The 56,505-nt window shown below is 61.0% G+C and carries 54 protein-coding genes and 1 tRNA gene (2 of these 55 cut by a window edge); 32 read left to right on the top strand and 23 right to left on the bottom strand.

The genetic code is table 11. The features are described 5' to 3' along the window. The 5 genes in view from ACR3XE_RS12685 to ACR3XE_RS12665 are tightly spaced (at most 33 nt apart) and all read right to left on the bottom strand, a layout consistent with a single transcriptional unit that may run on beyond the window. On the bottom strand, window positions 1-999 hold the 5' portion of the coding sequence (locus ACR3XE_RS12685) for a murein hydrolase activator EnvC family protein (RefSeq protein WP_486185784.1). Its footprint begins 216 nt before the window's first position; 999 of the gene's 1,215 nt are visible here — the first part of the coding sequence; its start codon is at window positions 997-999; its stop codon lies beyond the left edge, outside the window. Continuing rightward, window positions 996-1,424, bottom strand: coding sequence for a 23S rRNA (pseudouridine(1915)-N(3))-methyltransferase RlmH (locus tag ACR3XE_RS12680; protein WP_473699837.1), 429 nt, complete (start codon window positions 1,422-1,424; stop codon window positions 996-998). The genes ACR3XE_RS12685 and ACR3XE_RS12680 overlap by 4 nt, the downstream gene beginning before the upstream one ends. A gap of 33 nt (window positions 1,425-1,457) precedes the next feature. Further along, window positions 1,458-1,841: a ribosome silencing factor gene (gene rsfS, locus ACR3XE_RS12675; protein WP_473700290.1), complete on the bottom strand. Its 384-nt coding sequence runs from the start codon at window positions 1,839-1,841 to the stop codon at window positions 1,458-1,460. Window positions 1,842-1,852: 11 nt separating this feature from the next. Further along, window positions 1,853-2,563, bottom strand: coding sequence for a nicotinate-nucleotide adenylyltransferase (locus ACR3XE_RS12670; RefSeq protein WP_473699838.1), 711 nt, complete (start codon window positions 2,561-2,563; stop codon window positions 1,853-1,855). Further along, window positions 2,527-3,813 carry a glutamate-5-semialdehyde dehydrogenase gene (locus ACR3XE_RS12665; protein WP_486185783.1) on the bottom strand — a complete coding sequence of 429 codons (1,287 nt, stop codon included), beginning with the start codon at window positions 3,811-3,813 and terminating at the stop codon, window positions 2,527-2,529. Before ACR3XE_RS12665 ends, ACR3XE_RS12670 begins: the two co-directional genes overlap by 37 nt. Before the next feature lie 76 nt (window positions 3,814-3,889). Between ACR3XE_RS12665 and ACR3XE_RS12660 the strand changes: the two genes are divergently transcribed. The 3 genes from ACR3XE_RS12660 (at window position 3,890) to ACR3XE_RS12650 (ending at window position 7,259) form a co-directional block, all read left to right on the top strand. Continuing rightward, window positions 3,890-4,978, top strand: coding sequence for a DUF3667 domain-containing protein (locus tag ACR3XE_RS12660; protein ID WP_473699840.1), 1,089 nt, complete (start codon window positions 3,890-3,892; stop codon window positions 4,976-4,978). Window positions 4,979-5,009: 31 nt separating this feature from the next. Continuing rightward, entirely contained in the window at window positions 5,010-6,638 is a 1,629-nt protein-coding gene (locus tag ACR3XE_RS12655) for an alkaline phosphatase D family protein (protein WP_473699841.1), read from the top strand. A 213-nt stretch (window positions 6,639-6,851) separates the two neighbouring features. Further along, entirely contained in the window at window positions 6,852-7,259 is a 408-nt protein-coding gene (locus ACR3XE_RS12650; RefSeq protein ID WP_486185782.1) for a hypothetical protein, read from the top strand. 145 nt (window positions 7,260-7,404) lie between these two features. Here the strand turns inward: ACR3XE_RS12650 and ACR3XE_RS12645 are convergent, their stop codons facing one another. After that, window positions 7,405-8,331, bottom strand: coding sequence for a crotonase/enoyl-CoA hydratase family protein (locus tag ACR3XE_RS12645; protein WP_473699843.1), 927 nt, complete (start codon window positions 8,329-8,331; stop codon window positions 7,405-7,407). Between the two features lie 174 nt (window positions 8,332-8,505). On the opposite strand from ACR3XE_RS12645, the gene purC reads away from it, so the two are divergent. Then, on the top strand, window positions 8,506-9,285 hold the full coding sequence (gene purC / locus ACR3XE_RS12640; RefSeq protein WP_473699844.1) for a phosphoribosylaminoimidazolesuccinocarboxamide synthase: 780 nt from the start codon (window positions 8,506-8,508) through the stop codon (window positions 9,283-9,285). 159 nt (window positions 9,286-9,444) lie between these two features. Next, window positions 9,445-12,345, top strand: a complete 2,901-nt coding sequence (locus tag ACR3XE_RS12635) for a M16 family metallopeptidase (protein ID WP_486186027.1) — start codon at window positions 9,445-9,447, stop codon at window positions 12,343-12,345. Between the two features lie 31 nt (window positions 12,346-12,376). Here the strand turns inward: ACR3XE_RS12635 and ACR3XE_RS12630 are convergent, their stop codons facing one another. From ACR3XE_RS12630 to ACR3XE_RS12620, 3 genes are all read right to left on the bottom strand, one after another. Further along, a complete protein-coding gene (locus tag ACR3XE_RS12630) occupies window positions 12,377-12,796 on the bottom strand; it encodes an addiction module antidote protein (RefSeq protein ID WP_473699846.1) in 420 nt (139 codons plus the stop codon). Window positions 12,797-13,023: 227 nt separating this feature from the next. Then, window positions 13,024-13,506 (bottom strand): bacterioferritin, encoded by a 483-nt coding sequence (gene bfr / locus ACR3XE_RS12625; protein WP_473699847.1) that lies wholly within the window; start codon window positions 13,504-13,506, stop codon window positions 13,024-13,026. 98 nt (window positions 13,507-13,604) lie between these two features. After that, complete coding sequence (locus ACR3XE_RS12620) at window positions 13,605-13,778, bottom strand: (2Fe-2S)-binding protein (RefSeq protein ID WP_473699848.1); 174 nt, start codon at window positions 13,776-13,778, stop codon at window positions 13,605-13,607. Window positions 13,779-14,041: 263 nt separating this feature from the next. Here ACR3XE_RS12620 and ACR3XE_RS12615 point away from each other — a divergent pair, with 263 nt between their 5' ends. Next, complete coding sequence (locus ACR3XE_RS12615; protein WP_473699849.1) at window positions 14,042-14,725, top strand: winged helix-turn-helix domain-containing protein; 684 nt, start codon at window positions 14,042-14,044, stop codon at window positions 14,723-14,725. 4 nt (window positions 14,726-14,729) lie between these two features. Next, a complete protein-coding gene (locus ACR3XE_RS12610; protein WP_473699850.1) occupies window positions 14,730-16,097 on the top strand; it encodes a sensor histidine kinase in 1,368 nt (455 codons plus the stop codon). Between the two features lie 68 nt (window positions 16,098-16,165). Here the strand turns inward: ACR3XE_RS12610 and ACR3XE_RS12605 are convergent, their stop codons facing one another. Continuing rightward, complete coding sequence (locus tag ACR3XE_RS12605) at window positions 16,166-16,378, bottom strand: hypothetical protein (RefSeq protein ID WP_473699851.1); 213 nt, start codon at window positions 16,376-16,378, stop codon at window positions 16,166-16,168. 214 nt (window positions 16,379-16,592) lie between these two features. Between ACR3XE_RS12605 and purS the strand changes: the two genes are divergently transcribed. Together purS and purQ are read left to right on the top strand one after the other, a co-directional pair. Next, complete coding sequence (gene purS, locus ACR3XE_RS12600; RefSeq protein ID WP_473699852.1) at window positions 16,593-16,823, top strand: phosphoribosylformylglycinamidine synthase subunit PurS; 231 nt, start codon at window positions 16,593-16,595, stop codon at window positions 16,821-16,823. 19 nt (window positions 16,824-16,842) lie between these two features. Further along, window positions 16,843-17,508: a phosphoribosylformylglycinamidine synthase subunit PurQ gene (gene purQ / locus ACR3XE_RS12595; protein WP_473699853.1), complete on the top strand. Its 666-nt coding sequence runs from the start codon at window positions 16,843-16,845 to the stop codon at window positions 17,506-17,508. Here purQ and ACR3XE_RS12590 read toward each other — a convergent pair. Beyond that, a complete protein-coding gene (locus ACR3XE_RS12590) occupies window positions 17,470-17,868 on the bottom strand; it encodes a hypothetical protein (RefSeq protein ID WP_473699854.1) in 399 nt (132 codons plus the stop codon). The genes purQ and ACR3XE_RS12590 overlap by 39 nt on opposite strands. Window positions 17,869-17,876: 8 nt before the next feature. Beyond that, a complete protein-coding gene (locus ACR3XE_RS12585; RefSeq protein ID WP_473699855.1) occupies window positions 17,877-18,608 on the bottom strand; it encodes a queuosine precursor transporter in 732 nt (243 codons plus the stop codon). A 163-nt stretch (window positions 18,609-18,771) separates the two neighbouring features. Here ACR3XE_RS12585 and ACR3XE_RS12580 point away from each other — a divergent pair. The 13 genes from ACR3XE_RS12580 to ACR3XE_RS12520 all read left to right on the top strand — a co-directional run bounded on the left by ACR3XE_RS12580 (window position 18,772) and on the right by ACR3XE_RS12520 (window position 33,778). Next, a tRNA-Arg gene (locus ACR3XE_RS12580) sits at window positions 18,772-18,848 on the top strand. An 85-nt stretch (window positions 18,849-18,933) separates the two neighbouring features. Further along, window positions 18,934-20,397 (top strand): glucose-6-phosphate dehydrogenase, encoded by a 1,464-nt coding sequence (zwf, locus tag ACR3XE_RS12575; RefSeq protein ID WP_486185781.1) that lies wholly within the window; start codon window positions 18,934-18,936, stop codon window positions 20,395-20,397. Then, window positions 20,390-22,231, top strand: coding sequence for a phosphogluconate dehydratase (edd, locus tag ACR3XE_RS12570; protein ID WP_473699856.1), 1,842 nt, complete (start codon window positions 20,390-20,392; stop codon window positions 22,229-22,231). Before zwf ends, edd begins: the two co-directional genes overlap by 8 nt. 20 nt (window positions 22,232-22,251) lie before the next feature. After that, on the top strand, window positions 22,252-22,848 hold the full coding sequence (eda, locus tag ACR3XE_RS12565) for a bifunctional 4-hydroxy-2-oxoglutarate aldolase/2-dehydro-3-deoxy-phosphogluconate aldolase (protein ID WP_473700293.1): 597 nt from the start codon (window positions 22,252-22,254) through the stop codon (window positions 22,846-22,848). A gap of 69 nt (window positions 22,849-22,917) precedes the next feature. Then, complete coding sequence (locus ACR3XE_RS12560; protein ID WP_473699857.1) at window positions 22,918-24,501, top strand: HAD-IB family hydrolase; 1,584 nt, start codon at window positions 22,918-22,920, stop codon at window positions 24,499-24,501. A 3-nt stretch (window positions 24,502-24,504) separates the two neighbouring features. Next, the gene (locus tag ACR3XE_RS12555; protein WP_473699858.1) at window positions 24,505-26,868 is read left to right on the top strand and encodes a glycerol-3-phosphate 1-O-acyltransferase; all 2,364 of its coding nucleotides are present in this window, start codon (window positions 24,505-24,507) and stop codon (window positions 26,866-26,868) included. Further along, window positions 26,865-28,421, top strand: coding sequence for a wax ester/triacylglycerol synthase family O-acyltransferase (locus ACR3XE_RS12550; protein WP_473699859.1), 1,557 nt, complete (start codon window positions 26,865-26,867; stop codon window positions 28,419-28,421). The genes ACR3XE_RS12555 and ACR3XE_RS12550 overlap by 4 nt, the downstream gene beginning before the upstream one ends. Before the next feature lie 23 nt (window positions 28,422-28,444). Beyond that, window positions 28,445-29,887 (top strand): DUF3336 domain-containing protein, encoded by a 1,443-nt coding sequence (locus ACR3XE_RS12545; protein WP_473699860.1) that lies wholly within the window; start codon window positions 28,445-28,447, stop codon window positions 29,885-29,887. 2 nt (window positions 29,888-29,889) lie between these two features. After that, window positions 29,890-30,741 (top strand): alpha/beta hydrolase, encoded by an 852-nt coding sequence (locus ACR3XE_RS12540; RefSeq protein ID WP_473699861.1) that lies wholly within the window; start codon window positions 29,890-29,892, stop codon window positions 30,739-30,741. Between the two features lie 11 nt (window positions 30,742-30,752). Then, window positions 30,753-31,685, top strand: coding sequence for an alpha/beta fold hydrolase (locus tag ACR3XE_RS12535; protein WP_486185780.1), 933 nt, complete (start codon window positions 30,753-30,755; stop codon window positions 31,683-31,685). Window positions 31,686-31,724: 39 nt separating this feature from the next. Continuing rightward, window positions 31,725-32,726 (top strand): NAD(P)H-dependent glycerol-3-phosphate dehydrogenase, encoded by a 1,002-nt coding sequence (locus ACR3XE_RS12530; RefSeq protein ID WP_473699864.1) that lies wholly within the window; start codon window positions 31,725-31,727, stop codon window positions 32,724-32,726. Between the two features lie 137 nt (window positions 32,727-32,863). Then, a complete protein-coding gene (locus ACR3XE_RS12525; protein WP_486185779.1) occupies window positions 32,864-33,196 on the top strand; it encodes a hypothetical protein in 333 nt (110 codons plus the stop codon). A gap of 171 nt (window positions 33,197-33,367) precedes the next feature. Beyond that, on the top strand, window positions 33,368-33,778 hold the full coding sequence (locus ACR3XE_RS12520) for a hypothetical protein (RefSeq protein WP_473699866.1): 411 nt from the start codon (window positions 33,368-33,370) through the stop codon (window positions 33,776-33,778). Window positions 33,779-33,823: 45 nt separating this feature from the next. Here ACR3XE_RS12520 and ACR3XE_RS12515 read toward each other — a convergent pair whose 3' ends face one another. Together ACR3XE_RS12515 and ACR3XE_RS12510 are read right to left on the bottom strand one after the other, a co-directional pair. Beyond that, window positions 33,824-34,555, bottom strand: coding sequence for an anti-sigma factor family protein (locus ACR3XE_RS12515; protein WP_473699867.1), 732 nt, complete (start codon window positions 34,553-34,555; stop codon window positions 33,824-33,826). Next, window positions 34,552-35,040 carry an RNA polymerase sigma factor gene (locus tag ACR3XE_RS12510; protein WP_473699868.1) on the bottom strand — a complete coding sequence of 163 codons (489 nt, stop codon included), beginning with the start codon at window positions 35,038-35,040 and terminating at the stop codon, window positions 34,552-34,554. Before ACR3XE_RS12510 ends, ACR3XE_RS12515 begins: the two co-directional genes overlap by 4 nt. Before the next feature lie 134 nt (window positions 35,041-35,174). On the opposite strand from ACR3XE_RS12510, the gene ACR3XE_RS12505 reads away from it, so the two are divergent. Together ACR3XE_RS12505 and ACR3XE_RS12500 are read left to right on the top strand one after the other, a co-directional pair. Then, window positions 35,175-36,449 (top strand): S8 family serine peptidase, encoded by a 1,275-nt coding sequence (locus tag ACR3XE_RS12505; RefSeq protein WP_473699869.1) that lies wholly within the window; start codon window positions 35,175-35,177, stop codon window positions 36,447-36,449. A gap of 92 nt (window positions 36,450-36,541) precedes the next feature. Then, window positions 36,542-37,480 carry a hypothetical protein gene (locus tag ACR3XE_RS12500; RefSeq protein ID WP_473699870.1) on the top strand — a complete coding sequence of 313 codons (939 nt, stop codon included), beginning with the start codon at window positions 36,542-36,544 and terminating at the stop codon, window positions 37,478-37,480. A gap of 108 nt (window positions 37,481-37,588) precedes the next feature. Here the strand turns inward: ACR3XE_RS12500 and ACR3XE_RS12495 are convergent, their stop codons facing one another. The 4 genes from ACR3XE_RS12495 to ACR3XE_RS12480 are packed head-to-tail and all read right to left on the bottom strand — an operon-like array spanning window position 37,589 to window position 41,817. After that, window positions 37,589-38,737, bottom strand: a complete 1,149-nt coding sequence (locus ACR3XE_RS12495) for an acyl-CoA dehydrogenase family protein (RefSeq protein WP_473699871.1) — start codon at window positions 38,735-38,737, stop codon at window positions 37,589-37,591. Next, window positions 38,737-39,948, bottom strand: coding sequence for an acetyl-CoA C-acetyltransferase (locus ACR3XE_RS12490; RefSeq protein WP_473699872.1), 1,212 nt, complete (start codon window positions 39,946-39,948; stop codon window positions 38,737-38,739). Before ACR3XE_RS12490 ends, ACR3XE_RS12495 begins: the two co-directional genes overlap by 1 nt. Window positions 39,949-39,963: 15 nt before the next feature. After that, complete coding sequence (locus tag ACR3XE_RS12485; RefSeq protein ID WP_486185778.1) at window positions 39,964-41,160, bottom strand: CoA transferase; 1,197 nt, start codon at window positions 41,158-41,160, stop codon at window positions 39,964-39,966. Window positions 41,161-41,181: 21 nt separating this feature from the next. Beyond that, window positions 41,182-41,817 (bottom strand): TlpA family protein disulfide reductase, encoded by a 636-nt coding sequence (locus ACR3XE_RS12480; protein WP_473699873.1) that lies wholly within the window; start codon window positions 41,815-41,817, stop codon window positions 41,182-41,184. Here ACR3XE_RS12480 and argH point away from each other — a divergent pair. Genes argH through ACR3XE_RS12460 form a run of 4 tightly spaced genes read left to right on the top strand, consistent with a single transcriptional unit; the run spans window position 41,816 to window position 45,542 of the window. Next, on the top strand, window positions 41,816-43,186 hold the full coding sequence (gene argH / locus ACR3XE_RS12475) for an argininosuccinate lyase (RefSeq protein ID WP_473700294.1): 1,371 nt from the start codon (window positions 41,816-41,818) through the stop codon (window positions 43,184-43,186). The two genes, ACR3XE_RS12480 and argH, sit on opposite strands and share 2 nt — an antisense overlap. A 4-nt stretch (window positions 43,187-43,190) precedes the next feature. Beyond that, entirely contained in the window at window positions 43,191-43,451 is a 261-nt protein-coding gene (locus tag ACR3XE_RS12470) for a hypothetical protein (protein WP_473699874.1), read from the top strand. Between the two features lie 10 nt (window positions 43,452-43,461). After that, on the top strand, window positions 43,462-44,721 hold the full coding sequence (lysA, locus tag ACR3XE_RS12465) for a diaminopimelate decarboxylase (RefSeq protein ID WP_473699875.1): 1,260 nt from the start codon (window positions 43,462-43,464) through the stop codon (window positions 44,719-44,721). A 47-nt stretch (window positions 44,722-44,768) separates the two neighbouring features. After that, complete coding sequence (locus ACR3XE_RS12460; protein WP_473699876.1) at window positions 44,769-45,542, top strand: precorrin-2 dehydrogenase/sirohydrochlorin ferrochelatase family protein; 774 nt, start codon at window positions 44,769-44,771, stop codon at window positions 45,540-45,542. Here ACR3XE_RS12460 and ACR3XE_RS12455 read toward each other — a convergent pair. Then, window positions 45,539-48,907 (bottom strand): type ISP restriction/modification enzyme, encoded by a 3,369-nt coding sequence (locus tag ACR3XE_RS12455; RefSeq protein ID WP_486185777.1) that lies wholly within the window; start codon window positions 48,905-48,907, stop codon window positions 45,539-45,541. The two genes, ACR3XE_RS12460 and ACR3XE_RS12455, sit on opposite strands and share 4 nt — an antisense overlap. Window positions 48,908-48,997: 90 nt before the next feature. Then, complete coding sequence (locus ACR3XE_RS12450; RefSeq protein WP_473699879.1) at window positions 48,998-49,432, bottom strand: hypothetical protein; 435 nt, start codon at window positions 49,430-49,432, stop codon at window positions 48,998-49,000. Between the two features lie 439 nt (window positions 49,433-49,871). Here ACR3XE_RS12450 and lepA point away from each other — a divergent pair, with 439 nt between their 5' ends. The 3 genes from lepA (at window position 49,872) to kynU (ending at window position 53,826) form a co-directional block, all read left to right on the top strand. After that, a complete protein-coding gene (gene lepA / locus ACR3XE_RS12445) occupies window positions 49,872-51,692 on the top strand; it encodes a translation elongation factor 4 (RefSeq protein ID WP_486185776.1) in 1,821 nt (606 codons plus the stop codon). Between the two features lie 86 nt (window positions 51,693-51,778). Further along, complete coding sequence (locus ACR3XE_RS12440) at window positions 51,779-52,612, top strand: alpha/beta hydrolase (protein ID WP_473699880.1); 834 nt, start codon at window positions 51,779-51,781, stop codon at window positions 52,610-52,612. Continuing rightward, window positions 52,609-53,826 carry a kynureninase gene (gene kynU / locus ACR3XE_RS12435; RefSeq protein ID WP_473699881.1) on the top strand — a complete coding sequence of 406 codons (1,218 nt, stop codon included), beginning with the start codon at window positions 52,609-52,611 and terminating at the stop codon, window positions 53,824-53,826. Before ACR3XE_RS12440 ends, kynU begins: the two co-directional genes overlap by 4 nt. Window positions 53,827-54,040: 214 nt before the next feature. Here the strand turns inward: kynU and ACR3XE_RS12430 are convergent, their stop codons facing one another. The 3 genes from ACR3XE_RS12430 to ACR3XE_RS12420 form a co-directional block, all read right to left on the bottom strand. Further along, window positions 54,041-54,316 (bottom strand): hypothetical protein, encoded by a 276-nt coding sequence (locus tag ACR3XE_RS12430; RefSeq protein ID WP_473699882.1) that lies wholly within the window; start codon window positions 54,314-54,316, stop codon window positions 54,041-54,043. A gap of 284 nt (window positions 54,317-54,600) precedes the next feature. Further along, window positions 54,601-54,900, bottom strand: coding sequence for a CtrA inhibitor SciP (sciP, locus tag ACR3XE_RS12425; protein ID WP_473700295.1), 300 nt, complete (start codon window positions 54,898-54,900; stop codon window positions 54,601-54,603). A gap of 2 nt (window positions 54,901-54,902) precedes the next feature. Beyond that, window positions 54,903-55,283: a hypothetical protein gene (locus tag ACR3XE_RS12420; protein ID WP_473699883.1), complete on the bottom strand. Its 381-nt coding sequence runs from the start codon at window positions 55,281-55,283 to the stop codon at window positions 54,903-54,905. Window positions 55,284-55,441: 158 nt separating this feature from the next. On the opposite strand from ACR3XE_RS12420, the gene mnmA reads away from it, so the two are divergent. Beyond that, window positions 55,442-56,505, top strand: partial view of a tRNA 2-thiouridine(34) synthase MnmA gene (mnmA, locus tag ACR3XE_RS12415; RefSeq protein ID WP_486186026.1) — the 5' portion only. The gene runs 70 nt beyond the window's last position; the window shows 1,064 of its 1,134 coding nt (coding positions 1-1,064); the start codon lies at window positions 55,442-55,444; its stop codon lies beyond the right edge, outside the window.

Genomic DNA, 56,505 nt, shown 5'->3' with positions numbered 1-56,505 from the left:
AAACAGCACGCGACCTGCGGCAGGGGCGACAACCTGACCGCCGGGACGGGCGGCAATGGTCAGCCCGCGCGACCGCACACCGCTTTTGGTCACTTCGCCCAGACCAGTGATGATGCGACCCACTACGGGCAGGCGATAGGCACCGCGGCTCAGCTCTTCGGGCGGGGGCGGTGGGGCGGCGTCAGCAAAATTGGCATTGGTCGGGTCTCTGGGGCGCGGCAGCGGACCAGCAAGCAACGCCAGACGCGCACGGGTCACGCTGTCGTCCTCTAAATCGTCCATCAATTCGACAATATCGCGCGCCTTTTCGCCCAACCCCAGGGCGCGGTCCGATTCGAGCTGCGCGCTGCTCATCAGCGCCTGCGAGCGCAAGCGACCTACATTTTCCAGCCGCGTCAGTTCGTCGCGTCGCTGGGTCAATTGAGACCGGCTGCTACTCAACACCCGCAGCGCTACCGTCTGTTGCCCGCGCACTTCGCGCAATTGCGCCAGTTCGCGGCGCACGCCTGCGGTGCGGCGGTTGATTACCGGCATGGCGGCGTCAAGTATGGCACGGGCATGGATCATGTCGCGCAAGGAGCCAGGCTGCGCAAGCACGGTTAGCGGTGGCTGGCGGCTCAATTGCTGGAGTGATGCGGTGAGGGTGAGCAGCGGTTTTTGCTGCTCGGCAAGGCGTGCCTGCTGCTCTGCTAGCCTGCGACCGACTAGTTTGACCCGCGCTTCGCCGGCGCTGATGTCGGCCTCGGCGGATTGGATACGCGCGGCGAGGGCGGCGCTGCGTTTTTTCAACCGGTCGGCTTCACTGCGCGCGGCCTTGGCTTGCCCTTCCAGCTCGTTGCTGCGTTTCATCGCGGCGGCGGACTGATGTTTGGCGGCTATCAGCTGCGCGCGTTCTTTTTGGGCGATCTGTTCGGGGTCGAAAATGTCGCTCTGCGCGAGCGCCAACCCGCCGCCCAGCATGGCCGCTACAGCCCCCAATATGACCAGCGGGCGCCTCATTGCTGGCCCTCGCGGTGATAGGGATGTCCGGCGATAATGCTCACCGCGCGCCACAATTGTTCCGCCAGCATGGCGCGGGCCAGCAGGTGCGGCCATGTCGCGCGGCCAAAGGCGATGGTCTTGTCGGCACCTGACCGTTCATCGGAAGTGAAGCCTTCGGCGGCACCCAAAAGAAAACGCGCCTCGCGCACCCCGGTATCGCGCCAGCTTTCGAGCAGTTTGGCTAGGTCGAGCGATCCCATTTGCTCACCCGTTTCATCGAGCAATATGGTGCGGCTGTTGGACGGCGCGGCAGGAATTTTGCCGCCACTGTCGGGCAATTCGGTGATTTTATGGGGCCAGGACACGCGTTTCATATAGCGTTCGACCAAATCGCCCTCTGGCCCGCGCCCTATGCGCCCGCGGGCGATGATATGGAGCTTCATGCCCGCCACTGTATGGCTAGCGGGCGCGAGGCATTAGTTCGCCGCCGCTGCAGGCGGGGCGTCGCCGAACGACCACATGCGTTCCAGATTGTAAAAGCTGCGGACTTCGGGGCGGAACAGGTGGACGATCACATCGCCGGCATCGATCAACACCCAATCGGCATTGGGCAATCCCTCGACACGCACGCTGCGTCCGGCTTCCTTTTTGATCCGCTGCGCCAGCTTGTCGGCGATGGCGGAAACATGGCGCGTCGACCGGCCACTCGCGATCACCATATGATCGGCGATGCTGCTTTTTCCAGCGAGCGGAATGGAGATGGTCTCCTGAGCCTGATCTTCGTCCAGTTGGTGGAGGATCAGTGCGTGGAGTTTATCCACGCTGTCATTGGCGGGTGCGGCGCCAGGCGCGGCATCCATTTCGGCAGGGATCAAAGCGGTCCTTTCTTTGTGGGGCTACGCAGGCGCGAACGGGTCAGCGGATCGCGGGGCGCGCGACCAGAATATTGTTCGAACCAGCGGGGGTTGGCCTGCCGTATCGCAGTTGCGGATCGCACATCGGGCGAAAATCGCAGGAACACGAGGGCGGGCGGTCTCCAGTCTGTCCAATGCTTTTTCTGGTCTGCGGGGCGGACAAAGTGCCGCAGCCAACCCATGGCACGGGCTGCATGGGTCCGGCCATTATAGCTTGGACGCGCGACAACCGCAATCGGCATCAACCGTGCAATCCCCCGCCAGTCGCGCCAACGGGGCAGTTGAGCCAGATTATCGGCCCCCATGATCCAGATAAACTGTCGGTCGGGGTAGCGCCGCACCATTTTTTTGAGCGTATCGATGGTGTAGCGCGTGCCCAATTCGGCCTCGATTCCCGTGGCGCGAATGGGCGCACGCCGTGCCATGCGCTGCGCCGAAGCGATTCGCGCAGGCAGCGGCGCCATGCCCTTCGCGGGTTTGAGCGGGTTGCCCGGTGACACCAGCCACCACAGCTCGTCCAGCGCGAGCGCATCGATGCAGTTCAGGCTGATCGCGCGATGTCCGCCATGCGCGGGATTGAAACTGCCGCCAAGAAGACCGGTGGGGATTTTGCGCAAGTTCGCCCGCTTGGTCAGGGTCGCACCTGTCCGGTCCCGCGCACCTGCCATTTATAGGTCGTTAGCCCCTCAAGCGCCACAGGACCGCGCGCGTGCAACCGCCCCGTCGCAATCCCGATTTCCGCGCCCAGCCCGAACTCGCCGCCGTCGGCGAACTGGGTGGAGGCATTGTGCATCACGATCGCGCTGTCGGCCTCGGTCAGGAACCGCTCGGCGGCGGCACTGTCTTCGGTGACAATCGCGTCGGTGTGGTGGCTGGAATGGGCGTCGATATGGGCGAGCGCGCCCGACAAGCCGTCGACCTGACCCATGGTGACGATGGCGTCGAGATATTCGGCGTCCCAGTCGCTGGTATCGGCGGGTGTGACATGCGCATCGAGCGCGGCAATCGCGGCGTCGCCGCGCACTTCGCAGCCAGCGCCTAGCAGCGCGGTTACGATGGCGCCGGGATTGGCAAAGGCGCGGTCGATCAGGATGGTTTCGGTCGCACCGCAAATGCCGGTACGGCGCATCTTGGCATTGACCGCCAGCGCCACGGCTTTGTCATGATCGGCGGCACCGTCGATATAGAGGTGGCAGATGCCGTCGAGGTGGGCGAGCACGGGAACGCGCGCTTCGTTCTGTACGCGGGCGACCAGTCCCTTGCCTCCGCGCGGAATGATGATGTCGATCAGGCCCTGCGCGCGCAGCATGGCGCCAACGGCGGCGCGGTCCTGCGTCGGGACAAGCTGGACCGCCTCAGCCGGAAAGTCGGCGGCGACCAGCCCGTCGGCGATGGCGGCGTGGATGGCGCGATTCGAATGCACGGCTTCGCTGCCGCCGCGCAGGATGACGGCATTGCCCGACATCAGCCCCAGCGCCGCCGCATCGGCGGTGACATTGGGGCGGCTTTCGTAAATGATACCGAGCACGCCCAGCGGAACGCGCACGCGGCTGAGTTCCAGCCCGTTGGGGCGGGTGACGCTGTCGATTTGCTGTCCCACCGGATCGGGCAGTTTGGCAACCGCATCAATGGCATCGGCAATCGCGGCCAGCCGGTCGTCGTCGAGCCGCAACCGGTCGAGCATCGCCGAGGACAGACCACTGGCCTTGCCCGCGTCCATATCGGCGGCATTGGCGGTCAGGATGGTGTCACTTTGCGCGCGCAAATGGGACGCAGCAGATTGCAGTGCCTGTGCCTTTGCGGCGGTGGAACGGATGGCAAGTTGCTTGGCGGCGGCGCGGGCTTTTGTGCCCATTTTGGCGATCAAGCTGTCGGCATCACCGACATGCGGCGGGGGGGAGAGGGTTTCTACAGTCATACCCCACTCTACCACGCTTTGACACCGGCGCGAAAGTCCCGTTGCGCAGCCCGACCGCGATGCTAGGGTGCGCGGCATGAGCGGGGATATCGGCGATATTGGGGATGCGGTGACGGCGGGGCTGGTGGGCCATGCCGTTGAGCCGACCCATGGAGCGGGCAACCATGCGGCGATGCGCGCACGGTGCCTCAATTGCGGCACATCATTGGTCGGCAGCCATTGTCAGCATTGCGGACAACGCGCGGTCATCCACCGCAGTTTCGGGGCCATCGGCCATGATCTGGTCCATGCCGTTTTCCATTTCGAGGGCAAGTTGTGGAACACATTGCCGATGCTTGCCTGGCGGCCGGGCGATCTGACGCGGCGCTTTATCCATGGCGAGCGGGCGAGCTTTATTTCGCCCCTGTCGCTGTTCCTGTTCGCGGTATTCCTGACCTATGCGGTCCTCGCATTTGTCGGTAGCGGCGGCGGAGCCACGCCGAGTCTGCAAGCTGCGGCGGCCGATGTTTCTCAAACAGTGGCTGCGCGCGCCAAGATCCAGCAAGAGCTGGCAAAGATTGACGAGCAACTTGCTGCGGCTGATCTTTCGCCGGCCAACGCGGCGAACCTGACCGACCAGCGCGCAACCCTGGTCCGAACGGCTGACGTTTTGGGATTAGGCAAGGACAAGGCCGCTGATGAAGCAAAGGGTCAGCCGCAAGAAGAGAATCAGAACATCCTCAACCTTGAAACCGGCATCAATTTTGTCGATCATGGTTTGCAAAAGGCAAAGGATAACCCGGGGCTGATGCTCTACAAGCTTCAGGCCAATGCCTATAAATTTGCCTGGGCGCTGATCCCCTTGTCGCTGCCGTTTTTATGGCTGCTCTATCCTTTCAGTCGCCGGTTCCACACCTATGACCATTTCGTTTTCATCACCTATTCGATCAGCTTCATGCTGCTCTTGTTTGTGGCGGTGCGGCTGCTGGACCTGACAGTTTTTGGCGAGCTTATATCGTTCCTCGCCGCGCTTTATGTCCCCCTTCATATGTATCGCCAGTTGCGCGGTGCCTATCGCTCGTCGCGGCGCGCTGCGCTGTTTCGCACCCTGTTGCTGCTTGTCTTTTGCGTCATGGCGGTGCTGTTGTTCGGGCTGTTGCTGCTGACATTAGGGGCGATGGGATAGCCGGTAGGACCGGTAATTAGGAGAAGATGTAATGCACCCGCTTTGGGCTGAAATAAACCGTCGCCATCTCATCAAACTCGGCACTGTCGGGCTGGCGGCGTTGTCGCTTCCCGGTGCGGCGGCGGCGATGATGGCGCAGGGTTTCACCCACGGCGTCGCGAGTGGCGAGCCCGGCCCCAACTCGGTGCTGTTGTGGACGCGCTATGCGGCGGCGGGCGATACCAGTTTGACGGTCGAAATGTCGGACAGCGCCGATTTCACGCAGGTTCGCGGCGGGGGAACGGTGGCCGCGATGGCGGCGCATGACTTCACGGCCAAGATTGTCGTCAACAATTTGATGCCCGATCGCTGGTATTATTATCGCTTTGTCGCGCCCGATGGCTCGAAATCAGTGGTGGGCCGAACGCGCACTTTGCCGCAAGGTGCGACGAGCAACTTCACCTTGGCGCTCTTTTCCTGCGCGAACCTGCCCTTCGGCTGGTTCAACGCCTATGGCCATGCGGCGGCGCGGAACGACATCGATCTGGTGGTTCAGGTCGGCGACTATCTGTATGAATATAAGGTCGGCGAATATCCTTCGGCCCGCGAAGCGCTGCCCGGACGCGATATTCAGCCGACCAACGAACTGATCGCGCTCGCTGATTATCGTCTGCGCTATGCCTGTTACCGCAGCGACCCCGATCTGGCACGACTGCACCAGTTGTTCCCGATGGTGGCCCAATGGGACGACCATGAATTTGCCAATGACACATGGAAAGGCGGCGCAGAAAATCATAATGCGGGCGAGGGGGCTTGGTCGGCACGTATGGCAGCGGCGGAACAAGCCTATCGTGAATGGCTGCCGGTCAGCGACAGCCGCTGGCGCCACTATCAGATCGGCAATTTGGCGACGATCATCATGCCTGAAACCCGCGTCACCGCGCGCGATCAGCAATTCGACCTCGATGCCATCGCCGCGACCGGCAGCGATCCCGAGACGACGCTAAAGCGCTTCAGCGAGACCGCCTATATTGACCCCGCGCGCCAGTTGATGGGCTCCGAGCAGGAGCAATGGCTGGCCGCGACATTGAAATCATCGGTGACGTCGGGGACGCGCTGGCAGGTTTGCGCGCAACAGGTCGTCATGGGCAGCCTGTTCACTCCGCCAGCGGCCAAGGACTGGTTCGGTCCGACCTTGCCCGAACCGATTTTGCGCCGCGTCCAAACCGCACAAATGGCGGCCAAGGCGGGGCTTCCGCTCAATATGGACGGTTGGGACGGTTATCCCGCTGCGCGGCGACGCTTTTTGTCCGCCGCACAGGCCGCCGATGCCGAACTGGTTGTGCTGTCGGGTGACAGCCACAACGCCTGGGCGTTTGATCTGGAGCAGGATAAGCGACCGGCAGGCATCGAAATCGGCGGCCACAGCGTTACGTCTCCCGGCTTTGAAACCTATACACCGGGGGTGGCCGATCCGGCGCGGGTATCGGCCCTGCGCGCCTCATCGCCGCAACTGCAATGGGCGAACACCGAAAAACGCGGTTACGTGAGCGTCACCCTGTCGCCCGATAAAGTGACCGCCAACTGGCATATGATGGACAGCATCCGTGCCAAGACGCTGGGGGCAAAAACGCACAGCATGACGGTGCAGCGGGGGCGGCGGAAATATGATGTGGCGTAGCTTTGGGTGTTGGGGATTAAGAGGATAGCTAAGCTATGCAATTGGGAAGGTCCGCAATTAAGGTGGAACCCTGACAGGCAGCTATCGTCGTCGCTAGATGGAAAGCGGCCGTTAAGGGAAGCACATGTATCGTACAAGCCAAGGGTAAGAATGTCAGGGAGAACGATGATGCTATACGCTCGGCTCGCTACCACTATCGGATGCGCCCTCGCGTTGGCCAGCGTACCAGTTCAGGCTTGCCGCGTTCGCTTGTCTGCCGAAGAGAATTTGCACGGAGCTTACGAGAAAGGAATTTTCTCGTCGGTCGCTGTTGTTACTATTACCGAGGCGAAATACACGCAACAACCCATTTCGGACGCTCATCCGTGGTCGGCGACAGCAAGCGTTGACCTCCTACTACGTGGCTCGTTTGAGCCGAACACGGTGACATTCGAGCGAGGTTGGGGAAGTGCGGCATGCGATGATGGGCAGCCGCTTGCTAAAGCTGGCGAGAAATGGATCGTGTACTTCTGGAAGAACCCGGAGCGCGGCCAACTTGTGTGGGCGAGCTATCCTTTGGAGGTCGCGTCTGCCGCCGACCCGATGGTGGAACACTCCTTGAAACTCCATATGCGCAAGTAACTACGCTAACTTGGGTAGGGCTTCAATGTCCGTTTGTGTGTAGCGCTGCTTACGCATTGAGCGGCCGCAATTGGTCGCTAACGGTCATCTGTGATTTTTTGCTCACCCACATGCTGCTTTCCGCGCGAGCACAAGAGCCCCCCTCTCAACTATAAGGCGGACTATCCTCAAACTCCGCAAACCACGGGTAATCCTCGGCGACGCTGTCGGTGAAACTGGCGGGGCGTTTTTCGAGGAAGCTGGCGACGCCCTCGGCGGCGTCCGTACTGCGACCGCGGGCGAAGATGGCGCGGCTGTCCCAGCGGTGGGCGCTCATCGGATGCGGCGCGCCGAGCATCCGCCACAGCATATGCCGCGTCATCGCAACCGACACCGGCGCGCTGTCGGATGTCATCTGCCGCGCTTTGGCAATTGTTGCGTCGATTAACTCGCCGGGCGCGTGGACCGATTGAACCAGTCCCGCCGCATGGGCCTCCTCGGCGTCGATCAGCCGTCCCGAATAGCACCAGTCGGCGGCGGTCGCGATGCCGACAAGGCGCGGCAGGAACCAGCTTGATGCGGCTTCCGGAACAATCCCGCGCCGTGCAAAAACAAAGCCGTATCGCGCGTTATCGCTGGCCATGCGGGCATCCATCGACAGCGTCATGGTCGCGCCAATGCCCACCGCCGCGCCGTTGATCGCGCCCAGAACTGGTTTTTTGCAGTCGAAAATCCGCATCGACACCCGCCCGCCCGAATCGCGGATCAGGGGGTGTGACCAGTCGATACTGCCATCTTCGCCGACCGGGCTGGATGTGATGGCGGGATCGGCCAGTACCTGTTTGTCGGTGCGCTTGGCATAGTCAAAGGTCGCGGCGCCCGCGCTGAGGTCTGCCCCCGCGCAATAGGCGCGGTCGCCCGATCCGGTAAAAATCACCGCGCGCACCTTGTCGTCGGCATCACATTCGTCGAGCGCCGCGACGATTTCCTGCATCATCTGGGTCGTAAAGGCGTTCATCCGGTCGGGACGATGGAGCGTGAGGAGGGCAATGCCCTCGGTCACGTCGAGGCGAATCTGGTCATAGCTTGTCATGGGTTGCATAGTGCCAGTGATTACGCGGCGCGCAAGCCTGTCTGTACGGCGGTGACGCGGAGGATGACGCGCCGATGATGCCGCGCTATAGGGCGGCCATCGCCCCGGCGTAGCGCCTCGCTTGAGTCGCTCTCGCCGGGGCCTGTTATTTGATCTCGACAGAAAGTGAAGCCCATGGCCCGTCGTCGCCAGATTTACGAAGGCAAAGCCAAGATATTGTATGAAGGCCCCGAACCCGGGACGCTGATCCAATATTTCAAGGATGACGCGACCGCCTTTAACGCGCAGAAACGCGGCACGATCAACGGCAAGGGCGTGCTCAACAACCGGATTAGCGAGCATGTCTTCACGCTGCTCGGCAATATCGGAATCCCGCATCATTTCATCCGCCGCCTCAACATGCGCGAACAACTGATCCGGCAGGTCGAGATTGTCCCGATTGAAGTCATCGTGCGCAACACGGCGGCGGGAACGCTGTCGAAACGCCTCGGCATCGAAGAAGGCACCGCGCTGCCGCGCACGCTGATCGAATATTGCTACAAGGATGACGCGCTGGGCGATCCGCTGGTCGCCGAAGAGCATATCGCCTGTTTCAGCTGGTGCAGTCAGGAAGAATTGCACGATATTCAGGACATGGCGATCCGCATCAATGATTTCATGTGCGGCATGTTCGCCGCGGTCGGCATCCGCCTCGTCGATTTCAAGCTCGAGTTCGGCCGGCTCTATGACGGCGATTTCAGCCGCATCATCCTCGCCGACGAAATCAGCCCCGATGGCTGTCGCCTGTGGGACATGACGACCAACGAAAAACTCGACAAGGACCGCTTCCGCCGCGACCTTGGTGGAGAGGTTGAGGCTTATCAGGAAGTCGCCCGGCGTTTGGGGCTGCTGCCCGAAGGCGGCGATAACGCTGTTCTTGACCTCGACAGCCACCGCAAGAAAAAAGGCGGGTAGGGCGCAGGATTCACTATTTGACGTTATTTGACGTTTGATTTTTTGACGTCTGAATTTTTGCGCTGTTGGTCGATGCTCGGTCGTCGTTGGTCGAAAAGCAACTATTCTGTTGCTGGCCCGCGACTTGACCCCTTTATTGCCTTGGCCCACAGAGTGGCTATGAAATCCTCCATATTATGGCGCGCTGCGGCGGCCCTTTCGCCCCTGCTCCTCTTTTCTGCTGCCTTCGCAACGCCGCAAGCGGCTCCGCAAACAGCCAGCACAGCCCCGGTTGTTGACGCGAACATCAATCCGCAGACGGCTGCTGCGCGCGCGTGGAATTTTGCCGATAGCGACATTGCCGTCGACCCTAATGTCGTTTTTGGGGTGCTGCCCAATGGCATGAAATATGCGCTGCTCAAGAACAGCACACCAAAAGACAGCGTCGCGATGCGGATGCGGTTCGATGTCGGCAGTTTCGCCGAGTCAGAGGACCAGCGCGGCCTCGCGCATTTCCTCGAACATATGGCGTTCAACGGATCGACCCATGTTCCCGAAGGCGAAATGGTCAAGCTGCTCGAGCGCAAGGGGCTGGCCTTTGGCGCCGACACCAATGCGTCGACAGGGTTTGACCAGACAGTCTATCAGCTCGACCTGCCCAATGCTTCGGATGACCTTGTCGACACCGGGTTGATGCTGATGCGCGAAACCGCGAGCGAACTGACGCTCGATCCCGCAGCGATTGACCGCGAACGCGGCGTTATCCTCTCAGAACGGCGCGCGCGCGATACGTTTCAATTGCGCAGCCTTGTCGATCAACTCGCGTTCCAAATGCCAAAGATGCACGTCGCCGATCGCTTGCCGATCGGGACGCTCGACGTCATTCAAAATGCGCCTGCATCGCGCCTGCGCGATCTTTATGACCATTATTATCGGCCCGAGCGCGCGACGCTGGTTGTTGTCGGCGATTTCGATCCGGCGGTGATGGAGGCCAAGCTGAAGGCACGCTTTGCCGATTGGAAGGGGCGCGGCCCCGCCGGACCCGACCCCGACATCGGTCATATTGATTATGCGCGCGCCAGCGCCGCCGATGACTTCATTGACCCGGCGATCAACGACGGGGTCAGCATCGCCGCGTTTAAGCCGTGGGTCGAAGAACCGGACACCAAAGCAAAGCGTGCGCGCACACTTGCCGAAGAAATGGGCGAAGCGATCCTCAGCCGCCGCTTGGGCAAATTGGCGCTGGCCGAGGATTCTCCGATCCTTGCGGGCGCTTTTCAGGAATCCGAAGGCTGGAAAGTCTTTGACCAGGCGGGGGTTCGCGCCATCGCCAAGGAAGGCGCATGGAAACAGGCGCTCGACCTGATCGAACAGGAACAGCGCCGCGCGATCGAATTTGGTTTTACCCAGGCAGAGGTCGATGAACAGCTTGCCAACCGTCGCACCGGATTGCGTAATGCGGTCGCGGGGGTCGACACACGGCGCAGCGAAAAGCTGGCGGACATATTGGTGAGTGCAGCCAAGGGCGAATTTGTCTTCACCAGGCCCGAAACATCGCAAGCCTTGTTCACGGCGGTCGCGCCATCGCTCGACGCCGCAACGGTCAGCGCGGCCTTTCACAAACGCATGGCAGGGCTGAGCGCACCGCTGGTCCGCGTAACCGCCAAAAAACCCATCCCCGGCGGGACAGAGGCCGTCCTCGCTGCGCTTCAGACCTCCGAAAAGGTTGCGGTTGCCGCGCCAGCCGTCACTAAGGCGGCGGCCTTTGCCTATACCGACTTTGGAAAGCCGGGGAAGGTGGTCAGTGACGAACGCATCGCCGATCTGGGGATCCGTCGCGTCCGTTTTGCCAATAATGTCATGCTCAATATTAAACAGACCGATTTCAAGAAGGACAATGTCCTGCTGTCGGTGCGCGTTGATGGTGGTGACCTGCTGGAAACCCGCGACGATCCGACACGGGTGGCCCTCGCCGGTTCGCTTTATGTTGGCGGACTGGAGGCACACAGCCTTGACGATCTGCGCACCATTTTGGCGGGAACGACGGTCGATCCGGCCTTTGGTAGCGGATCCGACGCTTTCGGCGGTACGGCTCAAACATCGCCGGCGGATTTCCGGCTGCAGGCCGATCTGATGGCCGCCTTTGTGACCCATCCGGGCTATCGCGCCGACGGGCTGGCGCTCATTCGTCGCTATTTGCCACAGCAATATGCGTCCAATGATGCCACGCCCGCTGCGGTCATGGGCCGCGATGTGGACGGTATTCTCGCCAATGATGATCCGCGCGAACAGACGCCGCCGCTCGCGGCCATGATGAAGCTTGACTGGGACAATCTCAAGCCAGCCATCGCTGATAGTCTGCAACATGGAGCAATCGAAATCGGAGTGGTTGGTGATATCGACGAACAGGCGGCGATCAACGCGATTGCGGCGACCTTTGGCGCGCTTCCCGAACGGCGCGCTAGTTTTGATCCGCGCACCGACGCGCGGCAACGGACCTATGCCACCGACACCAGCCCCCGCACGCTGACCCACATGGGTCCGGCGAATCAGGCCGAACTGCGCGTCTATTGGCCCGCGCGCGATGACAGCAATTTGCGCGAAGCCATGCGGCTCAACCTGCTTGCCCGAGTCATGCAATTGAAACTTACAGATGAAGTGCGTGAGCGCTTGGGCGAAAGCTATAGCCCCGGTGCAGGCGCTGACCTGTCGGACGATTATCCGGGCTATGGTCATCTGGTTGCCGCCAGCAATGTCGATTACAAGGATCTGGCCGCGACCCAGGCGTCAATCTTTGACATCGCGAAATCACTGCGCGACGCCCCCGTCGACGCCGATTTGCTGAACCGTGCGCGCAAACCGCTCGTCGAAGCGATGGTCAAGGCGCGGCGCGAAAATAGTTATTGGCTACGCTATGTGGCGCAGGCGACCACCCACGCCGATCGGCTCGATCGCAGCCGGAAAGGTATTGCCGAAGTCGAAGCGGCAACGCCTGCCGAGCTTCAGGCGCTGGCCAAGCAATATCTTGTCGATAACAAGGCGCTGGTCATCAAAGCTGTCAGCGACAAAGTAGAGAAATGATACCGGTCGGCGACGAACGAAGAGCGGGCGGTTAGGTCGCACCCGACGCGCGCGCGTCGTCAAAGATTTCGAGCGTGCGATAGAGCAAGGCGCGCGCGTCGGCGCCCAACATCTCGCCGGTGATCCGGTCAAAGCGCGCCCTGTTCCCCCGGTTCACAGCCACAACCATATCGGCGAGCATCGCCTCGTCAAAACTCAGCTGCGGACAGCAGGGCGGGGCGACGGCAAAGGGTTCGGGCCAGCATTGCCCTATGGCCTCGACCACCAATTGATAGCGCTGCGCCGCCTGTGCATTGCCCCAGCGACGCTTTAGTTCGGGGAACGGATCGCGGTCGGCGCGGTGGCATAATATGCTGAAACGCAAAGCGAGCACGGCTTGCGCCGCCTCGACCGGTACCTGCCGCATTTTGGGTAACCGGGTCAGCCGGTCAATCAGGTCGCAGCTTGGCATGGTGCATCCTTGGTGGGGCGGTCCAGGCTATAAACAATCCCGATGCCGGGCCGGAGACGTGAGAAAAATGGCTGGCTGCCGATGCAAGCGACAGCCAGCCGGAGGAGGGGACTGAGGAGTTAATGCTATTGCGAATAATTCGCAATGACAAGCAAAAAAACACCCCGCCGCCCAAGTTGTTGGAAACAGGGGCTGCGGGGTGCGGCTATTCCGATATCTGTATCGGTTCAGCTTTCGCCGGCAGGCTTTGACTGCAGCTGGATGTAATTTTCGATTCCCATCCGTTCGATCAGGTCGAACTGTTTTTCCAGCTCGTCGACATGATCTTCTTCGCTTTCCAAAATGGAGGCGAATAGATCGCGGCTGACATAGTCGCGGACGCTTTCGCTATGCGCGATGGCATCACGGAGCAACGGGATCGCTTCTTCCTCAAGCGCGAGATCGGATTTCAATATTTCCTCGACCGTTTCCCCGACGCGCAGCCGCCCGAGCATCTGGAAATTGGGCAGCCCGCCCAGAAAGAGAATGCGGTCGGCGAGTTGATCGGCATGTTTCATCTCGTCGATCGATTCATGCCGCTCAAATTCGGCGAGCCGCGCTACGCCCCAATTGTCGAGCATCCGGTAATGCAGCCAATATTGATTAATCGCCGTCAGCTCATTCTTGAGCGCGTCGTTCAAAAATTCGATGACTTTTTCGTCGCCTTGCATGATGTGCCTGCCAATCTATGTGCGGGAGAATGTGGCCGACACTATAGACCTCCTCAGCGCTAGGCCCAAGGCAAAAAATCGCGGATTTTCAACAAAAATCAGGCGGTGGCGGCGTCGTCGCAAATGATATTGCGAGCGAAATTCAGGCATTGTCCGCACTTGGGTTTGCGACCCAATTGCGCATAGGCGGCCTTGGCGCACCGCAATTGGCCAGCCCGCGCCACTTCGCGCAGATCCTGTTCCTTTATTGCATTGCAGACGCAGACAACCATATGCGAATCCTTCTCAATAAGGTCTTTCTACCGATAATGCGACCGATTCGCAATGGGAAAGTTGCGAATGATTATCGAGAGGGAGCGCGGGGCTTTGAACAATGTTTCGAAGGCGGCCCCGCGATTCGGCGCACAGCCGCATTTGTTCGGCACCCATTCATCTGCGCGGAGACATCCAGCCACTGACGGTGGCGGTCGGCCTGCGGAATGTGCGCATTGGCGGCGTCACCGGCGTTGCATCTTGTCTGTGTGAAAGCGGATCAATGGGACATAAATTGCTGTTGGTTGAGGATGATGACGAGACCGCCCAATATCTGGTGCGCGGCTTTTCAGAGGCCGGGTTTACAATCGACCGGGTCAATAACGGACGCGACGGTTTGTTCGAGGCCAGCGACGGTGGCTTTGATGCCATCATCCTCGACCGCATGATTCCCGGTATGGATGGTCTGGCAGTGCTCCGCGCCTTGCGCGCCGCCCATGTCGATACGCCGGTGATTTTCTTGTCCGCGTTGGCATCTGCTGACGACAGGATCAGTGGCCTTCAGGCCGGATCGGATGATTATCTGGTCAAGCCCTTTGCCTTTGCCGAGCTGTTGGCGCGGGTCAATTTGCTGATCCGCAAACGAGGTGGCGTGAGTGCGCCCACGACGCTGGCCTGTGAAGATCTCAGCGTTGATCTCTTGTCACGACGGGTTAGCCGGGGTGCGCGCCGCATCGAGCTGCAGCCGCGCGAATATCGGCTCCTCGAATTTTTCCTGCGCCATGTCGACCAAGTGGTGACCCGCACCATGTTGCTAGAGGGTGTCTGGGACTATCATTTTGACCCCGGAACCAATGTCATCGACGTTCATATCAGCCGCCTGCGCCGCAAGATTGACGACACCGAACCGCGTCCCTTGCTCCACACTGTTCGCGGCGCGGGCTATCGACTGGGGCCGGTCAGCTAGCACGATGCGGAACTTTCCGGTTCTCGCGTGGCGGTCGACGACAATGCGCTTTCTTGCGCTGTTGTTCATCCTCCAGAGCCTCGCCGTTGCGGCAACGCTTTATTATGCCCGCACCGCCAGCGCCCGCATCCTTCAGGGTGAACAAATCGCTCTGGTCGATGAGCTGCGCGACGATTTGCTCGCCCATTATTATGACGGCGGCGAGGCCGCGCTGATCATCGGGATCAAGGACCGCTTGAGCCTGACCAACGGAACCAATGCCGCAATCCTGTTGCTGGCGCCCGATGGCAATCGCGTCGCGGGCAATCTGGATGACTGGCCCGTCGACATTTCGACCCGATCACGCTGGAAAGTCATGACCTTGTTCCGGACCGGACGCGAGCGCGCCGAAACGATCGGCTTTGTCGCGACACTGCTCCCCAACCATGCGCGCCTGCTCACCGGTCATGTGATCGAGGGCAATGCCAGTCTGTTGCGCGCCAACCGTCAGGCATTGCGGAGCGCATTGCTGCTGGCCTTGCCGCTGGCGCTGGTTATCGCGCTGGTTTTGGTACGGATCGTTAATCAAAAGGTGGCCGGAGTGGGGGCGACGGTCGAGGCGGTGCGGGCGGGTGACCTGACGGCCCGGATATCGCTGGATGGCAGCGACGACAGTTTCGACCGTCTTTCGCGCGGCATCAATGCAATGCTCGACCGGATTGAGGTGCTGATTGTCGAACTGCGAACGGTTACCGACGGGTTGGCGCACGACCTGCGTTCGCCGGTCACGCGCCTCAAATCGGTGATCGAGCAAGCCCAGTCCGGCAACAATGACGCCCGCACAGCTCTGTCGCTGGGCAAGGTCGCGGCAGAGGCTGATACGCTGCTCGCCATGTTGACGACCGCGCTTCAGATCAGTCGGGCTGAGGCCAGCATGACGCGAGAAAATTTCAGCGACGTCGACGTCAGTGCCTTGCTCGCCAATCTCGAGGAAATTTACGGGCCACTTGCCGAAGATCGCAATATTGACCTCGCCCGTGACGTGGATGCCGGTCTGACCGGCTTTCTTCACCGCGACTTGATCAATCAGGCGCTCGCCAATCTAATCGACAATGCCTTTCACTATGCCGACGGCGCGACCCGCATTTCACTGGGTGCGCGACGTAATAGCGATGGCTTGCAAATCTGGGTGGCGGACAACGGGCCGGGTATAGCGGTCGATCGCCGCGCCGATGCGGTGCGCCGCTTTGGCCGTCTCGACCCGGCACGCCATATCGCAGGGTCAGGTCTTGGACTTACGCTCGTCGAAGCCACAGCGCGCTTGCACGGAGGAACGATGGTCCTGAGTGACGAATTGCCGGGACTGCGCGTCGAATTGTGGCTGAATGCCTAGGCGGTTTCAATGAATCCGAGGCCCGGCTTGCGCGGGCCTCGGATCTGACAAATATGGGTGACGAAGCGTTAGCCTGCGGGAGTGGTCGCCGGCTTTGCCTTGCTTGCACGATGCATAGCTTTTGCCGGCTTGGCCTTCTTGTCACATTTGGAGACATGACCCTTGGCATCACGGCATTGGGCCGATTTGGCCGTGGTGGCCGCATTGGCGGGAAGGGCCGCCATCGCAACGGCCGACAAACCCATCAGCGACGCCACAGCGAGCGAACGAAATGCTTTCATAACCTATTCCTTTTGTCTGGCGGTCCAGGGGATGGCGGGCCGCTGAGTTGTGATTAGGCTGGGCCACCTCTCCTCTGCATGGCCAAATCATGACAAATTGGTAATGTTCGGGACGCGACTTGGCCGTTGCCCCGACCTGCCCCCTTGCCCGCCGTCCAATTCGCGGGCATAGGCGCGCCCATCCTTCCCGCCCGCTTCCGCAAAGGTTCGCCCCATGAAAGTTCAGGTCTATGTGACGCTCAAACCCGGGGTGCTCGACCCGCAGGGCAAGGCGATCCACCACGCGCTTGAAGGACTGGGATTTTCGGGTGTCGAGGATGTTCGCGCCGGACGCTTTATCGAGATGGAGGTTGCCGATAACGTCAGCGACGCCGATCTCGACGCGATGTGCGCCAAACTGCTCGCCAACACCGTCATTGAAAATTACCGTATAGAACGCGTCTGACGCAAGGGAAGAAAACCCCATGAAAACCGCGGTCATTACCTTTCCCGGCTCCAACTGTGATCGCGACATGGCGGTCGCGCTCGAACAGGTGACCGGTCACGCGCCGACGATGGTTTGGCACCGCGAGACGGATTTGCCCGACGGCACCGATTTCATCGCGCTTCCCGGCGGCTTTTCCTATGGCGACTATCTGCGCTCGGGTGCCATGGCGGCGCGGTCGCCGATCCTGCGCGCCGTTGTCGAGGCGGCGGCGCGCGGCGTTCCCGTGCTGGGCGTGTGCAACGGTTTTCAGGTGCTGACCGAGGCGCAGCTATTGCCTGGTGCGTTGATGCGGAACGCCGCGCTCCATTTTGTCTGCCGCACCGTTCCGCTGCGGGTCGAGAACAGCCAGTCGCTGTTTACGGCAAGTTATGCCGCCGATGAAGTGGTCAACATCCCCGTCGCGCACCATGACGGCAATTATTTCGCCGACGCTGCGACGCTCGACCGGATCGAGGGTGAGGGGCGCGTGGCGTTCCGCTATGTCGATCATGTCAACGGATCGGCGCGCGATATCGCAGGAGTGCTCAACGATGCGGGCAATGTGCTGGGCATGATGCCGCACCCCGAACGCGCCATCGACCCGGCGCACGGCGGCACCGACGGGCTACGCCTCTTTGAGGCCGCCCTCGGCGTTCTCGCCTGACGATTCAGGACTCCGCTCAGGACTCCGCGCTTTCGGATAAGGAAGCCAGCGGCTGACCAACAACAAAATCGTCGGCCAGAATGCTGTGTTCCAAATGTCGTGCCAATGGGCGGCGTCTGGTTGGATGATGCCACGTTTCCCTTCGGCCACAACATCCAGAAATTCGCCGCCGCACGCCATCGCCAACACCGCCAGCCACGCTAGCACCCAGCCCCCACGGCGGCGATACAACAGGCGGATCAACAGGAACAGCGTCATGCCAGCGTAAATATGCAGCGCGTCCTTGCCCAGCCCCGATGCGCTGACCAGCCATGATTTCTTCAATTCGAACAGGCCGGCAATCGCAGTTAAGTCCAACATGATCAGATTTATGCCTTAAACGGAGAGAAATCGGTGCCTTCATCGAACACGTCCAACCCCTCACGGCGTTTGAGCGTGCCCACAACGGCATAGGTGACGGGAGTCAGCAAAGCCTCCCACGCGGTCTTTATCAGCCATTGCGAAACCACAACCTGAACCAATTGTTCCGGCGGCCAACCCGCCAGCCCGTAAAAAGCGAGCGGATAGAAGATCAGGCTGTCGAGCCCTTGCCCGACCACCGTCGATCCGATGGTGCGCATCCATAATTTGCGTCCCTCGGTCCAGATTTTCATCCGCGCCAGAACATAGCTGTTGGCAAATTCACCGGCCCAAAAGGCGACCATCGACGCCAGCACGATCCGCCAGCTGTTACCGAATACAAATTCATAGGATGACTGCCCCGGCCAGCCCTTTGCGGGGGGCAGCGACACGACCACCCACGCCATGAAGGCCATGAAGATCAAGGCGGCAAAGCCCGTCCAGATTACCCGCCGCGCGCGGGCATAGCCATAAACCTCTGTCAGGACATCGCCGATAATATAGCTGATGGGAAAGAACAGCACCCCGGCTCCGAACGACCATTGCCCGCCGTCGGGCATGGGGATGTAGGACGGTTTCGACGCTCCGATGATGTTCGACAACAACAGGATGGCGACAAAAGCTGCCATCACAAGGTCGTAATAGCGGAAATGCTGGACTGCGGCGGCATTGGTGCGGGTGGGCGGGATCGACTCGATCATGATCGCTGCTTAGAACCGGACCCGCAGCGATGGAAGCGCCACAATGGATGGGTACGGAACGCCGGGTTTGATCGTGGTGCAGAGCCGACGAGCGGGGCAAGATGCAAACTGGCTTTGCGCCGCGCCCAAACCACGCTATCTGCCCGCGCGTGATCAGTTAAGGGCGCCCGTAGCTCAGCTGGATAGAGCACCCGCCTTCTAAGCGGGCGGTCGCAGGTTCGAATCCTGCCGGGCGCGCCATCTTCCCATCATCACAGTTACGTATGCGCGTTGCAATCGCACGCATCATGGGCCACCCCTTTGGTGATTGGCGAAAGGGACGTGTGTGGCCGGTAAAGTCGAAACATTGCTGTTATTTGGTGCGACGGGCGATCTGGCGCAGCGGATGCTGTTTCCGTCGCTGTTCAATCTGCATCTCGATGGGTTGTTGGCCGATGCGATGACGATCATCGGGTCGGGGCGCACAGCGATAGACCGCGCCGGTTTCCAGACGGTTGTGCGTCAGGCGCTGGTCGATCATCTGGCCGCCGACCGGATCGACGAAAGCGCAATTGCGGCGTTCCTCGACCGCATCGATTATTGCCCGGTTGATGTCGGGGCAGGGAAGGGTTTTGCCGAACTCGCGGCCTTACTGGGGCCGCGCCGCGAACGGGCGGTTGGCGTTTATCTGTCGACGCCGCCATCCTTGTTCGGGCCGATCGCCACCGGATTGGCCGAAGCGGGTATTGCTTGCGCCGATTGCCGGATCGCGATGGAAAAGCCTATCGGCCATGACCTTGCCTCGTCGCGTGCGGTCAATGCCGCAGTCGGCGATGCCTTTGCCGAAGACCGCGTGTTCCGCATCGACCATTATCTCGGCAAGGAAACGGTGCAAAACCTGCTCGCGCTGCGCTTTGCCAATATGTTGTTCGAGCCGTTGTGGAATGCCCAGGCAATCGACCATGTCCAGATCACAGTGGCCGAAACGGTCGGGCTGGAAGGGCGCGTTTCCTATTATGACGGGGTCGGCGCGCTGAAAGATATGGTCCAGAACCATATGCTGCAATTGCTAGCGATCATCGCGATGGAGCCGCCGTCGAGCGTATCCTCGACCGCTGTGCGCGACGAAAAGGTCAAATTGCTGCGCAGCTTGCGCCGCATGACCGCTGACGATGTGAAAGCGCACAGCGTCAAGGGCCAGTATAGCAGCGGTGCGGTCTGCGGGGAGGCGGTCACCGGCTATGCGGACGAGCTGGGGCAGCCGTCGAACACCGAAACTTTCGTCGCAATCAAAGCCTATATCGACAATTGGCGGTGGAAAGGTGTGCCCTTTTACCTGCGCACCGGCAAACGGATGCCCGAGCGTAAATCCGAAGTGCTGATCCAGTTCAAACCGGTGCCGCACAATATCTTCGCCCGCGTCGGCGCTCCCAATCTTGATGCCAATGTGATGATCATCAACCTGCAACCCGAAGAGAATATCCGGGTCAAAGTGATGGCCAAACAGCCCGGGCTCGACCGCGACGGTGTGAAGTTGAAAGAGGTCAACCTCGACGTGTCGCTATCGCACAGCTTCGCCGGCGAACGCCGCCGCATTGCCTATGAACGCTTGCTCCTCGACTTTATCGAGGGCGACCAGACGCTTTTTGTGCGCCGCGATGAGGTCGAGGCGCAATGGCAATGGATCGACGCGATCCGCGATGCGTGGGACGCGGTGGGGCTTGCCCCGCAAACCTACACGGCGGGCAGTTGGGGGCCGAGTGCGGCCATCGCGCTGATCGAACGCGACGGGGCAAGTTGGCATGACTGATCTTAACCCCGCCATCGCGCGCGTCACCGAGCGCATTATCGCCCGCAGCGCGCCGCGCCGCGCTGCCTATCTCGATCTGATGAAGCACCAGCGCGATGCCGGAACCAATCGCGGCATGTTGTCGTGCGGAAACCTCGCGCATGGCTTTGCCGCGTCGGGTGAGGACAAGCCCGCGATCCGCGCCGGTGGTGAAATGAATATCGGCATTGTCACCGCCTATAACGACATGCTGTCGGCGCATCAGCCCTATGGCCGCTATCCCGAACAGATAAAGCTGTTCGCGCGCGAAGTCGGGGCGACCGCACAGGTTGCGGGCGGCGTTCCGGCGATGTGCGACGGGGTGACACAGGGGCAGGCGGGGATGGACCTGTCGCTGTTCAGCCGTGACAATATCGCGCAAGCCACCACCATCGCGCTCAGCCATGCGATGTTCGAAGGCGTCGCCCTGCTCGGCATTTGCGACAAGATTGTCCCCGGCTTGCTCATCGGTGCGCTGCGTTTTGGTCATCTGCCGACGATATTGATCCCCGCCGGTCCGATGCCATCGGGGCTGGCGAACAAGGAAAAACAGCGCGTCCGCCAGCTTTATGCCGAGGGCAAGGCCAGCCGCGACGAATTGCTGGAGGCCGAGGCGGCGAGCTATCATGGCGCGGGCACCTGCACCTTTTACGGCACCGCGAACAGCAACCAGATGATGATGGAGCTGATGGGACTGCACATTCCGGGCAGCGCCTTCGTCAATCCGGGTACCAAGCTGCGGCAGGCGCTGACCCGCGCCGCGACCCATCGCGTTGCCGCGATGGGGTGGGGCGGTGATGACTATCGTCCGCTCGCGCAGTGCGTCGATGAAAAAGCGATCGTCAACGCCGTCATCGGTCTGCTCGCCACCGGGGGGTCGACCAACCATGCTATTCATATCCCCGCCATTGCGCGCGCGGCGGGCATCATCATCGACTGGCAGGATTTTGAGGAGCTAAGCCACGCCGTGCCCTTGCTGGCGCGGGTTTATCCCAACGGATCGGGCGATGTGAACCATTTTCAGGCGGCGGGTGGCATCGGCTTTGTCGTGCGCGAATTGCTGGGGGCCGGGCTGCTCCACGGCGATATCCTCACCGTCGGTGGTAGCATGGCCGACTATGGCCGCGAACCTGTTGCCGATGGCGACGGTGTGACGTGGCAGGACGCCCCCGTCGACAGCCGCGACGATGCAATATTGCGTCCCGTTGCCGCGCCCTTTTTCCCCGATGGCGGGATGCGGCTGCTCAAGGGCAATTTGGGCCGCGCGATCATCAAGACCAGCGCGGTGGCGGAGGATCGGTGGACGATCGAGGCCCCGTGCCGCATCTTCGCCGACCAGAATGATGTGCTCACCGCCTTCAAAGCGGGCGAACTCGACCAAGATACCGTCGTCGTTGTCCGCTTTCAGGGGCCGCGCGCCAACGGGATGCCCGAACTGCACAAACTCACCCCCGCGCTCGGCGTGCTGCAGGACAAGGGCTACCGCGTCGCGCTGCTCACCGACGGACGCATGTCGGGGGCCAGCGGCAAGGTGCCCGCGGTCATCCACCTCTCCCCCGAAGCCTTGCCCGGCATCGATGGCGTCAGCGGCCCGCTCGCACGGCTTTGCGATGGCGACATCGTGCGCGTCTGCGCCCGAACCGGCGACGTCACCGCGCTCGTCGATGCTGCCGAATGGGAGGCACGCACCCCCGCCACCGCCCCGCCACCTGCTTTGGGTGTCGGCCGCGAACTTTTTGCGCTGTTCCGTATTCACGCCGATGAGGCGGAGAAGGGCGGATCGGCGATACTAGCTGCTATGGAGACAATCAGTTGAGTCAATCCATCGACCAGATCATGGCGCTCGCGCCGGTCATCCCCGTCATTGTCATCGACCGCGTCGAGGATGCCGTACCCATGGCAGAGGCGCTGGTCGCGGGCGGCCTGCCGGTGCTCGAAGTCACGCTGCGCACCCCCGCCGCGCTCGACGCCATTGCGGCGATGAAGTCGGTCAAAGGCGCGGTTGTCGGGGCGGGAACCGTGCTCGACCCCGCCATGCTGCGTAGCGCGATCCACGCGGGCAGCGAGTTCATCGTCTCGCCCGGTCTTACCGACAATCTGGGGCAGGCGGCGGTGCAGTGCGGCATTCCCTTTCTGCCGGGCATCGCCAATGCCGGCGACATCATGCGCGGCATGGACATGGGCCTTTCGCGTTTCAAATTCTTTCCGGCGGTCACCAGCGGCGGCATCCCCGCGCTGAAGGCGCTTGCCGGACCCTTTGGTCAGTTGCGCTTTTGCCCAACCGGCGGGATCAGCGCCGCGACCGCGCCCGACTGGCTCGCGCTCGATGCTGTCCTGTGTGTCGGCGGCAGCTGGGTCGTGCCGTCGGGACCGCTGGATGCGGGCAAGATAGAGGCTTTGGCGCGCGAAGCCGCCGCACTCGGGCGCCATTGATATACGCGACATTAACTGCCACTGTGCTTTGCCAAAGCGGCGGGAAAGCCGCTGATAGGGAGGGCGCAAGTGCCACGGCCGCAACATCATCTAGAGGAAGTGCTCGCATCGGAACCCGGCGCGCATATTGCGGCGCTGTTCGATTTCGACGGCACGATCATCTCGGGCTATTCGGCGACCGCGATGTTGCGCGAAAAATTCCAGCGCCGCGAAATGTCGGTGGAGGAAATTGCCGAAACCGCACAGGTCATCGCGCAGCATAGCCTTGGCAATATCGGCTTTTCGGGGCTGATGTCGGCCGCCGCCAAATTTATGAAGGGCGTCGACGAGGCCAGCTTCAACCAGTTTGGCGAGGAACTTTACGCCAAACATATCGCCCGAAAAATCTATCCCGAAACCCGCGCGATAATCGAGGCGCATCAGGCCAAGGGCCACACCGTCGCGATTATTTCGTCGGCGACCATCTATCAAATTGAACCGACCGCCCGTGACCTTGGCATCTCGCACATCAAATGCAGCGCCTATGAGATCGAACACGGCGTTTTCACCGGAGAGATTATCCGCCCGCTTTGCTTTGGCGAAGGCAAGGTGCTCGCCGCCGAAGAGCTGGCCGACGAATTCGGCCTCGATCTGGACGACAGTTTTTTCTATTCGGATAGCGACGACGATATCGAGCTGCTCGAACGGGTCGGCAAACCGCGCCCGCTCAATCCCAATCTCAAGCTCAAGGGCATAGCCGATGATCGCGGCTGGCCGGTGCAGCGGTTTGAAAGTCGCGGCACGCCCGGCTGGACCGACTATGCGCGCACAATTTACGCCACCACCTCACTGGTCGGGGCTTTTGCCGCCGGTCTTCCGATTTGGGCGCTCACCAAATCAAGGCGCGAAGCGGCCAATTTTTCGACCGGTCTGTTCGGTGATTTCGCCACCGCGATTACCGGCGTCGATCTGGAGGTAGAGGGCGAGAAGAATTTGTGGGTCGCGCGTCCGTGCGTGTTCATTTTCAACCATCAAAGCAAGGCCGATGTGATGATCATGGCCAAGCTGATCCGCCGCGATATGGGCGGGGTGGCGAAGAAGGAAGTGAAGGACGTGCCGATCCTCGGCAAATTGATGGAATGGGCGGGAACTGTGTTCGTCGACCGCGCCGACGGCAAAAGCGCGATCAAGGCGATGGAGCCGCTGGTCGACGCGATAAAGGTCGATGGCAAGTCCATTTGCATCGCACCCGAAGGCACACGTTCGCTCACTGCCAAGCTCGAACCTTTCAAAAAGGGTGCCTTCCACCTTGCGATGCAGGCCGGCGTGCCGATTGTGCCGGTCGTCATCCACAATGCGACCGACGTCGCGCCCAAGAATGAATTTGTCATGCGCCCCGCAACGGTTCGGGTCACGGTGCTGCCGCCGATTGATGTCAGCGGCTGGAGCGCGCGAAAGCTCAACGCCCATGTTCGCGACGTGCGCAACATGTTTCTGCGCACATTGGGCCAGCCAGAGGAGACCGTGGCGCAATCGGTGGCACCGGCAACCGATCCAGCACCGCCCGAACAACCGCCCAAAAGCCCGCCCGCCCAAAAAGCCCCCGCCAAGAAAGCGGCAGCCAAGAAACCCCCCGGCAAAAAATCTGCGCCGCGCAAGGGAAAGGCTGCCTGATCGGTGGCAGAGGCAGCGACCAGCGCAGCGGTCGCAACCGCCGGTGCCGGGGCGGCCAACTGGCTTTACATTCTCGACATTCGCAATCGCGTTGAACGTCGCGTCCTGCTCGACTGGATCAATGCGCCATCGAGCCGGATGGACGATACGACTGCGCCCCTATCAGTCAGCCTACCAATTGCCGACAGCGACCATGACCTGCCGTTGGAAGCGCTGCAAACGCGGCTTGGCACGTCTTCGCAGATGGTCGTTCCCCTGCGTATAGCCTGGCGTATTCCGGGTTTTGAACGCAGTCGGACCTTGAAATTCCGACACCTGATTTTCGGTGATCCCCGTAACCCGGGATCACTACGCGCCCGTTTGATCCTGATGCGCGATCCGCGCCGTGCAGAGGTGTTGGTGGGCGAGGCGGCGACGCTTGAGCAATTGCAGGCGCGTTTCGCTGCTCAGACGGGGGGAGATGGACAGGGCTCCAATGATAAGGAGTTTGCGGGCTTTGTAGCGCGGCAGGCGGGGCTTGCGCTCGATGTCGCCGAACGCGGCATCCGTGGTAGCCGTTACAAAGTGCCGCGCTTCGTCGCTGACGGGCTGCGGACCAGCCCCAAGTTCCGCGCCGCGCTCGCTGATCTGGCGCGTGATGCTGGAAAGCCAGTTGGCGATCTGTTTCGCGAAGCGCGCCCTTATATGAAAGAGGTCATTGCCCGCCCGAGTGCGCTGTTCCTCGATCTGCGCTCGCGCTTTGACCGTTTCATGTTCGGGCAGGGTTATGACAGCGAAATGCAGATCGACAAGGTCGAGGTCGAACGGCTGCGCGCGACGCTGCGCCAGCACCCGACCTGCATCTTGTTTACGCACAAAACCTATATCGATGGCGCGACGCCCAGTCGGCTGCTTTATGAAAATGACATGCCGATGCTACACAGCTTTGGCGGGGCCAATCTGGATTTTGCGGTGGCCGGCACCTTTTTCCGCCGGTCGGGTATGATTTTTATCCGCCGGTCCTTTCAGGGCCTGGCCGTCTATAAAGCGGTTCTGCGACACTATATCGCCTGGCTGCTCGAAAAACGCTTTCCCTTGTCCTGGGCGTTTGAAGGGACGCGGTCGCGTCTCGGAAAATTGATGCCGCCGCGTTATGGCTTGATGAAATATGTCCTTGATGCCGCCCATGCGACGTCGACACGCGATGTTCATTTCGTACCCTTTGTGACCAGTTTCGACCTCATTCGCGATGTCGAGGAATATGCCGCCGAACAAACCGGGCGCACCAAAAAACCGGAATCTTTGGCATGGTTCCTCGGCTATTTGCGCAGTCTGAAAGAACCGTCGGGGCGCATCCGCATCGACATTGGCGAACCGGTGGTGATCGCGCAGGCGCCCGGTCCCGAGGATAAACATGCGCTGGAAAAAATTGCCTTCGCGGTCGCGGTCGAGGCCAATCGCGTTACCCCGCTCACCGTCACTTCGGTCATGTGCCTGATGCTGCTCGGCACCGCGCCGCGCGGCGCTACGGTGACCGAGTTGATCGCGACCATCACCCAGATTATCCGCTGGGCGCGCGAGCGCAATATTCGCCTCAGTCGTGAACTGGAAACCGGGGATAGCGACGAACTCAGCGCCACCGTCGATACGCTCGTCGCCAGCGGCCTGCTTACCCGTTACGATCATGGCAGCGAGCGGGTGTACAGCATCGACCCTGCCAAACATTTGATGGCCAGCTATTATCGTAACAGCATCGCGCATCATTTCCTTGATCGCGCGATGATCGAACTGGCGCTATTCCAGCTGCGTGACACCGACTGTGATGATTGCAGCACCGCCTTTTGGGCGCGCATCGACCGCTTGCGCGACCTGTTCAAATTCGAATTTTTCTATCCGCCGCGTGAGGCGCATCATACTGCGCTAGAGGCCGAACTGGCGCGCATCGATCCGCAATGGAAAAAGCGGCTGGGCGGCGGTGATCGCGGCGTTGGCCAGCTTCTCCGCCGTTGCCAGCCGCTCGTCGGTCACGCCATTCTGTTGCCCTTTGCCGAGGCCTATTCGGTGGTTGCCGATCTGCTTACGCGCCAGCCGCTGGGGCAAGAGGTGGACGAATCCGCGCTGCTCTCCGACGCGCTGACCGAGGGGAAGCAAGCCTTTCTTTTGCGCCGGATCAGCAGCGAGGCCGCCATCGGAAAGTTGCTGTTTTCCAACGGCTTTGCCTTCATGCGCCATAGCGGCCTGACCGGCGCAGCGACGCCAGAAATCCAAACCGCACGGCGGCATTTGCTGCACGAATTGCGCGGCCTGTCGCATCAGATGGAATCGATGCGCCTTGCTACGCTCGCGCTGGCCGACCGGCTGGCGGATGAACAGGAGAGACGGGTATGATCAAACAGTTGAGCGCACAGGATGCCCAATTCCTCTATCTACAGACCTCGAACAACCTCACCCATATCATGGGCGCCTATATCTATGATCCGTCCACCGCGCCGGGCGGCAAGGTGCGCTTCACCGATATCATCCGTCATGTCGAAAGCCGCGCCAGCACATCGCCGCTGTTCAAGCGCCGGCTCCACCGGCTGCCGCTCGACATGGACCATCCCTATTGGGTCGAGGACGAACATTTCGATATCGAGGCGCATATGAGCCATGCGCGGCTGCCCGAACCCGGCGACTGGCGGCAATTCTGCATCGCCACCGCGCGTCATTTTTCCAAACCGATGGATATGAACCGCCCCTTGTGGGACATTTATGTCATCGAGGGGCTTGATCGCATCCCCGGCATCGCACCGGGCAGCTTTGCCATGCTCCACCGCGTCCACCATGCCGCGGTCGATGGCGCGTCGGGTGCCCATGCCTTCATCGCGATGAGTGATATCGACGCCAAGGGCACGCCAGCGATAGCAGAACCCCCGCCAATCGAGGAACTGGGCGCGCCGCCGTCGAGTGTAGAGGCGCTGTCGCGGGCGTGGAGCTCATCGATGCAGTCGCCGGTCAAATTTGTGAATGCGCTGATGAAAATGTCGCCCGCCATTCTGTCGGCGGCGCGCAAGACGGTCAGCGAGGGCGGAACGACTGCCGGTGTGCCCGAAACGCGGTTCAACGCGCCGGTCGGGCCGCACAAGATGTTCGACGCCGCCATTTTTGCGCTCGCCGACTTTGCGGTCATCCGCAAGAAAGTGCCGGGGGCAACGGTCAATGATGTTGTGCTCACCACCTGCGGAGGGGCGCTACGCAAATATCTCGCCCATCATAAGGAACTGCCCAAGGAGAGCATTGTCGCGGTTGCGCCGATCAACCTACGCGGCAAAGGCGGAAAGGCCGATAAGCCTGGCAATCAGGTGTCGGCGATGAGCGTGCCCATTCGCAGCGATATTGCCGATCCGCTGAAACGGCTCGCGGCGGTGCGCGACTATACGATCGAGGCAAAGGAAGCCAAGGCGGGGATCAGCGCGCGGGTGATGACCGATCTGTCGCAACATATCCCCGGCGCGACGATGGCGGCGGTGGCGCGCATTTTGACCAACGAACGCTTTGCTGTGCGTCAGACCAACTTGTTCATCTCGAACGTCCCCGGCGCGCAGGTTCCGCTCTATATGGCGGGGGCTTTGCTTACCGATCAGTTCGGCATGGCACCGCTGGCCAATAATATGGGGCTGTTCATCGCGACGCCGAGCTATAATGGCAAAATCAGCTTTTCGGTCATATCGGACCGCGCGATCATGCCCGACATCGCCTTTTTTCGCGAGTGTATCGAGAAAAGCTTCGCCGAGCTGCTGGCGGCTGCCCCAACCGAGACACCCACAAAAGCCGCTACGGCAAGGCCGAAGGCGCGGAAAAAAGCTGTGCCCAAGGCAAAGGCCAAGCCCAAAACAAGAGCAAAAGCCAAGCCGAAACCGGTTGCCAAACCGAACCTAACCAGCAAAACCAAGAAAAAATAAACCATGTCTTGCAGGACGACCGCATGTTTTTCACTCCGACGCTCAGCGCCGACCGCGATCTTATGACCGCATCCGATTATACCAGTTGGTCCAAAGCCGCGCAGGACCATGACCGCAAATCGGGCGCGCAAAAGTGGCGCGACAGCGACGAAAGTCGACATTTTGACTATCGCATGATCCGGCAACGGCTCGAACGGTTGCAAGCGCTGTCCGCGAAGAATGACGCCAAGGGACTGCTTTTTGCACTGAACGAAGGCATCCACGGTAATATCGACGGCATGGGCCATGAACGGCTCTATGCCAAGGCGCAGTTTGGCACCAAAAAACTGATCGAGGCCTATGTGGCAGAGGTCGTTGCGGCGCTCCACACCGTCGCCGCTTCGCGCGCTATCCCGCGTGAGGAAAAGCGCGACTTTTTACGCCGCGCCCAGCATTGCTATGGTCGCTCGGCTCTGCTGCTCAGTGGTTCGGGGTCGTACATGTTTTTCCATGTGGGCGTGGTGAAGGCGCTGTGGTCGGAAAGCGTCTTGCCCTCCATCTTGTCCGGTTCGAGCGGTGGCGCGATTATTGCTGCGGTAGTGTGCACCCGAAAGGAAGGCAAAATCGGGGCCTATCTGGACAGCGCCGCGCTCGCCAACCCCAATGCCGACCCAAAAATTCGGCGGCTGGCATCCGACGAGGTCCGTGCGCGGCTGGCCGACATCATTCCCGACCTAACCTTTCAGGAGGCCTATGAGATCAGTGGGCGCCACCTCAATGTTTCAGTCGCCCCGGCTGAAAAATATCAGAATGGCCGCCTGCTGAACGCCATCACTTCGCCCAATGTGCTGATCAGGGAAGCGGTGCTGGCATCATGTGCGGTGCCCGGCGTCTTTCCGCCGGTGAAGCTCGCGGCGCGCGACGACAAGGGGCGGCGCGTTCCCTATCTGCCCAACCGGCGCTGGGTCGACGGCTCGGTGACGCATGATGTGCCGACCAAGCGGCTCGAACGCCTCTATGGGGTCAACCATCATATCGTCAGTCAGGCCAACCCGATCGCGCTGCCCTTTGCCACCGATACCCGCAAGCAAATGGCGCCAATCGAGGCGATCCAACATGCCTCGATGATGACGTTCAAGGCATGGCTCAATGCCAATATGATGATCTTTCAAAAGCCGCTGGAAATGGTGCCGCCGCTCAACAGCCTCGCCAATATGGCGCGCTCGGTGATCAATCAGGATTATACCGGCGACATCAACATCATCCGCCCGCCCAAATATTGGTCGCCGACCAAAATATTGAGTGATCTGGGGCAAGCGGATATAGACGAGTTGATCGACACGGGGCTGCGCACCGCTTGGCCCAAAGTGGAAATGGTGCGGACCCAGACGGCGATCAGCCGCGCGCTGGAGGCGATATTGTTCAAGATCGACAAATCGGGAGACGATGGTCCCGGCCACCGGGCGCTGAAAAGACCGGTGCGCTGACCTTGACCGATGCCACCCTCATCTTGCCGAAAGGATCAACTGGTGCGGGGGCGCGAATTCACACAACACGCTGGCTTCCGGCTGGCACGCCGCGCGCAATCGTCGTGCTGGCGCATGGTTATGCCGAACATGCGGGTCGCTATGAGTATGTCGCCGGACGTTTGACCGACGCGGGATATGCGGTTTATGCCATCGACCATATCGGCCACGGCCGGTCGGACGGACAGGGGGGATATGTCCCGCGTTTTTCGGCATTTCTTGACGGGATGGACGCGCTGATAACGCTGGTCTCGGTCAATCATGGCGATGCGCCACGTCTGCTCCTCGGCCATAGTATGGGCGGGTTGATTTCTACCTTGCTACTGATCAATCGCCAGCAGGATTTTGTCGCCGCAGCGCTGTCTGGCCCGGCGATTGTGCCGGGCGCGCCACCGTCGAAACTGACCATCTGGATCAGCCGTTTCCTGTCGCGCTTCTTTCCGAAAATGGGCGTGCTGGGGCTCGATTCCAACGGAGTCAGCCGCGACCCCGCAGTCGTTGCCGCCTATCTTGCCGATCCGTTGGTTTATACCGGCAAGCTCAGTGCCAGACTGGCATCGGAATTTTTTGACGCGATGGCGACGGCGCGCGATGGTGCGCCCAAGATCACGCTGCCCTTGCTGTTACAGCATGGCGAAAAAGACAGTCTCGCCGCGCCCGAAGGCTCCCAATATCTGTTTGACCATGTCGGATCGACCGACAAGCGGCTCATCATTTATCCCGACCTTTTTCACGAAATTTACAACGAACCGGAACGCGACGCTGTCTTGGACGATTTACTCGCATGGTTCGACGCACATGTTGCGCCAGAATAGGGGGCAAAGCCATGCAAGAACTGCTAATCATCATCGCCGCATTTTTGATCTTGCTGTTTCTTATCTATTGGCTTTTTCCGGACCAGATCGTTGCAATAGGGCGCCAATGGCTTCGTCGACGCGGCAAGTTGGTCGAAAAATATCTCACTATCGACGGGCGTGTCTGGCCCTATCTCGAAGGCGGTGATCCCGACGGGGTGCCGCTGGTGATGGTGCATGGATTTGCGGGCGACAAAGATAATTGGGCGATGATTGCACCCTATTTGACCGGCGAGTTTCGCTTGATCGCACCCGACCTCCCGGGTTTTGGTGAAAATGACCGCGACCCGAATTTGGCATGGGACATCAGCAGCCAGACTGCGCGGCTTAAGGATTTTCTGGACGCCATGGGGCTGGAAACGCCGCACCTTGGCGGTAACAGCATGGGTGGCTGGATCGCGCTGCGCTATGCCATCGAATATCCCGACCGCTTGCGTACACTAACCCTGCTCAACAACGCCGGGGTCATTGGTGAACATGAAAGCGATCTGCAGAAACAGGCGGCGAATGAGGATTATAACCCGCTCATCCTTACCGATCTCGACGATGCAGATCGATTGATGGCAATGGTCGTACACAAACCGCCATATTTGCCGTCACGTTTCAAACCGGCTTTTTTTGGCGACACGCTGCGCCACCGTGACTTGCTGGACAAGATTTTCTGGGTCATCGCCACCGAAGGCCGCGATGCGCCGCTCAACGCGCAACTGTCGGCGGTCAAAGTACCGACCCTCATCATCTGGGGCCGTCATGATCGGCTGATTGACGTCAGCTGCGTGGCCGAACTCAAGGCGGGGATCGTGGACAGCGAAGCGCATATCATGGAGCATGTCGGCCATGTCCCGATGGTCGAGGACCCAAAGACGACCGCCGCTATCCAGCGCGCCTTCCTTGCCAAGCACTGAAATTCTCGCCACTCTTCCCCAAAAGGCAAAGGGGACAGGATGCGATTGAATGTTGGACTGCTGGGCGGCGGGAGTTGGGGAACGACCGTTGCCTCCATCGTATCGCGCAATGCGCCGATCAAGATGTGGGCGCGCGACCCTGAAACGGTTGCGGGCATCAACACGGATCGCGAGAACCGCAAATATCTGCCAGACATAAAATTGCCCGCTTCGCTGCACGCAACCGACAGTCTGGCCGATGTGGTGGCGGGGGCCGATGTCCTAGTCATGGGGGTCCCTTCGCACAGTTTTCGCGCGGTGCTGGAGGAGGCGCGCGCGCATCTGCGTCCGTGGGTGCCGGTGATCAGCCTGACCAAGGGGCTTGAACTGTCATCGGGCAAGCGGATGACGCAGCTGATCGAGGAGATTCTTCCCGGCCATCCCGTCGGCGTCCTGACCGGACCCAATCTGGCGCGCGAGATTATGAGCGGACAGGCGGCGGCGAGCGTTTTGTCGATGGAGGATGAGATTGTCGTCCGCGCGCTCCAGCCGGTTTTCCATTCGGGCCTGTTCCGCGTCTATACCAACACAGACTTGCTGGGCTGCGAGCTGGGTGGGGTGCTCAAGAATATCATCGCCATCGCGGTCGGCATGGGCGACGGTCTGGGGGCAGGCGACAACACGCGGTCGGCGCTGATGACGCGCGGGCTGTCCGAAATCACCCGGCTGGGCGTTGCGATGGGCGGTCGCGCCGAAACCTTCGCCGGCCTCACCGGCATGGGCGACCTCATCGCCACCTGCACCAGCCCGCTCAGCCGCAATCGCCATGTCGGGGTCGAGCTGGGCAAGGGACGCGCAATCGACGCCATCATCGCCGACATGCATATGGTGGCAGAGGGCGTCAAAAGCGCGCCGACCGTAATCGCGTTGGCAGATCAATATGGCATTGAAATGCCAATCGCGCGCGACGTCTTTGACGTAACGCAAGGAAAACGCGGCGCCAGCGAAGTCTTCCGCGGCCTGCTCCGTTCGTCGGTCGGCGACGAGGCAGACGCCGGATAAGGTCGGGACTTCGGGCAGGACGGGTGACTTCGACGCCCAAATTTGGATAATGTGCGAAAATTCGGACGGCTCGGGATGAAAGCAGGTCGTTGCTTCGTTGTACTCATGGAACGCACATCAACCAAGGAGGACGTTCGATGAAGAAATTTGCAACATTCGCGCTGCTGTTGGCCGCGCCGGCTGCTGTCTTTGCCGGTGCCACGGGCTATTCGGCGCCGCCGGGATTTGAGCCCCCCCAAATTCGCCACAGCCCGATTGCCGGGATTCAGAATAAATATTGGTATAATTATCTCGCCGACGTGAACGAGGCCGATAAAGAGCTGAATAGCGATCTCGCCCGTGCCTCTGACCGCGAGGACACATGGGACGCCTGGGACGAATGGGCGAACGAACTGGTCGATGCCGACAAGGATTATGTGAAAAAGATGCGCAAAAAAGGCTATCGCGCAGGACGCGTAACTGTCGGCTAATAATAGAGAAAATCTTTTGAGCCGTAAATGAGGACGGGTGCTGAAATGCGCCCGCCCTTTTTTATTGTGATCCAGGGTGCCGCTGTTCTGATTTCCAGGCTTGATGATTGAATTGGCTAACAAGGATATTGAGTGCTAGCTTACCGCTTCTCAAGCGAAGGGGATATGGATATGAAAAATATCATACTGATCAGTGGCGTTGCTTTGCTAACGCTAACTGCCTGCTCTGGCGCTGAAAAGTCAAAGGCACCTGAGGCGGAAAATGCCGCGACTGTGGCACCTGTGACCGGGCCGAAAGCAACCGATGGCGGGCCGATCGCCGGAACCTTTGAAGTGACGTCCGCCGATGGGGTTGTTTTGACCCAAAAGACGGCAGAGGATGGCACGATAGCCACGACTGGCGCTGATGGTAAAACCGTCAAAGGGACATATACGGAGGATTCACCCAACCGCATTTGTATCACGAACGACGGTGAGACCGAGGCGACCTGCTTCATGCAAACGATTGATGCACAGGGCGTGTGGACTGTGGTGAATGAGGTGGATTCCAAGGATGTTTGGACCATAAAGCGTGTCGGCTAGCGGATTATAGCTGCCAAACTATAGCTTTCGTTTCGGCGAGCCTGTTTACTCCGGCATTGCGGCCTCAGGCCAACCCGATGCCATTGCTGCCGTTTCGTCGGCTGCATCCAATGGCGCTTCTGCCATCATCTCGGCGGCGGCGCTTGTTAGTGTGCCCGAACTTGCCTGACGATAATCGCTTTGGTGGGTCCCGCTTATTGTCTGTTCCAGTTGCCAAACCCCGTCCTTATGGCATCCGATGCCGGCAATGGCGGAACTGTCAAAGGTGCGGCAATAGCGTCCGTCCTTGGCCTTGAAACTGAGCCCGATCCGTACATCGGCATCGACGGCCTGGTTTGATGCAAGCTGCGTGTCGAGCGCTTTGGCAAGCGAACCCGACGCGATCAGCGCGCCCTTTTCGGTCGTCACCGGTCCGCTCGGTGACAGCGGACCAAGGCCAAGCGTCAGGCCGAGGGCGAGGCAGGCCGCCATCGCGCCCCTTTGCACAGCATTGAAACGCGGACGCGCTTTGGCGTTATCCTGTTTCTCCGCCAGTCTGTCGGGTAAACTTGTGTCGACCTTGGGGTCCCCCGCCAACAGGGCGGTCAGTCGGTCGGGCACGGATTCGCCCAGCACCGGATCATAATGGGCGCTCAAACGTGATCTCAGCGCACGATGCCGGTCGATCGCCTTGGCGAGGGTGCTGTCAGTCTCGGCCTCGCGCTCCAGCTTGCGGGCCGCCAGGTCGTCGAGTTCGCCATCGACATAGGCGGCGATGGTCGCTGCGTCATAGGTCATGCGGCTTCTCCCAACATGTGCATCAGGCTTTCGCGTCCGCGCGCCAGTCGCGATGTTACTGTGCCGATCGGCACTTCCAATATCTCGGCGACCTCGCGATAGGCATAGCCTTCGACAAGGACGAGCAGGACCACCTCGCGTTGTTCGTCGGGCAGGTTCGCCATGGCGGCGTCGACGTCGCTCAAGCCGACCGCCGATTCCATCTGTTGTTGTCCATCACCCGCAATCTGCACAATCTCATCGTCAATCACGGCATGTGGCCCCCGGCGCGCGGCGGCGCGACGGTCATCTATCCACAAATTGCGCGTGATACGATACATCCAGCTATCCAATCTTGTCCCGTCCTGCCACTGGTCGCGGGCGTTCAGCGCCTTTTCAATAGCGCCCTGACACAGGTCGTCTGCTTGCGCGGCGTCGCGCGTCAACCCGCGGGCAAAGCGCCGCAGTCTGGGCAGTAATTCCACCAGTTTCTGTTCAAATTGCACAGGCGTTAATTTCACCTCTGGGGAAGAAACGCCGCCACCCTATCGTTTCTTCCCCTACATGATAATTATTTCTGCGCCGGATCGATTTTAACTGGTTCATCCTGACCTCAGGCGGCGCTGCTAAAGGAGCAACCATGCGCCTCTTGTCAAAACTTGCGACCCTCGGCGGTCTAGTCCTTGCGATGGCGAGCCCCACCCTTGTTGCGGCACAGCTTGGCGGCTTGCCGCAAGTGCAAATCCCCGATGTCGCGCGGACACTTCCCGGCTTGCCCCCCGTTGATGCCAAACCACTCGTCTCCACCGTGCAAACGCTGGCCGACCTGCGCCTCGACCGGATCACCGACTTTGTCCGCACCAATCGCGAAACAGTCGAGCTGGACCGCGACGGACAGCCCGCAGTGCGCGGTATTGTTGCCGCATTTGGCGTCGATGATGCCATGATCGCGCGCGCGGCCGCTAAAGGCTTTGTCCTTATCGATCATGACAGGATCGACGGGCTGGATATGGTCATTGCACGATTTCGCATTCCCGATGGCCGTTCGCTCGCTCGCGCCCAGAAACAGCTCGCCAAATTGCTTCCTGATGCACAGGTGGATGCCGATAATCTCTATTTCACTAGCGGCCCCGGCGGCGTGCTTCCCGGTGCCATGCTCGCCACCTCTGCGGCGGCTGGCGGTGAGGCGCTGGGATTGATTGATGGCGGCGTCGCGGCGCATCCGTCGGTTGCCGGTCGCGTCGAGCAGCGCGGATTTGCGCGCGGTGCGCCCGTCGCCAGTCGCCATGGCACCGCCGTCGCTTCGCTGATTATCGGACGCGGGACGGTGCATGGCGCGGCACCGGGGGCATCGCTGCTCGCCGCCGATGTTTATGGCAAGGATCCGGCAGGCGGCAACGCCACAGCTATCGCGCGCGCGCTGGGCTGGCTTGCCGAGCGCCGCGTGCCGGTGGCAACAATCAGCCTCGTCGGCCCCGACAATAAATTGCTCAAAGCCGCGATTTCGCGCGCGCAGGGGCGCGGCATGTTGATCGTCGCGGCGGTCGGCAATGACGGCCCCGCTGCCCCGCCCTCGTTTCCGGCCTCCTATAAGGGCGTACTCGCGGTAACCGGCGTGGATGCAAAAGATCATGCTCTGCCAGAGGCCGGACGTACCACCCATGTCGATTTTGCGGCCCCCGGTGACGGCGTCCTGATGGCGACAGGCGCGACGTCGACCGACCGGCTGCGCGGGACGTCCTTCGCCGCCCCGCTCGTCGCCGGACGGCTCGCGCATTATTATCCGGCACCCTCAATCGACAATATCGAATCCGCTGTCCGCGCCTTGATCGCCGAGGCCCGCGATCTGGGCAAAAAAGGCCGCGATTCAGTCTATGGCTATGGCCTGATTTGCGGCAGTTGCGCCATTCGTTGAAATCCGGCCAAATTTTTTTGGAATAAAGTCACCCCCGCCATCGTTCTCCAGACAAGCCCACCCCTCCGGGCTTTCAGACATGGAGAATGATCATGACGAAATTTATATTGAGTTCGACCGCCATCGCGCTGGCCTCTGCCATGGCAATGGCGAGCCCCGCCTCGGCGCAGCTGCTTGGTGGCAGCGGCGGTCTGGGCGGCAGTCTCGGTGGCACGTTGGGCGGTACGCTTGGCGGCCCGATTGGTGCTCCTATTGGCAACCCGACCGATACCATCGGCAATACGACCGGCACCTTGGGCGGTACTGGTGACATCACCGGTTCGGGGCGTGGCAGCACGCATGTTGATTCACGCAAGGGCCGCGTTCAGGGTTCGGGCAGCGGCAACGCCAGCGGCACTGGCTCGCTCAATGGCGCTGGTGACATTGTCGGCAACACGCTCGGCGGATCGGCCAATGGGTCGGCGCAGGGGTCGGGCAATGCTTCGGCTGATGCCCAGCTGATCGGCACCGACGCCGTTGGACAGGCCGCCGGCAATGCCACAGGTCGCGTCCGCGATACCGCCGGTAATGCCATAGGCACGGCACGCGGCGTCGCCGGTTCGGCGCGTAATCAGGCAACCAGCCTTGCCGGAAGCGCAGCCGGAACAGCAACGGGTGCCGCTTCGGGCGCTTCGGGAATGGCCAATGGTGCAGGCTCGGCAGCGGGCGGTGCGACTGGCATTTTCCAGGGCAGCCTCGGCCAGCTTGCCGCGCAAGGTAGCGGTGCCGCCAGCGGTAACGGTATGTTTGCCGTCGCCCCCGGTATGCCGATCACCGATCCGCGTGGCAAAGTCATCGGCTATGTCCAGGGGGTTCAGCAAACGAGCCAGGGCGTGGTGCAGAATGTGACCGCCGAAGTCGGTAACCGTACCGCCACCCTGCCGGCCTCCAGCTTCAACGGGTCGGGTGACGTGCTCGTCACCGGGATGACCAAGGGACAGCTGAAGAACACGGCCAAACAGCAGGAAGCGGCAGCTCCGGACAATCGCTGAGTCCTCATATGAACGACCCGTCGGCAATCTGACCTGTGGGTTGCCGACACCTGGGGGAGCGAGACCGCATGACGCGGGCTTGCTCCCTCTTTTTATGCGGCCCCCGTATCAATAACTGCGCGGCATCCCCAGCACATGCTCGGCGACATAGGACAGGATCATATTGGTGCTGATCGGCGCGACCTGATACAGCCGCGTCTCGCGGAACTTGCGTTCAATGTCATATTCGACCGCAAAGCCGAACCCGCCATGCGTCTGGATGCACGCTTCGCCTGCCGCCCAGCTCGCCTCGGCGGCCAGCATCTTGGCCATATTGGCCTCTTCGCCGCAATTCTCGCCCGCCTCATATTTGCGCAGCCCTTCGTGGACCAGCAATTCGGCGGCGCGCATCTGGGCATAGGCGCGTGCGATGGGGAACTGGACGCCCTGATTCTGTCCGATGGGGCGGCCAAACAATACCCGCTCCTTGGCGTAGCTCGACGCTTTCTCGATAAACCACTTCGCATCGCCGATGCACTCGGCGGCGATCAGCAAGCGCTCGGCATTCATGCCCGACAAGATATAGCGAAATCCCTTGCCCTCCTCGCCAATCAAATTGGCGGCGGGGACGCGCATATTGTCGAAGAAAACTTCGGTCGTCGCATGGTTCATCATCGTCTCGATGGGGCGGATGGTCAGCCCGTTGCCCAGCGCCTCCTTCATATTGACGATGAACACCGACAGCCCGTCGGTCCGCTTGGCGGCTTCTTCTTTGGGGGTGGTGCGCGCCAGCAATATCATCAGGTCGCTATGTTCGGCGCGACTGGTCCACAGTTTTTGTCCGTTGATGACATAATCATCACCGTCTTTCTTGGCGAAGGTTTTAAGGCTCAGCGTGTCGGTCCCGCTCGTCGGCTCGGTAACGCCAAAGGCTTGCAACCGCAGTTCGCCGGTCGCCACCTTGGGCAGAAACGCCGCTTTTTGCGCTTCGCTACCGTGGCGCAAGACAGTACCCATGACATAGATTTGTGCGTGGACCGCGCCGCCATTGCACCCGTTGCTTTGAATCTCTTCCAATATCGCCGCCGCCGCCGAAATCGGCAATCCCGCGCCGCCATATTCTTCGGGAATCAGCGCCGCCAGATAGCCCGCCTCTCCCAGCGCGGCGACAAATTCGGACGGGTAAGCGCGCGCCTTGTCCTTGGCCTGCCAATAGGGGCCGGGAAAGCGCGCGCACAGCTTCGCCACCTCGGCGCGAATGTCGGCATAATCCGCCATCACGCCGCCTCGATGATCGCGGCGATACCCTGACCGCCGCCGATGCACATGGTTTCCAGACCATAGCGTCCGCCGCGCCGCCGCATTTCGCGGGTCAGATTGGCAAGGATGCGTCCGCCGGTCGCGCCGATGGGATGCCCCAGCGAAATACCCGACCCGTTGACGTTTAGGATTTCTCGGCGGCTATCGTCGTCGCTCCATCCCCAGCCTTTCAGCACCGCCAACACCTGCGGGGCAAAGGCTTCGTTCAATTCGACCAGATCGATATCGCCCCAGTCCAACCCGTTGCGCGCGAACAGGCGCTCGACGGCGGGGACGGGGCCAATGCCCATACGCGCTGGATCGCATCCTGCGGCGGCCCAGCTGTGGAACCAGCCGATGGGCTCCAGCCCCAGCTCATCAAGCTTGTCCTCGGCCACCACCAGACAGGCGGCGGCGGCGTCGTTCTGCTGGCTGGCATTGCCCGCCGTCACCACGCCGCCCTCCAGCGGACGCAGCTTGCCCAGGCTTTCGGCGGTCGCGTCGGCACGAAAGCCTTCGTCGCACGCGAACAAGATCGGATCGCCGCGCCGTTGCTTCACCGACACCGGCACCAGCTCGTCATCGAACAATCCTTCGTCCCATGCTTTTGCCGCCTTCTGATGGCTTTGCGCGGCATAGGCGTCACACGCCTCGCGGCTGATGTCATAGTCCTTGGCCAGATTTTCGGCGGTTTCGATCATCCCCGAAATTATCCCGAACCGCTCGGCGGGTTGCGACATGACGCGGCCACGCGTCAGCCGGTCGTGTAGTGTGACATTGCCGGCGCGCACCCCGCCGCGCAGATCGGTCGAATAATGTTCGACGTTCGACATGCTTTCGACCCCGCCCGCGATCACCATGTCGGCCACGCCGGTTTGCACCATCATCGCGGCGTCGATCACCGCCTGCAAACCAGATCCACAGCGCCGGTCGAGTTGATAGCCCGGAACCGAAATCGGCAATCCGGCGGCCAGCGCCGACCAGCGCGCAATGCAAGGGGCCTCGCCATTGCCATAGCCTTGGGCAAAGATGACATCGTCGACGCGCTCTGAATCGATGCCGGTGCGGTCCACCAGCGCCCTTATGATGACGGCGCCCAATTCGCCTGCCGTAACAGGGGCAAGGCTGCCGAGGAATTTACCCACGGGGGTGCGGATCGGCGAAACGATGGCGGCGCGGCGAAGCGTCATGATAGATTCCTTTTCTCAGGCTTGGGCGATCAGTCCCTTGTCGTGAAGCTGCGCCACTTGTCCAGCCGACAGGCCAAGCCGGGTTTCGAGGACAGCATCTGTATCGGCCCCCAGCAAGGGGGCAGGGCGGGGGGGCTGGCGGTCGAGTTGCGGGATGGTCGCAAAGGCTCCGGCAGCGGGATAGTCGGCACCGCTGGGGTCGTCGGTCGCACCGAATATCGGATTGTCTCCAACCAGTTTTGCATCATATGCGGCGTCGAGCATCGTTTGATAGGGGCCGTAACATCCCCCGACGGCATCAAGCGCTGCGGCCAGCTCTGCATAATCGCGCCCGGCGACCTTGGCCTCGACGAGCGGAAACAGCGTGTCACGATGGACAAAGCGCACGCCTTCGTCGCTGGCGAAGCTCACGCCATGGCGCGCTTCGATGGCGGCAATGTCTGCGGCTATATCGAGAACCTTGACCAAACCCGCCCATTGGCGAGGTGTGATCGCCATCAGCATCAACCGCACACCATCGCGCGTTACAAAATCGCGCCCGAATGCGCCGAACACCGCATTGCCCAGCCGCTCGCGATTGGCGCCGCTGGTCATGACCTCAGCCAGACTGCCCAGATTGGCGACAGTACCGATTGCGACATCGGACAGCGGAATGCGTATTTCCTGTCCCAATCCCGTCGCCTGCCGGTGGCTGACTGCCGCAAGCAAGGCAAAAGCGGCATAGGAACCCGTCAGCAAATCCCATGCGGGCAACACATGATTGACGGGCTCAGGCCCGGTGCCGGTCAGGTCGGGATAGCCCACCGCGCTGTTGACCGTATAGTCGAGCGCGGGGCCGCCATCGGCCATGCCCATCACCCGCACGGTGATCAAATCCTCGCGGCCAGCGCTTAGCTTTTCATGCGCCATGAATCCCGACACAGGAAAATTGGTGATGCACTGCCCCGTTTTACGGATCAGTTCGGCCAACAATTCGCGTCCTTCGGGCATTCCAAGGTTCAGTGCGACCGATTTTTTGGCGCGGTTCAGATTCTCCCAATAAAGCGAGCGACCATTCTCCGCCAGCGGCCAGCGGCCAAAATCGGGTCCGCCGCCCATCTGGTCGACGCGGATCACCTCGGCCCCCATTTGCGCCAGATATAATCCGGCGGTGGGCGAGGCGACAAAGGACGACGCCTCGATGACCGAAAGGGTAGGGAGGAGATTATACATGTCAGGCCACCTTGTGCCGCATCACTTCAGCGCTTCGGCCAACAGCGTCTGCGCCTCCGCGCCTTGCCAGTCCATCGCGCCCACGACACGCCAGATTTCTTTGCCGCTCGCATTATAAAGGATTGTCGTCGGCAATGCGCTGTTCGCGGCATCGAGCAGGCCATTTTGCGGGTCAAGATAGGGTTGCAGCGTGGTCAGTCCGGCTTTTTGAAACCAGGGGTCGACGGCCACGGCGCCTTGCAGGTCTTGCGCCACAGCCAGCACGGTCATCCGGTCATCCATGCTCGCCGCCATGCGGTCGAGCGTCGGCATTTCGGCGACGCAGGGCGCACACCAGGTCGCCCACAGGTTGACCAACAAAGGCCGCCCGCGAAACTCTGCCAGTGTGACGATGCGATCGTCGGGGCCTTTGAAACTCGCGGTCGGAGCGGATTTTCCAGCGTGGCTGCGATCGACGACATGGTGGAATTTCTCGTCCCCACCGGCTGATCCAGCTTCGGGCGCCGAAACAATTGCTTTTTCGGGGGTGGCTTGCCCGTCCTCCCGCTTTTGCCTATCGCATCCAGCGATCATCGATCCGGCCAAGACCAGCGTCAGGATTGGGAATTTGAAAGTCGGGAACAGGCGGATGACGGATACTCCGGACAGTAACAGCATGTGGGGTGGCCGCTTTGGTGGCGGTCCGGCGGCTATCATGCAAGAGATAAACGCCTCCATTCCCATCGACAAACGGCTGTGGGCCGAAGATATCACCGCCAGTCGCGCCCATGCCGCGATGCTGGCCGATGCCCGGATTATCAGCGCTGATGACGCAGCCGCGATTGACGCCGGACTGGCCGAAATTGCCGAAGAGTTCACCCGCGACGGCGTTCCCGTTGATCTGGCGCTCGAAGATATTCATATGACCGTCGAGGCGCGGCTGCGTGAAAAAATTGGCGATGCCGCCGGACGGCTCCACACCGCGCGCTCGCGCAACGATCAGGTCGCGACCGATTTCCGTCTGTGGACGCGCACCGCCATCGACCGCATCGACGACGGGCTGAAAGCGATGCAGAGCGCGCTGCTCGCCCGCGCCGCCGACCATGCCGACAGCATCATGCCGGGCTTCACCCATCTTCAGGTCGCGCAGCCGGTGACGCTGGGCCACCACTTGCTTGCCTATGTCGAAATGCTGGCGCGCGACCGCAGCCGTTTCGCTGATGCACGGCGGCGGCTCAACGAATCGCCCTTGGGCGCGGCGGCGCTGGCGGGGACCAGCTTTGCCATCGACCGCGACGCCACCGCCGCCGCGCTGGGCTTTGACCGCCCGATGGCGAACAGCATCGATGCGGTGTCCGACCGTGATTTCGCTCTGGAATTTTGCGCCCATGCCGCGATAGCGGGCCTGCACCTGTCGCGGCTGGCCGAAGAAATCGTGATCTGGGCGAGTCAGCCCTTCGGCTTTATCAGCCTGCCCGACGCTTGGTCGACGGGCAGCTCGATCATGCCGCAAAAGCGCAACCCCGACGCTGCCGAACTGGTGCGCGGGCGCGCGGCGATGTTGCTGGGGTCGTTCCAGCGACTGGCGGTCATCCTCAAAGGCCTTCCGCTCACCTATTCCAAGGATTTGCAGGACGACAAGGAAACCGTCTTCACCAGCTTTGACGCGCTGGCGCTCAGCACCGCGGCGATGACCGGCATGGTCGAAACGCTGGAATTTCGCACCGACCGGATGCGCAGCCTCGCCGCGTCGGGCTATTCGACCGCGACCGATCTGGCCGACTGGCTGGTGCGCGAAGCAGGGCTGCCGTTCCGCGAGGCGCATCATGTCGTCGGCGCTTGCGTCAAACGCGCCGAATCGCTCGGCGTCGATCTTCCGGAACTCCCCGTTGCCGATGCCGCTGCGATCCACACCGCGATAACGCCAGAGGTTCTGGCGGCGCTGACGGTCGAAGCCTCAGTCGCCAGCCGCACCAGCTATGGCGGGACCGCGCCCGAAAGGGTAAGACAAGCGATAGAGGCACTGCGCGCCGGAATCGAGGATTAGGCTTATGGCGTTTCGACACAGCATGATGGTGACGGCGGGCGGGCTGGCTCTGCTCGCGGCGCTTGGCGCGTGCGGCAAACGCGAAGACCTGAAACCGCTCGCGAACCAATCGCCGCCGGTCGTTCCCGCAGGGGCCAGCCGTGCGCCGACCCCGACCGAGTTGGTCACCCCCAATGCGCAGGCGGTGCCCGCGCGCAGCGACGAACTGCTCAAACGTTCCGAGCAACGCCCGCCCGACGATTTCGACCTGCCCCCACCCGGCTGAGGACTGACAATTGGACCATTTTTCGCTTCGTGACGGCGTCCTCCACGCCGAAGATATTCCGCTGCCCCGCATTGCCGAAGAGGTCGGCACTCCCGTTTATGTGTACTCGCGCGCGACGCTGGAGCGTCATGCGCAGGTGTTTCGTGACGCACTATCAGATGTGCCGCGCAAGCATCTGGCCTTTGCGGTCAAATCCAATCCCAACCTTGGCGTGCTGCGCGTATTGGCGCGGCAGGGCTATGGCGCCGATGTGGTGTCGGGCGGCGAGCTGGAGCGCGCGCTGGCGTCGGGCATGGCCCCCGCCGACATCGTCTTTTCGGGCGTCGGCAAGACGCGGGCAGAGCTGGCGCAGGGGCTCGACCGTGGCATCGGCCAGTTCAACATCGAACATGAACCCGAAGGCGTCGCGCTGGCCGAGATAGCGGCGGCGCGCGGCGTCAAGGCAGCGGCGGTGTTGCGGGTCAATCCCGATGTCGACGCCGGCACCCACGCCAAAATCTCGACCGGCAAGGCAGAGAATAAATTCGGCGTCGGGATCGACAGCGCACCGGCGATTTTCGGACGACTGGCGGCGCTTCCCGGTATGAATTTGCGCGGCATCGCGCTCCATATCGGTAGCCAACTGACCAGCCTCGACCCGTTGGAGGCCGCCTTCACCCGCGTCGGTCGCCTCGTCGCCGATCTGCGCGCTGCGGGCCATGCCATCACCCATGTCGACCTCGGCGGTGGTTTGGGTGTGCCCTATAAACCCGAAGACAACCCGCCCAGCCCCGCCGATTATGGCGCGATGGTCGCGCGCGTCACCCGCGATTGGGACGTGACGTTGATGTTCGAGCCGGGCCGTGTGATTGCGGGCAATTCGGGCGTCCTTCTGACAGAGGTATTGTGGGTCAAGCCCGGCGCGGCGAGCGATTTCGTCATCGTCGACGCCGCGATGAACGATCTGGCGCGCCCCGCGCTCTATGATGCGTGGCATGATTTCGTCGCGGTTCAGCCGAGCGGAGAGACGATGACCGCCTCGGTCGTCGGGCCGGTGTGCGAAAGCGGCGACACCTTCGCCCGCGACCGCGTGATCGACAAGGTCGCGTCGGGCGATCTGGCCATATTCCGCACTGCCGGAGCCTATGGCGCGACGATGGCGTCGACCTATAACAGCCGCAGTCTGGTGCCCGAAGTGCTCGTCGACGGCGACCGCTATATCAAGGTCGCAGACCGCATCGCCGCCTCCACCATCATGGCCGCAGAGCGCGTCCCCGACTGGATAGACTGAAATTTCTCCCCTCTACTTCAGGGGAAGGGGCTTGCTATAGACACATCATGCACCAGTTTCCCATCTTCCTGAATCTGTCCGGCCGGACGGTGGTGCTGGTCGGCAACGGCCCCGCCGCCGAGGCAAAGGCGCGGTTGATCGAGCGGGCAGGGGGGCGGATTGTCACCGAGTGGACGGCCGACGCCACCATCGCTTTCGTCGCGCTCGACGATGACGCAAAGGCGCGCGAGGCCGCCACCACGCTGCGCGCCCACGGCTTGCTCGTCAACGTCGTCGACCGGCCCGACCTGTGCGATTTCACCACCCCCGCGATTGTCGACCGCGCCCCCGTCACCATCGCCATCGGCACCGGCGGCGCATCGGCAGGGCTGGCAAAGGCGGTGCGTCAACGGATAGAGGCGCTGCTCCCGCCCCGCCTCGGCGCGCTCGCACAGGCGTTGTTCGCGGCCCGCGAAGCCCTGCGCCAACGCCACCCCGCCGCCGCCAACCGCCGCCGCGCCATCGACAGCGCACTGGCCGCGGGCGGCGCGCTAGACCCGCTCAACCCCGCCGCCGCCGATCAGGTCGCGGATTGGTTGGCCAGCGACGACGAAAGCCCGCCATCGCGCCTCGAAACCATCCGGCTCCGCTCACCCGACCCCGACGACCTCAGCCTGCGCGACGCGCGCCTGTTGGGAGAGGCCGACCACATCTATCACAGCGCCCACGTCCCCCCCGCCATCCTGACCAGAGCCCGCGCCGACGCCGAACGCCACGCCGCCGACGCGCCACCAGACGCGCCGCCAGCGGGGTTGGTGCTGTGGGTGGACCTTAAATCCTAATCCAGCGGCAGTTCGATCTGCTTCATGATCCGGTCGGTCTCGATCAGGATTTTGACGATCTTTTGATAATGGCCAATATCATCCCAGGACAGCACCCGCCCGCGCCGGTCCTTCAACCATTTCTGCGCCGGCTGATACCCGCCAATGTGGAAATCCCAAGCAATCGTGGGCACGCCCTCAAAATATTGATCTGTGTTGATCAGAACCCGCCCCAATTCCTCCCCTGCAAGGGGAGGGGGACCATCCGCAGGATGGTGGAGGGGGGCTTCCGCACCCGCAGCGCCGGACGCAAGCCCCCCTCCGACGGCTTCGCCGCCACCTCCCCGTTCCGGGGAGGAAGCACCCTCAAACTTCGGAAACCCGCTCGCCACAACATCATCGCCCTCCCCCAAATAACGATAGGGCGCATCCCCAATCGCCCCCGCCTCCATCAAGTGCAAGCGGCGCAGCGCCTCCCCCTTTTCACTGACATGCGCAAACACAGCGGGCGACGCCGGATAGGGGATGCGCGGAAAATCAATCTTCAAAAATTCGGCAAATTTTTCGCGATAGGCGGGCGAATGAAGCACGCCATAAATATAATCGAAAACCTTGACCTCACTCGGTCGCGCATCGCCGGTGGCGGCACGGAAATCGAAAAGCCCCTCCCCTTCAGGGGAGGGGTTGGGGTGGGGGCTGTCGGCATCGCGCGCCATCGCGGTATCGGCGGGGTCGATTCCGGCGGCAGTGCAGATGGTGGCGTAGAGTTTGGGGTCTAGATTTAGGGTGCGGTGTTCTGATGTGAAAGCGTCTCTTTGATCGGCGTCGCCATCTGGATAGAGATAGAGCGGAAAATTGGAGGTTATGTCGAAGCCGCTAAATGCTTTGTGACCAGCGACGCCATCATTCACGAGGCCGCCGACTTGATCCTTCGTTTGTTTTGGCAACATAATTGCTAGGTTTTTGTGCCACGCAAGATGACGCATCACCTGCCCGCGAGGACGGCATTGAAAGCCACGCGAAGTTCCGGTGTAGTAGGTCCAGCGTTTATCGAGAGGCCGGTAGGCGATTTGAATTAGTCGCTTTTGAGAAAAATTTATCTCAACGTCTGTCTTAGCCGATGGAACACTCCAATCCTGGGCATCTTTGCCGAGTGCGTATTTCTGTCGTAATGTTTCAGAGTCGAGGCATGCGAAGTCTTCCACTCGATGCCAGAGTGTTTCTTTTTCTATGTCTATAGTGAGCGCATCACGAGCGGTGACAATCCCTACGGAATTGACAGTCATCAACTCAGCGACGCCGAAGCCTACCTTGTAAACTTCCTCAAGATCATTGTCGCGAACGACGAAGGGAAACTGTGGGGCATTATGCAGAAGCTCAACATAGGATGCGTTTGCATGGCTTCCTGCCAACAAAGCTTCGTTTTTCACGCCGCGAGTGCCCCATAGATCCATATGACGAACCTCGGCCAGGCCCTTAGATTCTGAGCTTTTTCGCACTGCAACGATCAACGCCACGCCCTGTTGAATATCGAACACATTCTTGTCAGGCGATCCGTCAGGGCAAACCTCTTTTTTCTTACTATTTCCATGCAAATCCAGCACCCAAATCTTGTCGAATGTCTTGAGCAAATGCCAACGCATCCCGCGAAAGGTCGGATTGTCGAGATAGCCATGATTGGTGATAAACCCCAACACCCCGCCGGACGGATTTTTGGCAATCAAATCCTCGCTCATCCGGATGAACTTCACATAATCATCATTGATCCACTTCGGGTTGCGCTCTTTCAGTCTCTCCTTACCGCCCGGCTCCTTCTTATAGGCTTCCATCAAATTCATGATGTGCTTGCCCTTATTGCTGCTTTCTCCCGAATAGGGCGGATTCCCAATCACGCACATAATCGGCGTTTGCCGCTTTACCTCGCTCGCCCCCCGCGCTTCATCGGCCAGCGGTTGAAAGAACAGGTCTTTAATGTCGCGCTCGGCGGGTTCCAATGCGTTGGTCAGCCACACCGACAGGCGTGGGGGCTTGGCGCTGGGTTTATACCCCGTCTCGGTCAGCATCATGTCCAACTTCATGTGGCACATGGCATAGCTCGCCATCAACAGCTCGAACCCGTGCAGGCGCGGCATCAAATCCTGTTCGACATAGTTGGACCATTTGCCCGGCGCGCGGCTTTTGACCCGATCCGAAATCAACTTCACCGCCTTGGCCAAAAAGGTGCCGGTGCCGGTCGCCGGATCAAGGATCTGGACCTTGTGCACCGCGCGCTTTTCGGTCATCGGCTTGCCGGTCTTGGGATGGTTCAGTCCCGTGTCCCAGTCGACCGTCACCTTGCTGGTATCGGCCAGCCCGTCGGCCAGCCCGAATTCGCTTTTCAGCACATCATCAACGGCGCGGACGATGAAATCAACCACCGGTTCGGGGGTGTACCACACGCCACGGCTCTTGCGCTTTTTGGGATTATAGGCGGCCAGAAAATCTTCATAGAAATGGATAAACGGGTCGTTGCGCGCATCCCATTTTCCATATCCTTCAAACAGCGAATGGGGATCGCTGGCGCGCATCACATGCACCAGATCGTCGACGATATATTCCAGACGGCGGGGCAGGTCGGTTCCGGCGATATAGCGGAACAATCCTTTCAAAAACGGGTTTGATGCGGGCAATCGCTCCATCGCCTCTTGGCGGCTGAATGTGTCCAGATCATCGTCGTGGAACCGCGCCGCAAACATGCCATAGGTGATCGTTTCGGCATAAATATCGGCAAATTCCCCCGGCGTCAGATGGGGCAGCAAATTGGCCTTGAAACTTTTATACTGGCCGCCCAGCCCGCTGCGGAAATCCGGGTCTTCGGCCAGTGCTATTCCGATTTCATCCTTGATGATTGCCGCCTTCGCCGCCATCATTTCGGCCAGCTTGGCCGCCGACCTGATGCTGATCGGTTTTTGTTCGGCGAACAGGCGAAGCTGGCGCTCCAACTCCTCATATTTGTCCGGATTGGGCTGCAATCCCGTCAGGAAGTCGGCGATCGAGACAAAATGGACCTGTTCGCCGTCGCGGATAAATTCAAAATCGACGCCGTTGGTATAGATCAGGTTGGGATAGGCCGCCTCGTACCGCTTGCGCTGTTCGACCGAATAGCCTTTCAGTTTGATGACGTCCTTGTCGACATCCTTCGCCTCGGCCCATCCGAACGGCACCCCGTCCCGCTCGAACAGGAAATCGGGCATACCGCCGTCGGATTTTTTGGGTTCGTTGACGACGCGCAGCGCCGGATCAATGCTCTGGAACAGGGTGTATAGCGCGGGGCGATAGCTATGTTCGGTGGCGTGGCCGCTGTCGAACTGCGCGCGCACCGCCTCTAAATAAGCGCCTATATCCATATGCCTATCGTCCCCCGCGCACCATGCCCGTTCTTGGCGGGCACAGTGGCGGGCGATACGAAAAAGGGCAAGGGCCGACGCGCGGGGCGGCTATACCCCTCGGCGGCGCATCAGCCAGCTATCGAGCGACCAGTGATCCTCGTCCCGCATCGCGACGAGCAACAGTGATGCGAACGCCATCGCCAGCGAGGGAAAGAATAAAAGCTGCGCGTCTTCGCGGGCGAGCAGCCACAGGCCGAGCGGGTCGAGCAGATATTTCCAGATCGACAGCGCCCCCGTGACCAGCACCACGGCTTGCGCGGTCAGGCTGACTTTGCGGAACAGGCCCAACGCCACGAGCAGCCCGATGATCAGCAAAGCCAGACCCCAGCCCGTCTGCACCCATGGCATCGCGCCCACGCCGCCATAATATTTGGCGCTGACATGCGCCCCCACTTCCGGCTTGCTGAGCCGCACCACCCCCCAGAAAATCAGCAGCAGGGCCGTTGAAACGCGCAGACCGGCGAGCGAAATGTTTTTCAGCATAGGGATCGTCTCCTGTGGTGCATGGGAATGGGTGATGCGTCGGGTTCGGGCTGCAGGATGGGGCGGTTACAGGGCGACTGTCAAATAAGCCGATTGCGGGGATTGCGGGGATTGCGCGGGCGGCGAACGGCGTCCTTGTCCCTGCTCACAAACTTCTGTCCTACAATATCGCGCTATGCCATCCTTCTTTCTGGCTCTTTGCTTTTGTCGATGCCGCCGCCGGTCCGCCCTTTTGGTGACAGGTGGCCCTTTGCTTGCCCCCGCAGCTTTTGCTGGTTTCGGGGTGGCTTGTCCCTGCGCCGGGTGCGGCGCGGGCGGGAAGGGGGAAGAGAGGGGGTACCTAGTGTGACCTTTGTGACCTTTCGATTAAAATGGTGCGGCGCAGCGTTGCGCGCTCATCCTTGCTGACACGCCGCCTTGCCCCTGCTAACGGGCTGCGATGACCGACCTTAGCCTTATCCGAAATTTCAGCATCATCGCCCATATCGATCATGGCAAATCGACGCTGGCCGACCGCCTGATTCAATTCACCGGCGGGCTGACCGACCGTGAAATGTCGGCGCAAGTCCTTGATAATATGGATATCGAGAAAGAGCGCGGGATCACCATCAAGGCGCAGACGGTGCGGCTGTCCTATCCGGCCAAGGACGGCAAGACCTATCAGCTCAACCTGATGGACACGCCGGGGCATGTCGACTTCGCCTATGAGGTATCGCGGTCGCTGGCGGCGTGCGAGGGCGCGTTGCTGGTCGTCGATGCGGCGCAGGGGGTCGAGGCGCAGACGCTGGCCAATGTCTATCAATCGATCGAACATGACCATGAAATCGTGCCGGTTATCAACAAGATCGACCTGCCCGCCGCCGATGTCGACAAGGTGAAGGCAGAGATTGAGGATATTATCGGCCTGCCCGCCGACAACGCCATCCTGTCGAGCGCCAAGTCGGGAATCGGCATCGAGGAAACACTCGACGCCATCGTCGCGCGCATCCCGCCGCCCAAGGGTGATTCGACGGCACCGCTGACCGCGATGCTCGTCGACAGCTGGTATGACCCCTATCTGGGCGTCGTCATCCTGATCCGCGTCATCGACGGCGTGCTGAAAAAGGGGCAACAGATCAAGTTCATGCAGGCGGGCACCACCCATCTGATCGACCGCGTCGGCTGCTTCACCCCCAAGCGCGAGGATCTGACCGAGCTGCACGCGGGCGAAATCGGCTTTATCACCGCGCAGATCAAGGATGTGGCGCAGGCACGCGTCGGCGACACGGTGACAGACGCCAAGAAACCCGCCGCAAAGGCGCTGCCGGGGTTCAAGGAAGTGCAGCCGGTGGTGTTCTGCGGCATGTTCCCGGTCGATGCCAACGACTTTGAAAAACTGCGCGAAAGCATCCAGAAACTGCGGCTCAACGATGCGTCTTTCAGTTTCGAGATGGAATCGAGCGCGGCACTGGGCTTCGGCTTTCGCTGCGGCTTTTTGGGGCTCCTCCATCTGGAGATCATCCAGGAACGGCTGACCCGCGAATATGACCTCGACCTCATCACCACCGCCCCGTCGGTGGTGTACAAGCTCAAGCTTGGCCATACCAAGAACGAGGCGGCGAAGGAGCTGGAGCTTCACAACCCCGCCGACATGCCCGACCCCAACCGCATCGAAGAGATAGAGGAGCCGTGGATCGAGGCGGTGATCTATGTCCCAGACGATTATCTCGGCTCGATTCTGAAACTATGTCAGGACCGGCGCGGGGTTCAGAAGAATCTGACCTATGTCGGCGGACGCGCGCAGATTACCTATGATCTGCCGCTCAACGAGGTGGTGTTCGATTTCTATGACCGGCTGAAAAGCATTTCACGCGGCTATGCGAGCTTTGACTATCACCAGATCGGCCACCGCGCCGGCGACCTCGTCAAGATGAGCATCCTCGTCAACAATGAACCCGTCGATGCACTGAGCATGATCGTTCATCGCGGCACCGCCGAAACGCGCGGGCGCGGCATGGTCGAGCGCCTCAAAGACCTGATCCCGCGCCACATGTTCAAAATCCCGATCCAGGCGGCCATCGGCGGCAAAGTGATCGCCCGCGAAACCATCGCCGCGCTGCGCAAGGACGTCACCGCCAAATGCTATGGCGGCGACGCCAGCCGCAAGAAAAAGCTGCTCGAAAAGCAGAAAGAGGGCAAAAAACGGATGCGTGAATATGGGAACGTCAATATTCCGCAGGAAGCGTTTATTGCCGCGTTGCGGATGGGGGATGAGGGGTAGTGCAGGCCCTCCTTCCTGCGCTCGCCCTATTGCTTGTCGCCTGTTCGCAGGCGGACACGCCGCGGCAGCAGACGGAAGGGAAAGAGATGGCAGGGCCGATCATGAGCTGGAGCGACCTGTTGGGGCGCGAACAGCCAGCGCCTGATGCGACGCTGCGCTATGGCGATGATCCGTTGCAATTGGTTGATGTGTGGCGGCCGGTTGGCGACGGCCTGCATCCGGCGGTGATCATGATCCACGGAGGCTGCTGGCAAACCGCGATTGCCGAGCGCGATATCATGAACTGGATCGCCAATGACCTGCGCGCGCACGGGGTGGGGGTGTGGAACGTTGAATATCGTGGGGTCGACCGCGGTGGTGGCTATCCGCAGACATATGACGATGTCGGGCGCGCGGCGGACCTGTTTGCTGCCAATGGCGGCGATTATGGGCTGAAAACCAGCGGGCCGCGTGTCGCGATCGGGCATAGTGCGGGCGGGCATTTGGCGCTTTGGCTGGCGCGGCGACCGCAACTGGCGGCTGGTGATGCGCTGCGCGGCAAGCATCCGATCCGCATCGATGTTGCGATGAGCGAGGGCGGGCTACCCGATTTGCGCGCGGGCGAACAGCGTGTCGGGCATCCTTGCGGAACCGAAGCTCCTGCGGCGATGGCGCGCGGCGAATATGCGCACACCTCGCCCTCCGAAATGCCGGTAGGGACGGCGCGCGAAATCCTGTTCAACAACGACCGCGATCCGATTGCGCCGCCAGCCTATGCCGAGGCTTATGCGCGCGCGATGGCGAAGCGCGGGATGACAGTCGAAACAATCACTACGCCTGCCGAGGGTCATGTCGAGCTGATCACGCCGGAGAGTGCGAGCTGGGGTAAGCAGCGCGCGGCGATTTTGGCGGCGCTGGGGATGAGGCAGGATCAGCCGTGACGACGCTCGTCAACGCCGAGGCGCTGGATGCTGCCGATCCGCTGGCACCCTTCCGTGCGCGTTTCGTTCAGCCCGACGGCATCATCTATCTTGACGGAAATTCACTGGGGATGCTGCCCCGGGCGAGCATAACGGCGTGCGCCGACATGGTGACACAGCAATGGGGCGAGCGGCTGGTGCGCGGGTGGAATGACGGCTGGATCGATGCGCCCGCGCGAATCGGAGCGAAAATTGCGCCGCTGATCGGGGCCGCAGCGACAGAGGTGATCGTGGCCGATTCCACCTCGGTCAATCTCTACAAATTGATCGTTGCGGCATTGCGGCGGGATCCGGCGCGGCGCGTGGTGGTCAGCGAAGTCGGAAATTTTCCCACCGATCTTCACATTGCGGCGGGGGCGGTGGCGAGCGTGTCGGGTGCGGAGTTGCGCGTGGTTCCGCGTGAGGAATTGGCTGCGGCGCTGGACGAAGATACGGCGCTGCTGTTGCTGACCCATGTCCATTATAAAAGCGGCGAGCGCTTTGATATGGCCGATTGGACGCAACGTGCGCAGACGGCTGGGGCCTTGATGCTGTGGGATTTGAGCCATAGCGCCGGGGCCATTGCCGTCGATTTGAACGCGACGAACGCCGATCTGGCGGTCGGTTGCGGTTATAAATATCTGAACGGCGGACCCGGTGCGCCGGCATTCCTGTTTGTTGCACAGCGCTGGCAGCAGAGGCTTGGCAACCCGCTGTCCGGCTGGATGGGGCATGCCGCACCCTTTGCCTTTACCGATGATTATGCCCCGGCGGACGGAATGAAACGCTGGCTGACAGGTACGCCGCCCATGCTGTCGATGCAGGCTTTGGAAGCGGGGGTCGATCTTTGGGACGGGGTTGCGATGGATGATGTGGCTACAAAGTCGGCGGCGCTTTTTGATATTATGCTGGCGGCGGGTGGCGCGGCGGGTCTGGATTGTGTGACGCCTGTTAGTCCGACGCAGCGCGGGAGCCACATCAGCTTTCATCATGCCCACGCCTATGAAATTGTTCAGGCGCTTATCGCACGCGGCGTCATCGGCGATTTCCGCGATCCAGCCGTGTTGCGCTTTGGCCTGACACCGCTAACGCTCAGCCATGTTGATATATGGCGGGCGGGCGCTGCTTTGGTCGAAGTCATGGCCAGCGGTGAATGGCAGCATGAACAGTTCGCCGTGCGCACAGCCGTTACCTGAGAAACTGGTCCCCCCGTCATCGAAAGTGCCGATCGACAACGGGGGGTGCAGTTATGACCCTCCATCAACCGGAACCCCCAAGGCCACATCCAAGCTTTAGCCGCACGCGACCTGCCGCGCGGTGACCGTGATCACAGCCGCGGGAATCCAGAATGAAAACGGGCGTCGGAAGCGATTCCGACGCCCGTGGTTCTGCCCTTTAGGGGAGGCAGACTTATTTGGTCTGTGTGTCGCCGACGCCGGTTTCAGACGGGGCGATTTCGCCATTGTCGTCCATGGCGTTGGCCTTTTCTTCGCCCATTTCTTCGACTCGGTCGGCCTTATCTTCCATCGCGTCCTGGGCCGGACCATCGGGCATAGCATCGGCCTGATTGTCGATGGCGTCGGCCTGAGCCTCTGCATTGTCTTCAACCTTGTCGGCTGCCGGACTTTGGCAAGCCGTAAGAGCAAGGGCCGAAGCGGCGGCGAGTGTTACATAGATTTTACGCATGATGAGTATCTCCCTTCGTGACTCGAGGGGATAACGCGAGGCAGGCCCGCATGGTTGCAATATTATGTCGCGCGCTTTGCACAGCCTGCTTTGGGATGATGCACATTCACAGCCACCATTTCTCAGATAAAATCTGACTATTTACCCACTTAGCGGGCGAAGATGAACCAAAGCTGAGTGCCGCTATCAGAAGGGTGACGCGACGGTGAGCAGTTGCCCTTTTACGACGAAAGAGGCCGCTGCATGGCAGCGACCTCTTTGCGATTTACTCAAAACTGGTGCGATCAGAAACGCTGTTGGCGCTCATACAGATCGCGATAATGCTGGATCCGCGTGACGCGCAAACCGGGCATCCCGCTGCGGTCGATCGACCGCTGCCAGCTGGCAAATTCTTCCAGCGTTAGAGAATAGCGTTCACATACTTCGTCGACGGTCAGCAATCCGCCGTTGACGGCTGCGACCACCTCTGCCTTGCGGCGCACGACCCAGCGGGTCGTCGTTGCCGGCGGCAAAGAATCGACGGTCAATGGCTCTCCAAGAGGGCCGATGACCTGAGCGGGCCTGATTTTCTGGTTTTCAATCATAATCAATCCATATTCTCTTCATCGGTACGGTCCGGTTGGCCCCCCAAATCCGGTTGTACGGGCAAGGTCTTCAACATCGGCTGAAACGCTCTGGTAAACGGGCTGTTCATATTTTGCGCTGCGTAGGACACGTCGCCCGACAGATCGTAAAACCGGGCCAGCCCTGCCGCCGTCGGGCACCTGGTGGGCTGACCAGAAAGAAGACTGCGACGGGCGGCGGGCAATGCGCTATTGGCATTGGCGGCCTGCCATTCATGGACGCGCCGCACGGTCGGCGATGCCGCCTGGCGGGCGCTGGAAACGGCCATGATGATATCGAAGCCCGGTTTGACCAGACTATCTGCACCAAGGGCGTTGGGGTCCATGGAGGATTCGAACTGCATAAGCTGCTTCTAGGCAGACAGGCCTAAGGTCACGTAAAGACGGGCTTCATGGGTCGTTAGCGAAGCTTAATTTCTGGCAATATTTTCAGGAATGTGACTCGCGAGGCGCGGCAAAGCTGGCATTTTGCCATGACCACGCCTAAATCGCGCTCATGACCATGCTAATGGAATCCGCAGCCACCCGGGCTCAGATCGATTTTCAGCTCGCCGCTCCGCTGCGCGCGCGGCGAATCATGGTCGCCATGTCGGGGGGGGTTGATTCGAGTGTGGTGGCTGCGCTGGCCGCACAGTCGGGTGCCGAAGTGATCGGTGTCACACTGCAGCTTTATGATCATGGTGCCAAGGCGAAGCGGGTGGGGGCCTGCTGTGCGGGTCAGGATATTAGCGACGCGCGCGCGGTCGCCGACCGGCTGGGCTTCGCTCATCATATCTATGACCATGAAAGCCGCTTTCGCGACACGGTGATTGACCAGTTTGCCGATGAATATTTGTCCGGCCGGACGCCCATTCCCTGCGTGCGGTGTAATATGGGGGTGAAGTTCACCGATTTGTTTGCGCTCGCCAAGGATCTGGGCGCCGATTGTCTGGCGACCGGTCATTATGTCCGCCGCATTATGGCGCGCGAGGGGGCCGAACTGCATCGCGCCATAGATCCGGCGCGCGACCAGAGCTATTTCCTGTTTGCGACGACGCAGGATCAGCTCGACTTTCTGCGCTTTCCGCTGGGCGGGCTGGAAAAGTCCGTGGTGCGCGACATAGCGCGCGACCTGGGGCTGGGGGTTGCAGGAAAGCCTGACAGTCAGGACATTTGTTTTGTGCCCGATGGTGATTATGCGTCGTTAGTTCGCAAGCTGCGCCCCGATGCAGAGGATCAGGGCGATATCGTTCATATCGACGGAACCATGTTGGGGCAGCACAAGGGGCTGATCCACTATACCGTCGGGCAGCGTCGCGGTATCGACATCGGTGGGCAGGCCGAGCCCCTATATGTTGTACGCATCGATGCACCGACCCGGCAGGTTATCGTCGGCCCGCGCCGCGCGCTTGCGGTCACCGCAGCGCGATTGACCGAACCCAACTGGCTGGCCGATGTCGAAGACAGGCCAGTGCTTGCCAAGGTCCGCAGCATGGCGCGGCCGGTTCCGGCGCGGCTGCACGGCGACATGCTTTGCTTTGACGCACCCGAATATGGCGTCGCGCCGGGTCAGGCGGCCGTTCTTTA

Source organism: Sphingopyxis sp. 10G20-10 (genome assembly GCF_057365075.1).
This window is presented reverse-complemented; position numbering and strand designations above follow the sequence as displayed.

Excerpts from the sequence above, each read along its gene's own strand:
- ACR3XE_RS12680 (WP_473699837.1), bottom strand. The coding sequence starts at position 1,424 with ATGAAGCTCCATATCATCGCCCGCGGGCGCATAGGGCGCGGGCCAGAG.
- rsfS (WP_473700290.1), bottom strand. The coding sequence starts at position 1,841 with ATGGATGCCGCGCCTGGCGCCGCACCCGCCAATGACAGCGTGGATAAA.
- ACR3XE_RS12670 (WP_473699838.1), bottom strand. The coding sequence starts at position 2,563 with ATGGCAGGTGCGCGGGACCGGACAGGTGCGACCCTGACCAAGCGGGCG.
- ACR3XE_RS12665 (WP_486185783.1), bottom strand. The coding sequence starts at position 3,813 with ATGACTGTAGAAACCCTCTCCCCCCCGCCGCATGTCGGTGATGCCGAC.
- ACR3XE_RS12660 (WP_473699840.1), top strand. The coding sequence starts at position 3,890 with ATGAGCGGGGATATCGGCGATATTGGGGATGCGGTGACGGCGGGGCTG.
- ACR3XE_RS12655 (WP_473699841.1), top strand. The coding sequence starts at position 5,010 with ATGCACCCGCTTTGGGCTGAAATAAACCGTCGCCATCTCATCAAACTC.
- ACR3XE_RS12645 (WP_473699843.1), bottom strand. The coding sequence starts at position 8,331 with ATGACAAGCTATGACCAGATTCGCCTCGACGTGACCGAGGGCATTGCC.
- purC (WP_473699844.1), top strand. The coding sequence starts at position 8,506 with ATGGCCCGTCGTCGCCAGATTTACGAAGGCAAAGCCAAGATATTGTAT.
- ACR3XE_RS12635 (WP_486186027.1), top strand. The coding sequence starts at position 9,445 with ATGAAATCCTCCATATTATGGCGCGCTGCGGCGGCCCTTTCGCCCCTG.
- ACR3XE_RS12630 (WP_473699846.1), bottom strand. The coding sequence starts at position 12,796 with ATGCCAAGCTGCGACCTGATTGACCGGCTGACCCGGTTACCCAAAATG.
- bfr (WP_473699847.1), bottom strand. The coding sequence starts at position 13,506 with ATGCAAGGCGACGAAAAAGTCATCGAATTTTTGAACGACGCGCTCAAG.
- ACR3XE_RS12620 (WP_473699848.1), bottom strand. The coding sequence starts at position 13,778 with ATGGTTGTCTGCGTCTGCAATGCAATAAAGGAACAGGATCTGCGCGAA.
- ACR3XE_RS12615 (WP_473699849.1), top strand. The coding sequence starts at position 14,042 with ATGGGACATAAATTGCTGTTGGTTGAGGATGATGACGAGACCGCCCAA.
- ACR3XE_RS12610 (WP_473699850.1), top strand. The coding sequence starts at position 14,730 with ATGCGGAACTTTCCGGTTCTCGCGTGGCGGTCGACGACAATGCGCTTT.
- ACR3XE_RS12605 (WP_473699851.1), bottom strand. The coding sequence starts at position 16,378 with ATGAAAGCATTTCGTTCGCTCGCTGTGGCGTCGCTGATGGGTTTGTCG.
- purS (WP_473699852.1), top strand. The coding sequence starts at position 16,593 with ATGAAAGTTCAGGTCTATGTGACGCTCAAACCCGGGGTGCTCGACCCG.
- purQ (WP_473699853.1), top strand. The coding sequence starts at position 16,843 with ATGAAAACCGCGGTCATTACCTTTCCCGGCTCCAACTGTGATCGCGAC.
- ACR3XE_RS12590 (WP_473699854.1), bottom strand. The coding sequence starts at position 17,868 with ATGTTGGACTTAACTGCGATTGCCGGCCTGTTCGAATTGAAGAAATCA.
- ACR3XE_RS12585 (WP_473699855.1), bottom strand. The coding sequence starts at position 18,608 with ATGATCGAGTCGATCCCGCCCACCCGCACCAATGCCGCCGCAGTCCAG.
- edd (WP_473699856.1), top strand. The coding sequence starts at position 20,390 with ATGACTGATCTTAACCCCGCCATCGCGCGCGTCACCGAGCGCATTATC.
- eda (WP_473700293.1), top strand. The coding sequence starts at position 22,252 with ATGGCGCTCGCGCCGGTCATCCCCGTCATTGTCATCGACCGCGTCGAG.
- ACR3XE_RS12550 (WP_473699859.1), top strand. The coding sequence starts at position 26,865 with ATGATCAAACAGTTGAGCGCACAGGATGCCCAATTCCTCTATCTACAG.
- ACR3XE_RS12545 (WP_473699860.1), top strand. The coding sequence starts at position 28,445 with ATGTTTTTCACTCCGACGCTCAGCGCCGACCGCGATCTTATGACCGCA.
- ACR3XE_RS12535 (WP_486185780.1), top strand. The coding sequence starts at position 30,753 with ATGCAAGAACTGCTAATCATCATCGCCGCATTTTTGATCTTGCTGTTT.
- ACR3XE_RS12530 (WP_473699864.1), top strand. The coding sequence starts at position 31,725 with ATGCGATTGAATGTTGGACTGCTGGGCGGCGGGAGTTGGGGAACGACC.
- ACR3XE_RS12525 (WP_486185779.1), top strand. The coding sequence starts at position 32,864 with ATGAAGAAATTTGCAACATTCGCGCTGCTGTTGGCCGCGCCGGCTGCT.
- ACR3XE_RS12520 (WP_473699866.1), top strand. The coding sequence starts at position 33,368 with ATGAAAAATATCATACTGATCAGTGGCGTTGCTTTGCTAACGCTAACT.
- ACR3XE_RS12515 (WP_473699867.1), bottom strand. The coding sequence starts at position 34,555 with ATGACCTATGACGCAGCGACCATCGCCGCCTATGTCGATGGCGAACTC.
- ACR3XE_RS12505 (WP_473699869.1), top strand. The coding sequence starts at position 35,175 with ATGCGCCTCTTGTCAAAACTTGCGACCCTCGGCGGTCTAGTCCTTGCG.
- ACR3XE_RS12500 (WP_473699870.1), top strand. The coding sequence starts at position 36,542 with ATGACGAAATTTATATTGAGTTCGACCGCCATCGCGCTGGCCTCTGCC.
- ACR3XE_RS12495 (WP_473699871.1), bottom strand. The coding sequence starts at position 38,737 with ATGGCGGATTATGCCGACATTCGCGCCGAGGTGGCGAAGCTGTGCGCG.
- ACR3XE_RS12490 (WP_473699872.1), bottom strand. The coding sequence starts at position 39,948 with ATGACGCTTCGCCGCGCCGCCATCGTTTCGCCGATCCGCACCCCCGTG.
- ACR3XE_RS12485 (WP_486185778.1), bottom strand. The coding sequence starts at position 41,160 with ATGTATAATCTCCTCCCTACCCTTTCGGTCATCGAGGCGTCGTCCTTT.
- argH (WP_473700294.1), top strand. The coding sequence starts at position 41,816 with ATGTGGGGTGGCCGCTTTGGTGGCGGTCCGGCGGCTATCATGCAAGAG.
- ACR3XE_RS12480 (WP_473699873.1), bottom strand. The coding sequence starts at position 41,817 with ATGCTGTTACTGTCCGGAGTATCCGTCATCCGCCTGTTCCCGACTTTC.
- ACR3XE_RS12470 (WP_473699874.1), top strand. The coding sequence starts at position 43,191 with ATGGCGTTTCGACACAGCATGATGGTGACGGCGGGCGGGCTGGCTCTG.
- ACR3XE_RS12460 (WP_473699876.1), top strand. The coding sequence starts at position 44,769 with ATGCACCAGTTTCCCATCTTCCTGAATCTGTCCGGCCGGACGGTGGTG.
- ACR3XE_RS12455 (WP_486185777.1), bottom strand. The coding sequence starts at position 48,907 with ATGGATATAGGCGCTTATTTAGAGGCGGTGCGCGCGCAGTTCGACAGC.
- ACR3XE_RS12450 (WP_473699879.1), bottom strand. The coding sequence starts at position 49,432 with ATGCTGAAAAACATTTCGCTCGCCGGTCTGCGCGTTTCAACGGCCCTG.
- lepA (WP_486185776.1), top strand. The coding sequence starts at position 49,872 with ATGACCGACCTTAGCCTTATCCGAAATTTCAGCATCATCGCCCATATC.
- ACR3XE_RS12440 (WP_473699880.1), top strand. The coding sequence starts at position 51,779 with ATGGCAGGGCCGATCATGAGCTGGAGCGACCTGTTGGGGCGCGAACAG.
- ACR3XE_RS12430 (WP_473699882.1), bottom strand. The coding sequence starts at position 54,316 with ATGCGTAAAATCTATGTAACACTCGCCGCCGCTTCGGCCCTTGCTCTT.
- sciP (WP_473700295.1), bottom strand. The coding sequence starts at position 54,900 with ATGATTGAAAACCAGAAAATCAGGCCCGCTCAGGTCATCGGCCCTCTT.
- ACR3XE_RS12420 (WP_473699883.1), bottom strand. The coding sequence starts at position 55,283 with ATGCAGTTCGAATCCTCCATGGACCCCAACGCCCTTGGTGCAGATAGT.